The organism is Ignavibacteriales bacterium, from assembly GCA_016709155.1.
Lineage (GTDB): Bacteria > Bacteroidota > Ignavibacteria > Ignavibacteriales > Ignavibacteriaceae > JADJEI01.
Window position 1 is genome coordinate 749,728 of sequence record JADJEI010000001.1, and the last position, 57,671, is coordinate 807,398.

General features: G+C 36.2%; 60 protein-coding genes, 5 tRNA genes and 5 pseudogenes (2 of these 70 only partly in view). 2 read left to right on the plus strand and 68 right to left on the minus strand.

Annotation, left to right across the window (positions count from 1 at the left end):
• From IPH11_03795 to IPH11_03810, 4 genes are all read right to left on the minus strand, one after another.
• Positions 1-1,228 carry the 5' portion of a T9SS type A sorting domain-containing protein gene (locus IPH11_03795; GenBank protein ID MBK6912823.1) on the minus strand. The gene continues 1,046 nt to the left of window position 1, outside the view, so the window shows 1,228 of its 2,274 coding nt (coding positions 1-1,228); the start codon lies at positions 1,226-1,228; its stop codon lies off the left edge, out of view.
• Between the two features lie 84 nt (positions 1,229-1,312).
• Positions 1,313-2,008 (minus strand): hypothetical protein, encoded by a 696-nt coding sequence (locus IPH11_03800; GenBank protein ID MBK6912824.1) that lies wholly within the window; start codon positions 2,006-2,008, stop codon positions 1,313-1,315.
• Positions 2,009-2,033: 25 nt separating this feature from the next.
• Complete coding sequence (locus IPH11_03805; protein ID MBK6912825.1) at positions 2,034-2,867, minus strand: ABC transporter permease; 834 nt, start codon at positions 2,865-2,867, stop codon at positions 2,034-2,036.
• Entirely contained in the window at positions 2,864-3,787 is a 924-nt protein-coding gene (locus tag IPH11_03810) for an ABC transporter ATP-binding protein (protein MBK6912826.1), read from the minus strand. Before IPH11_03810 ends, IPH11_03805 begins: the two co-directional genes overlap by 4 nt.
• 438 nt (positions 3,788-4,225) lie before the next feature.
• On the opposite strand from IPH11_03810, the pseudogene IPH11_03815 reads away from it, so the two are divergent.
• Positions 4,226-7,809 (plus strand): annotated as a pseudogene (locus IPH11_03815) (vitamin B12-dependent ribonucleotide reductase).
• 175 nt (positions 7,810-7,984) lie between these two features.
• Here the strand turns inward: IPH11_03815 and IPH11_03820 are convergent.
• The 64 genes and pseudogenes from IPH11_03820 to IPH11_04135 form a co-directional block, all read right to left on the minus strand.
• Complete coding sequence (locus IPH11_03820) at positions 7,985-8,695, minus strand: C40 family peptidase (protein ID MBK6912827.1); 711 nt, start codon at positions 8,693-8,695, stop codon at positions 7,985-7,987.
• An 8-nt stretch (positions 8,696-8,703) separates the two neighbouring features.
• Complete coding sequence (locus IPH11_03825; protein MBK6912828.1) at positions 8,704-9,558, minus strand: sigma-70 family RNA polymerase sigma factor; 855 nt, start codon at positions 9,556-9,558, stop codon at positions 8,704-8,706.
• 211 nt (positions 9,559-9,769) lie between these two features.
• Positions 9,770-10,933, minus strand: coding sequence for a phosphopentomutase (locus IPH11_03830; protein ID MBK6912829.1), 1,164 nt, complete (start codon positions 10,931-10,933; stop codon positions 9,770-9,772).
• An 11-nt stretch (positions 10,934-10,944) separates the two neighbouring features.
• A complete protein-coding gene (locus tag IPH11_03835; GenBank protein ID MBK6912830.1) occupies positions 10,945-12,810 on the minus strand; it encodes a GAF domain-containing protein in 1,866 nt (621 codons plus the stop codon).
• An 85-nt stretch (positions 12,811-12,895) separates the two neighbouring features.
• Positions 12,896-13,486 carry a YihA family ribosome biogenesis GTP-binding protein gene (locus tag IPH11_03840; protein MBK6912831.1) on the minus strand — a complete coding sequence of 197 codons (591 nt, stop codon included), beginning with the start codon at positions 13,484-13,486 and terminating at the stop codon, positions 12,896-12,898.
• A gap of 62 nt (positions 13,487-13,548) precedes the next feature.
• Positions 13,549-14,031, minus strand: coding sequence for a 50S ribosomal protein L17 (gene rplQ, locus IPH11_03845; GenBank protein ID MBK6912832.1), 483 nt, complete (start codon positions 14,029-14,031; stop codon positions 13,549-13,551).
• An 18-nt stretch (positions 14,032-14,049) separates the two neighbouring features.
• Positions 14,050-15,045 carry a DNA-directed RNA polymerase subunit alpha gene (locus IPH11_03850; protein ID MBK6912833.1) on the minus strand — a complete coding sequence of 332 codons (996 nt, stop codon included), beginning with the start codon at positions 15,043-15,045 and terminating at the stop codon, positions 14,050-14,052.
• 37 nt (positions 15,046-15,082) lie between these two features.
• Positions 15,083-15,709: a 30S ribosomal protein S4 gene (gene rpsD, locus IPH11_03855; protein MBK6912834.1), complete on the minus strand. Its 627-nt coding sequence runs from the start codon at positions 15,707-15,709 to the stop codon at positions 15,083-15,085.
• A gap of 18 nt (positions 15,710-15,727) precedes the next feature.
• The gene (rpsK, locus tag IPH11_03860) at positions 15,728-16,114 is read right to left on the minus strand and encodes a 30S ribosomal protein S11 (protein ID MBK6912835.1); all 387 of its coding nucleotides are present in this window, start codon (positions 16,112-16,114) and stop codon (positions 15,728-15,730) included.
• A gap of 26 nt (positions 16,115-16,140) precedes the next feature.
• Positions 16,141-16,524, minus strand: coding sequence for a 30S ribosomal protein S13 (gene rpsM / locus IPH11_03865; GenBank protein MBK6912836.1), 384 nt, complete (start codon positions 16,522-16,524; stop codon positions 16,141-16,143).
• A gap of 20 nt (positions 16,525-16,544) precedes the next feature.
• Entirely contained in the window at positions 16,545-16,658 is a 114-nt protein-coding gene (gene rpmJ / locus IPH11_03870; GenBank protein MBK6912837.1) for a 50S ribosomal protein L36, read from the minus strand.
• Positions 16,659-16,670: 12 nt separating this feature from the next.
• The gene (infA, locus tag IPH11_03875) at positions 16,671-16,889 is read right to left on the minus strand and encodes a translation initiation factor IF-1 (protein ID MBK6912838.1); all 219 of its coding nucleotides are present in this window, start codon (positions 16,887-16,889) and stop codon (positions 16,671-16,673) included.
• A complete protein-coding gene (gene map, locus IPH11_03880) occupies positions 16,889-17,650 on the minus strand; it encodes a type I methionyl aminopeptidase (GenBank protein MBK6912839.1) in 762 nt (253 codons plus the stop codon). Before map ends, infA begins: the two co-directional genes overlap by 1 nt.
• 8 nt (positions 17,651-17,658) lie before the next feature.
• Positions 17,659-18,993 carry a preprotein translocase subunit SecY gene (gene secY, locus IPH11_03885; protein ID MBK6912840.1) on the minus strand — a complete coding sequence of 445 codons (1,335 nt, stop codon included), beginning with the start codon at positions 18,991-18,993 and terminating at the stop codon, positions 17,659-17,661.
• Positions 18,968-19,461 (minus strand): annotated as a pseudogene (rplO, locus tag IPH11_03890) (50S ribosomal protein L15). Before rplO ends, secY begins: the two are co-directional and overlap by 26 nt.
• A gap of 15 nt (positions 19,462-19,476) precedes the next feature.
• Positions 19,477-19,662: a 50S ribosomal protein L30 gene (rpmD, locus tag IPH11_03895; protein MBK6912841.1), complete on the minus strand. Its 186-nt coding sequence runs from the start codon at positions 19,660-19,662 to the stop codon at positions 19,477-19,479.
• 10 nt (positions 19,663-19,672) lie between these two features.
• Positions 19,673-20,125, minus strand: a complete 453-nt coding sequence (gene rpsE, locus IPH11_03900) for a 30S ribosomal protein S5 (GenBank protein ID MBK6912842.1) — start codon at positions 20,123-20,125, stop codon at positions 19,673-19,675.
• A gap of 107 nt (positions 20,126-20,232) precedes the next feature.
• Positions 20,233-20,303, minus strand: a tRNA-Gln gene (locus IPH11_03905).
• A gap of 19 nt (positions 20,304-20,322) precedes the next feature.
• Positions 20,323-20,688 carry a 50S ribosomal protein L18 gene (gene rplR, locus IPH11_03910; GenBank protein MBK6912843.1) on the minus strand — a complete coding sequence of 122 codons (366 nt, stop codon included), beginning with the start codon at positions 20,686-20,688 and terminating at the stop codon, positions 20,323-20,325.
• A gap of 18 nt (positions 20,689-20,706) precedes the next feature.
• Positions 20,707-21,246 (minus strand): 50S ribosomal protein L6, encoded by a 540-nt coding sequence (gene rplF, locus IPH11_03915; protein ID MBK6912844.1) that lies wholly within the window; start codon positions 21,244-21,246, stop codon positions 20,707-20,709.
• Between the two features lie 24 nt (positions 21,247-21,270).
• Entirely contained in the window at positions 21,271-21,666 is a 396-nt protein-coding gene (rpsH, locus tag IPH11_03920) for a 30S ribosomal protein S8 (GenBank protein MBK6912845.1), read from the minus strand.
• 12 nt (positions 21,667-21,678) lie between these two features.
• Entirely contained in the window at positions 21,679-21,948 is a 270-nt protein-coding gene (gene rpsN, locus IPH11_03925; GenBank protein MBK6912846.1) for a 30S ribosomal protein S14, read from the minus strand.
• A 9-nt stretch (positions 21,949-21,957) separates the two neighbouring features.
• Positions 21,958-22,623, minus strand: coding sequence for a 50S ribosomal protein L5 (gene rplE / locus IPH11_03930; protein MBK6912847.1), 666 nt, complete (start codon positions 22,621-22,623; stop codon positions 21,958-21,960).
• Between the two features lie 26 nt (positions 22,624-22,649).
• The gene (gene rplX, locus IPH11_03935; protein ID MBK6912848.1) at positions 22,650-22,973 is read right to left on the minus strand and encodes a 50S ribosomal protein L24; all 324 of its coding nucleotides are present in this window, start codon (positions 22,971-22,973) and stop codon (positions 22,650-22,652) included.
• 12 nt (positions 22,974-22,985) lie between these two features.
• On the minus strand, positions 22,986-23,354 hold the full coding sequence (rplN, locus tag IPH11_03940) for a 50S ribosomal protein L14 (GenBank protein ID MBK6912849.1): 369 nt from the start codon (positions 23,352-23,354) through the stop codon (positions 22,986-22,988).
• Between the two features lie 18 nt (positions 23,355-23,372).
• A complete protein-coding gene (rpsQ, locus tag IPH11_03945) occupies positions 23,373-23,633 on the minus strand; it encodes a 30S ribosomal protein S17 (GenBank protein MBK6912850.1) in 261 nt (86 codons plus the stop codon).
• Positions 23,630-23,866, minus strand: a complete 237-nt coding sequence (gene rpmC / locus IPH11_03950) for a 50S ribosomal protein L29 (protein MBK6912851.1) — start codon at positions 23,864-23,866, stop codon at positions 23,630-23,632. Before rpmC ends, rpsQ begins: the two co-directional genes overlap by 4 nt.
• Before the next feature lie 12 nt (positions 23,867-23,878).
• Positions 23,879-24,298 (minus strand): 50S ribosomal protein L16, encoded by a 420-nt coding sequence (gene rplP, locus IPH11_03955; protein MBK6912852.1) that lies wholly within the window; start codon positions 24,296-24,298, stop codon positions 23,879-23,881.
• 18 nt (positions 24,299-24,316) lie between these two features.
• The gene (rpsC, locus tag IPH11_03960) at positions 24,317-24,958 is read right to left on the minus strand and encodes a 30S ribosomal protein S3 (GenBank protein MBK6912853.1); all 642 of its coding nucleotides are present in this window, start codon (positions 24,956-24,958) and stop codon (positions 24,317-24,319) included.
• A gap of 16 nt (positions 24,959-24,974) precedes the next feature.
• Positions 24,975-25,319, minus strand: coding sequence for a 50S ribosomal protein L22 (gene rplV, locus IPH11_03965; GenBank protein MBK6912854.1), 345 nt, complete (start codon positions 25,317-25,319; stop codon positions 24,975-24,977).
• A gap of 17 nt (positions 25,320-25,336) precedes the next feature.
• Positions 25,337-25,624 carry a 30S ribosomal protein S19 gene (rpsS, locus tag IPH11_03970; protein ID MBK6912855.1) on the minus strand — a complete coding sequence of 96 codons (288 nt, stop codon included), beginning with the start codon at positions 25,622-25,624 and terminating at the stop codon, positions 25,337-25,339.
• Between the two features lie 8 nt (positions 25,625-25,632).
• The gene (gene rplB, locus IPH11_03975) at positions 25,633-26,460 is read right to left on the minus strand and encodes a 50S ribosomal protein L2 (protein MBK6912856.1); all 828 of its coding nucleotides are present in this window, start codon (positions 26,458-26,460) and stop codon (positions 25,633-25,635) included.
• 21 nt (positions 26,461-26,481) lie between these two features.
• Positions 26,482-26,775 (minus strand): 50S ribosomal protein L23, encoded by a 294-nt coding sequence (rplW, locus tag IPH11_03980; GenBank protein ID MBK6912857.1) that lies wholly within the window; start codon positions 26,773-26,775, stop codon positions 26,482-26,484.
• Between the two features lies 1 nt (position 26,776).
• On the minus strand, positions 26,777-27,424 hold the full coding sequence (gene rplD / locus IPH11_03985) for a 50S ribosomal protein L4 (protein MBK6912858.1): 648 nt from the start codon (positions 27,422-27,424) through the stop codon (positions 26,777-26,779).
• A 10-nt stretch (positions 27,425-27,434) separates the two neighbouring features.
• Positions 27,435-28,060 (minus strand): annotated as a pseudogene (rplC, locus tag IPH11_03990) (50S ribosomal protein L3).
• 13 nt (positions 28,061-28,073) lie between these two features.
• Entirely contained in the window at positions 28,074-28,382 is a 309-nt protein-coding gene (rpsJ, locus tag IPH11_03995; GenBank protein MBK6912859.1) for a 30S ribosomal protein S10, read from the minus strand.
• A 69-nt stretch (positions 28,383-28,451) separates the two neighbouring features.
• Complete coding sequence (tuf, locus tag IPH11_04000) at positions 28,452-29,660, minus strand: elongation factor Tu (GenBank protein ID MBK6912860.1); 1,209 nt, start codon at positions 29,658-29,660, stop codon at positions 28,452-28,454.
• A 44-nt stretch (positions 29,661-29,704) separates the two neighbouring features.
• Positions 29,705-31,804 carry an elongation factor G gene (fusA, locus tag IPH11_04005; GenBank protein ID MBK6912861.1) on the minus strand — a complete coding sequence of 700 codons (2,100 nt, stop codon included), beginning with the start codon at positions 31,802-31,804 and terminating at the stop codon, positions 29,705-29,707.
• Positions 31,805-31,847: 43 nt separating this feature from the next.
• The gene (gene rpsG, locus IPH11_04010; protein ID MBK6912862.1) at positions 31,848-32,315 is read right to left on the minus strand and encodes a 30S ribosomal protein S7; all 468 of its coding nucleotides are present in this window, start codon (positions 32,313-32,315) and stop codon (positions 31,848-31,850) included.
• A gap of 2 nt (positions 32,316-32,317) precedes the next feature.
• Entirely contained in the window at positions 32,318-32,695 is a 378-nt protein-coding gene (locus tag IPH11_04015; GenBank protein ID MBK6912863.1) for a 30S ribosomal protein S12, read from the minus strand.
• A 118-nt stretch (positions 32,696-32,813) separates the two neighbouring features.
• Positions 32,814-37,046, minus strand: coding sequence for a DNA-directed RNA polymerase subunit beta' (gene rpoC, locus IPH11_04020; GenBank protein MBK6912864.1), 4,233 nt, complete (start codon positions 37,044-37,046; stop codon positions 32,814-32,816).
• A gap of 10 nt (positions 37,047-37,056) precedes the next feature.
• Positions 37,057-40,842, minus strand: a complete 3,786-nt coding sequence (gene rpoB / locus IPH11_04025) for a DNA-directed RNA polymerase subunit beta (GenBank protein MBK6912865.1) — start codon at positions 40,840-40,842, stop codon at positions 37,057-37,059.
• Positions 40,843-40,971: 129 nt separating this feature from the next.
• Positions 40,972-41,346, minus strand: coding sequence for a 50S ribosomal protein L7/L12 (gene rplL / locus IPH11_04030; GenBank protein ID MBK6912866.1), 375 nt, complete (start codon positions 41,344-41,346; stop codon positions 40,972-40,974).
• A 34-nt stretch (positions 41,347-41,380) separates the two neighbouring features.
• A complete protein-coding gene (locus tag IPH11_04035; GenBank protein MBK6912867.1) occupies positions 41,381-41,902 on the minus strand; it encodes a 50S ribosomal protein L10 in 522 nt (173 codons plus the stop codon).
• Positions 41,903-41,976: 74 nt separating this feature from the next.
• Positions 41,977-42,672: a 50S ribosomal protein L1 gene (locus IPH11_04040; protein ID MBK6912868.1), complete on the minus strand. Its 696-nt coding sequence runs from the start codon at positions 42,670-42,672 to the stop codon at positions 41,977-41,979.
• Positions 42,673-42,696: 24 nt separating this feature from the next.
• Positions 42,697-43,122 carry a 50S ribosomal protein L11 gene (gene rplK, locus IPH11_04045; GenBank protein ID MBK6912869.1) on the minus strand — a complete coding sequence of 142 codons (426 nt, stop codon included), beginning with the start codon at positions 43,120-43,122 and terminating at the stop codon, positions 42,697-42,699.
• Between the two features lie 22 nt (positions 43,123-43,144).
• A complete protein-coding gene (gene nusG, locus IPH11_04050) occupies positions 43,145-43,681 on the minus strand; it encodes a transcription termination/antitermination factor NusG (protein MBK6912870.1) in 537 nt (178 codons plus the stop codon).
• A 4-nt stretch (positions 43,682-43,685) separates the two neighbouring features.
• Entirely contained in the window at positions 43,686-43,868 is a 183-nt protein-coding gene (gene secE / locus IPH11_04055; GenBank protein MBK6912871.1) for a preprotein translocase subunit SecE, read from the minus strand.
• Positions 43,869-43,893: 25 nt separating this feature from the next.
• Positions 43,894-43,966 (minus strand) — tRNA-Trp (locus IPH11_04060).
• 7 nt (positions 43,967-43,973) lie between these two features.
• Entirely contained in the window at positions 43,974-44,123 is a 150-nt protein-coding gene (gene rpmG, locus IPH11_04065) for a 50S ribosomal protein L33 (GenBank protein MBK6912872.1), read from the minus strand.
• A 21-nt stretch (positions 44,124-44,144) separates the two neighbouring features.
• Positions 44,145-44,217 (minus strand) — tRNA-Thr (locus IPH11_04070).
• An 8-nt stretch (positions 44,218-44,225) separates the two neighbouring features.
• Positions 44,226-44,299 (minus strand) — tRNA-Gly (locus IPH11_04075).
• Between the two features lie 150 nt (positions 44,300-44,449).
• A tRNA-Tyr gene (locus IPH11_04080) sits at positions 44,450-44,533 on the minus strand.
• A gap of 79 nt (positions 44,534-44,612) precedes the next feature.
• Complete coding sequence (locus tag IPH11_04085; protein ID MBK6912873.1) at positions 44,613-46,151, minus strand: YifB family Mg chelatase-like AAA ATPase; 1,539 nt, start codon at positions 46,149-46,151, stop codon at positions 44,613-44,615.
• Between the two features lie 17 nt (positions 46,152-46,168).
• On the minus strand, positions 46,169-46,315 hold the full coding sequence (locus tag IPH11_04090; GenBank protein MBK6912874.1) for a hypothetical protein: 147 nt from the start codon (positions 46,313-46,315) through the stop codon (positions 46,169-46,171).
• Positions 46,316-46,489: 174 nt separating this feature from the next.
• A complete protein-coding gene (locus tag IPH11_04095) occupies positions 46,490-47,839 on the minus strand; it encodes a hypothetical protein (protein MBK6912875.1) in 1,350 nt (449 codons plus the stop codon).
• Positions 47,840-47,877: 38 nt separating this feature from the next.
• A complete protein-coding gene (gene nuoI / locus IPH11_04100) occupies positions 47,878-48,372 on the minus strand; it encodes an NADH-quinone oxidoreductase subunit NuoI (protein MBK6912876.1) in 495 nt (164 codons plus the stop codon).
• A 34-nt stretch (positions 48,373-48,406) separates the two neighbouring features.
• A complete protein-coding gene (gene nuoH, locus IPH11_04105) occupies positions 48,407-49,438 on the minus strand; it encodes an NADH-quinone oxidoreductase subunit NuoH (GenBank protein ID MBK6912877.1) in 1,032 nt (343 codons plus the stop codon).
• Between the two features lie 3 nt (positions 49,439-49,441).
• Positions 49,442-51,135 (minus strand): annotated as a pseudogene (locus IPH11_04110) (molybdopterin-dependent oxidoreductase).
• An 18-nt stretch (positions 51,136-51,153) separates the two neighbouring features.
• Positions 51,154-52,401 carry an insulinase family protein gene (locus IPH11_04115; protein ID MBK6912878.1) on the minus strand — a complete coding sequence of 416 codons (1,248 nt, stop codon included), beginning with the start codon at positions 52,399-52,401 and terminating at the stop codon, positions 51,154-51,156.
• Between the two features lie 232 nt (positions 52,402-52,633).
• Positions 52,634-53,662 (minus strand): virulence RhuM family protein, encoded by a 1,029-nt coding sequence (locus tag IPH11_04120; GenBank protein ID MBK6912879.1) that lies wholly within the window; start codon positions 53,660-53,662, stop codon positions 52,634-52,636.
• Positions 53,663-53,728: 66 nt separating this feature from the next.
• Positions 53,729-54,133: pseudogene (locus tag IPH11_04125) on the minus strand (aminotransferase class I/II-fold pyridoxal phosphate-dependent enzyme).
• A 28-nt stretch (positions 54,134-54,161) separates the two neighbouring features.
• A complete protein-coding gene (locus IPH11_04130) occupies positions 54,162-55,010 on the minus strand; it encodes a Bro-N domain-containing protein (protein MBK6912880.1) in 849 nt (282 codons plus the stop codon).
• A gap of 62 nt (positions 55,011-55,072) precedes the next feature.
• Complete coding sequence (locus tag IPH11_04135; protein MBK6912881.1) at positions 55,073-56,293, minus strand: aminotransferase class I/II-fold pyridoxal phosphate-dependent enzyme; 1,221 nt, start codon at positions 56,291-56,293, stop codon at positions 55,073-55,075.
• 165 nt (positions 56,294-56,458) lie between these two features.
• Here IPH11_04135 and IPH11_04140 point away from each other — a divergent pair, with 165 nt between their 5' ends.
• Positions 56,459-57,671 carry the 5' portion of a hypothetical protein gene (locus IPH11_04140; protein MBK6912882.1) on the plus strand. The gene runs 1,610 nt beyond the window's last position, so the window shows 1,213 of its 2,823 coding nt (coding positions 1-1,213); it begins with the start codon at positions 56,459-56,461; its stop codon lies off the right edge, out of view.

Below are 57,671 nucleotides of genomic sequence, written 5' to 3' on the forward strand. Positions count from 1 at the left end.
TAGCTTTCTTGTTTGATATTTTTTGATTTGCTGCCCAGGTAACCCCGCCGTCATCGGAGTATGAACCATAGATGAATGAACTGTCGCTTGTAGGAGTATCTCTTGTATCCATCCACTGTGCATAAAGTCTGCCGGTAGTTTTATCAGTCCAGATTGCCGGGTGCCATTGATGATTTAAAGTTGTATTAGGATCATCATTTACCACAACAGCACTTGACCACGTTGTTCCTTGATCATCAGAAAATCTGCAAAAGATATCAGGTTTATTACCATTGCCGGCAGGAGTATTAGAAGCATAAACAAGATACAGTCTGCCTCTGTGTGCGCCATAACTATTATCGGCAGCAATAAATGGATAGGGTCTTGTCCTCATAAATCGCACAGTGTTTCTTCCTCCTACATCTGTTCCGACATAATTTGAAAAATTATTTGTTGATTTAAGAGTAAAATTTAAACCACCATCAGTCGAAAGATATAATTTATAAGTTGAAGCAAAACTGCTTCCGGTGTTAGTAATGAAGTAAACACAGCCGCCTGGAATATCGCCGGCAAGTACATTTGGTCCAACGCATGGCATTGCGCCGGGAAGGGGTGAACCAGTAGCTGTAAAAGTAGTAGTGAAAGTCGCTCCGTTGTTTGTACTTCTTGCAAAGCCATGTCCATTGAATGAACCGGTCGTCATTGTTACATAGACATAATTAGCAAAAGGTCCGCTGGTTTGATCAGCGGCAATCCAGCACTTATCTCCGCCAAATATAGCATTAACAGCAGAAGTCCACGTTGCTCCGTTATCAGTAGATCTGATTAGTTTGGTCCCTGTTATTCCACCGTACATATTGATGTAATAAAGATTACCTAAACTATCATAAGCAGTAACAGGATCGCCGGCAACAGATGTTCCGAAGGATGGTGCAGAAAATATCCATTCGTGTCCATCGGATGTACGATGTGCACCATTAATATTAAATGCATTGAAATATTGCAGCGGATTATTCGGATTCTCACTCATATGTGGTTCTGCAAAATCAGTCCCTAAATTGAAGTTATCGTAACCATCAATAGTAATAGGAGCGTCTGAATCGGGAGGGAGAGGTTCAATACCATCGTACATATCCGGAGTTAATCTATCTATGCGCGTTTCATCAATGAACTGTGCATTTGTAATTGATGAGACAACAAACAGAACAACAGCTAACGGGAAAAAGAAATTGTAGAACTTGCCGATCATAACATACCTCGATTAATTAGTGATTTATTTTGATTTAATAATAATATAATTATTCCACAAAATCCAAAAAAAATAAAATAATTTTTACTTTTTCTTTTCATCAAACATTGAGTCGCTTATTCCTTTATTCACTTTGTAGTTGGAATATTTTATGAATACTTTTCCCGTTGTTGTTTTATTATCATCTTCTTTTTTTGTTTCAGTATTCATATCGCCGCTGATGGATTTGGGCAGATTTAATTTATCAATGTTAAAAATAAATGTCATCGCTGTTGGAAGAGGATAGTTCAGTTTGGGGTCATCGTATTTAAGTTCCATCACAAATGTACCGTTAGTTTTGGTGGTTGATTCCACTTTGCGAATGACTTTCTTCGCTCTGTCTATCCACAAAGTTGAGAGGATAATATTATTGACATCTCCCAGCGGAATTATTTTTATGATTGTAGTTTTTATTCCATTTAATGTTTCTTCTTTTTCGAATAGCGCAGTGTAATCACCTTTGGTAAATGCAAACGGCGAGAAGTTCATCCCCTCTTTTGGCAGCAGTGCAAAACCATCAGATTCAAAATGAATTTTATCCGGCTGCTTGAAATATAATTTAGCTTTTGATTCGGGAACTTTTAAAAAGTTTACATCCACTTTTATTGAAACATCAACTTGATAATCCTGTACCCGGTCAAAATTATTTTGAACTTCATTAATTATAATTTCAGGCTTAATGCCTTGTGAAAAACTTTTGACGGATAAAAAAAGAAACAGCAGAAAAATTATTTTGTACATTATTACACCATCAAATCTATTTATGTTAAAATATCTTTTTATTAAAGAAGTAAGCCGTAATTCCAAACAAAACAATTATGTGTCCAAAAAGTACTGCTACTGCTTTGATTATTTCAATCATCTCGATTGGATCATCAAAAAATAATTTCCAATCGAGTATGTAATTAGTAAACAAATATGGTCTGACGCTCTGGAAAAAATCGATATTTATCGCTGAGATAATTAAGAACACAATTATTATTGCCATTGTAGTTACAATCGGACCGATAGCATTTTCCACCAATGAAGAAAAGAAAAAAGCAATTGAGGCAACCACCGACATTGAGAGAGCAGCAAAGCCATAACCAAGCAAAAATCGCCACAGCACATCATCTTTTGCGAAGATAATTATTGTTGTACTTTTAATTACGATAAGCTCGCCTACTCCGAAAATAATTATTCCAAGCACCAAACTCATCACCGCAAGCCAAAGCACGAGCAAGTTTGAGTAAATAATCCCAGCAATAAATTTTGAACTAACAATTTTTAATCTTGAAACAGGACGAGTAATTAGCATTCGATAAGTTCCGCTTGTTGCTTCGCCGGCAAGTAAATCGCCTGCGACCAATGTGATTAAAAACGGAATGTGGAGCGCAATGCTGTTTAATATTATGAATGACACAAGATATGCGTTCAGTAAGTTACCAACAAAAACGAAAGACTCTTGCAGATTTCTTGTCATAAAATCGAGCGAATGTTCGCCTTCGAGAACCATTGCAATTTGTACAAGCGGAACAAGTACGGCAATAGCCATAAAGCCGATATAAGTTCGCCACTTCCTAAAAATTTTATAAAGTTCTATTCTAATAAGAGTGATCATTTAATTTCCTTTTCAGTAAGTTCAAGAAAATATTCTTCAAGTGAGCGCATCGGTACAATTGAGCTTACATCAACTCCGTTCTCAATAAAGTATCTATTTACTTTACTTATTTCATCCGGGTCAAGAGCAAAAATAATTTTATTATCAGTAAAAGAATTTACTTTGGAAGACCAGCGCGAAGCAGAAAGTAATTGTTTAGCTTTTTCAATTTCAGTCACTTGCATTGTTACTTTTAAATTTGCTTGCTGAAGAAGAGTTTCAACTTCACCTTCAACCACCGATGCACCTTTATTGATAATGACCATACGATTTGCGACAAGTTCGACTTCATAAAGAATGTGCGACGATAGAAAAATAGTTTTCTTCGCATCTTTACTTAGTGTAATAATTAAATCACGTATCTCTTTCATTCCTTGCGGATCAAGCCCGGTAGTCGGCTCATCAAGAATAATTAAATCCGGATCGTGAAGCAGTGACTGAGCAAGACCAAGCCGCTGTTTCATTCCATGCGAAAAAGTTTTCACTTTACTTTTGAACCGTGTAGAAAGTCCGACTAACTCCAACACTTCCATAATTCTTTTTTGTGAAATATGCTTGCCGGAAATTCTTCCCAGTATTTCAAGATTTTTATAAGCTGATAGATAGCCATAAAAATCAGGCTTCTCGACAATAGCTCCGACCCTTTTAAGAATCTCAATGCGGCTTTCTTTTAGTGATTTGCCAAATAATTTTATCTCACCGGTATTGGGCGTAATCAATGACATTAGCATTCTGATTGTAGTGCTCTTGCCCGCGCCATTAGGACCGAGAAAGCCAAACACATCGCCTCGATAGACATTCAGGCTTAAGTTGTTTACCGCTTTAAGTTCTTTAAAATGTTTTGACAGGTTTTTTATTTCAATAATTTTTTCTTCTGACAAAAGTTCTCCATTACATTCTGGTTTTAGCTCTTAAAATATTATAAAAATTTTTCTTAAGTTAAATTTAGTTAATTCTTTTATGGCTTAAATAAAAAAATTTTGAATGGAGAAAAAGCCTGATAAAAAAATTTACAGTTAATAAAAAAATTTAGTTCGTATTCAATCAAATTTTTCATTCTGAAAAAATTTAATTTGTTTTTTATTTTTAAAACTCATAAAGTTGCATTCAAATTTTTGATCTGAAGAAATGACAAAAAAAATATTTAAAAAAATTTTTATCTCACTTTTTTTTTGATTAGCTTCAATTCAGTTTTAAGTTCTTAAACGATTTCAACCAGTTTAAAATGCAAAAAAAGTTACAGTGTCGCTGTTCAATTCAATTAACCAATTTTTATTCAAACAATATTCAAACGCATAGGATTTTTTAGGGAGACTTGCATGCAGATAAAAAGATTTTTTACCACAAAAGGCGTTGACCCGCTTTCAACTATCCAATTTGAAAAACGAAATTCCGAAATTCGAAACCCGGATGGTTCTATCGTTTTTAAAATGGAGGATGTAATAGTGCCTGTTCAATGGTCGCAGGTTGCAACAGATATTATTGCCCAGAAATATTTTAGGAAAGCAGGAGTGCCTCGCCTTTTAGTAAAAGTTAAAGAACAAGCCGTTCCCGATTGGCTGCAAACTTCAACTGCAGATGTGGAAAAATTAAAACAGCTTCCTGAAAAAGACCGCACCGGTTCTGAGAATGATTCAAGACAAGTTTTTCATCGCTTAGCCGGAACATGGACTTATTGGGGATGGAAAGGCGGCTATTTCGAAAGTGAAGAAGATGCAAAAGCTTTTTATGATGAACACGTTTTTATGCTGTCAAATCAAATGGCTGCGCCAAATAGCCCGCAATGGTTTAACACTGGAATAAACTGGGCATACGGTGTAACGGGTCCATCGCAAGGTCATTATTATGTTGATTATCAAACAGGAAAGCTGACAGCTTCTGAAGATGCCTACACCCACCCGCAGCCGCATGCTTGCTTTATACAGTCTGTAAAAGATGACCTGGTGAATGAAGGCGGTATAATGGATTTGTGGGTTCGTGAAGCACGGTTATTTAAATACGGATCAGGTACTGGTTCAAACTTTTCAGAATTACGCGGATCAAATGAATCATTGAGCGGCGGTGGAAAATCATCCGGCTTGATGTCTTTTCTAAAAATTGGAGATAGATCCGCGGGTGCAATTAAATCCGGTGGAACGACACGACGCGCAGCTAAGATGGTCACATTGGATTTAGATCATCCTGATATCGAAGAATATATAAATTGGAAAGTTGTTGAAGAACAAAAAGTTGCTGCACTCGTTGCCGGAAGCAGGCTCGCTAATCTTCACTTAAATAACATAATGAAAGCCTGCTATGAAGAACATCCTGAAAATGACCGCTTCAATAAAGCAGCAAATAAAAAACTAATGCATGCTGTTATTGAAGCTCGCAAAGCACAGATCCCGAATAATTATATCGAAAGAGTAATTCAACTTGCAAAACTTGGATTTAAGTCTATTGAATTTCCTATATATGATACCGATTGGAATTCTGATTCGTATGCAACAGTTTCAGGACAGAACTCTAATAACTCTATTAGAGTTACCAATGAATACATGAGCGCTGTAGTTAGTGATGGCGATTGGAATCTTTATTGGAGAACTGAAAAAAGAAAAGCAAAAAAAGAAAAACGCGAACCCGTTCCATGTAAAACTTTGAAGGCAAAAGATCTGTGGGATCAGATTGCATTTTCGGCATGGTCTTGCGCCGACCCCGGTATTCAATATCACACTACTATTAATGAGTGGCATACTTGCCCTGCCGATGGTGATATCAAAGCTTCAAACCCTTGCAGTGAGTATATGTTCCTCGATGATACCGCATGCAATTTAGCTTCGTTGAATCTTGCTAAATTTTATGACACGAAAACCAAAAAATTTGATATCGAAGCCTACCGACATGCGACAAGACTTTGGACTATTGTACTTGAAATCAGTGTATTGATGGCTCAGTTTCCGAGTAAAGAAATTGCACAACTGAGTTATGATTTTAGAACTCTTGGATTAGGATACGCAAATCTTGGAACACTGCTGATGCTTCAAGGAATTCCCTACGATAGCAATGAAGCTTTCGCAATCTGTGGGGCGCTTACTGCTATTATGCACATGAAAGCTTATGCAACTTCATCCGAGATGGCAAAGGAACTGGGAACATTTCCAAAGTTTGAAGGAAATCGTGAATCAATGCTGCGTGTTATTCGTAATCATCGAAGAGCTGCGTATAATGTACCTAACGAGGAATACGAAGATCTTAGCATTTATCCCGTTGGAATAAATCCAAAATTTTGCCCGTCGGATTTATTAAAAGCTGCTCGTGAAGATTCTGACAGAGCGTTGGATCTTGGGACGTTGAATGGGTTCAGAAATGCTCAGGTAACAGTTATTGCCCCGACCGGAACAATTGGTTTAGTGATGGATTGTGACACCACCGGAGTTGAACCGGATTTCGCTCTGGTTAAATTCAAAAAACTTGCAGGGGTGGTTACTTTAAAGTTATCAATCAATCAATACCGCCCGCATTAGAAAGACTTGGATATAATCAAGATCAAATTTCGGAGATAGTGAAGTATGCAACCGGGCATAGTACTTTAGTTGGATGTCCATATATCAATCATGAATCTTTAAAGGCAAAGGGATTTACGGAAGATGCACTTACAAAAATGGAGAAAGCCTTACCCTCAGCTTTTGAACTTGGATTTGCCTTTAATAAATATACATTTGGTGAAGAATTTCTTTTAAAGAAATTAAACTTTACTAAAGAACAAATTAACAGTATGGATTTTAATCTTTTAGCATCATTAGGTTTTTCAAAGCAAGAAATTTCATCTGCAAATGATTTCGTTTGCGGAACGATGACTATTGAAGGCGCACCATTTTTGAAACACGAACACTATCCTGTTTTTGATTGTGCAAACAAGTGTGGTAAAAAAGGGACAAGGTTTATTCGCGCTCAGGCTCACATCAAAATGATGTCCGCTGCACAACCTTTCATTTCTGGTGCAATCTCCAAGACAATTAATCTTCCAAATAATGCAACAGTAGAAGATATTAAAGAAGCATATATGCTTTCATGGAAACTCGGTGTTAAAGCAAATGCACTCTACCGCGATGGCTCAAAACTTTCTCAACCTCTCAATACATTAAGCGATGAAGAAGTTGAAGCCTTTCTTGATGACAAAGAAAATAACGATATAATCAAAGTTGCAGAAAAAATTATTCATCGTTACATTGCCAAAAGAAGAAGACTACCTGATAGAAGATCCGGCTATACCCAAAAGGCGAAAATCAACGGGCAATCTGTTTATATCAGAACGGGCGAATATGACAACGGTCAGATAGGTGAGATATTTATTGATATGCACCGGGAAGGAGCTGCATTCAGGAGTCTTTTAAACTGTTTTGCTATCTCCATTTCATTAGGTTTGCAGCATGGAGTTCCACTTGAAGAATTTGTAGATGCTTTTGTATTTACAAGATTTGAACCAAGTGGAATAGTGACCGGTAATGACAAAATTAAAATGGCAACTTCAGTAATCGATTATATATTCAGGGAACTTGCCGTAACATATTTAGGAAGAAACGATCTATCTCATGTTGCACCTGAAGAGGTTACTTCAAAAGTTTCACCCGGTATAGTTAAAAAATTCGTTGAACCGGAATTCGTAAGTGAAGAAATTGTGAGTGAAAGATTGGTGGAAGTTAATCAGGATAAAATCAAAAACTTAAACTACACCCTTTCTTCAAGCAAATCGTTTTTAAGAAATACCGAACCGACTCAAAATAAACTTTCAGCTAGAGTGAGAGAAGCGAAAGAAAAAGGTTACACCGGTGATATTTGTACTGAATGTCAGGGGATGACTATGGTTAGGAACGGAACTTGTCTCAAATGTATGAATTGCGGGGCTACTTCAGGCTGCAGTTGAGTTTATAGAAATTAAAACATTTTTTATGACCATTTGTGTTATTAGTTTTAATGATATATGATTCATCCATTTATGAGTTAGTATTATAAGAAGGCTCTGCCTTTATTCTAGTGTTATGTGGATGTATAAAAATGAATGGAAAGTTATTGATTGGCAATCCGTGCAGTTGATAGTTCTAATCTAGATTTTCTATTCTTCTCCCCCCCATAAATTTACGTGAATAATAATCTTGATCGAGTGATGAAACAATTACACCATTTTTAGAACTTGAATGGGCAAATAAATTATCGCCGATATAAATACCGACGTGTCCGGGCTTCACTCGTCGTCTTGTGTCAAAAAATACGAGATCGCCGAACTTCAGTTCATCACGATTATTAATTATAATTCCCTGCGTGTACTGATCGCGCGCAGAACGTAGTAGATCAATTGATAAAACATTACCGTAAATAGTTTTTGTAAATGCAGAGCAATCAATCCCATTAATTGAATTGCCACCGTATTTATACGGAGTATCAAGATATTTGATAATCTCCATTAGAACTTGCTCTTTAAAGTTGTTTTGATGTTCGACAGGGTTTGTGTTAACGTCCTTGCTGGAAAGATTTTTCATTACTTCTGCAATGTCAATCCCCTGATCATCAGGCATATCATCTTCCTCGTCGTCCCAATGAAGAGTGTCTTGTGCCGTATCGAATAAGGGGGTGGTAAAAATATCTTTTTCAGAAGTGGGAATTAAAGAATCGTTTGATGTGAAACGTAAATTGTTAGTATCGTCCGCTGTATCATTTGAGTTGGAATTATATCTCAGTGAACCGGAAGAAGCAGAACAGCCGAAATAAGTTATTATTCCGGCTGTGAAAAAGAGAATTGTTGAAAAACGCAAAAACATTCCTAACCTAAATATGCTTTTAAATTTTTACTTCTCGAAGCATGTCTTAATCTTCTAATGGCTTTTTCTTTTATCTGTCGAACTCTTTCCCGGGTTAAATTAAATCGCTCACCAATTTCTTCAAGGGTTAGTGAATGTTCTTTATTCAACCCAAAATAAAGTTTTATAACTTCTGCTTCCCTTTCGGTTAAAGTAGAAAGCGCACGTTCGATTTCAGCTTTGAGAGATTCAGTCATCAGCACGTGATCCGGAGTCGGCTGCTGATCATTCTGGATAACATCCAGCAGGCGATTGTCTTCGCCTTGAGCAAAAGGCGCATCCATAGACACATGTTTACCAGAAATTTTTAAAGTATCGGCAACTTCACTAACATCCATGTCCAATTCGGTTGCTAATTCATTTGCGCTTGGTTCTCTTTCAAATTCCTGTTCGAGATTGCTGTAAGCTTTTCCTATTTTGTTAAGCGCTCCAACTCTGTTAAGCGGCAATCTTACAATTCTGGATTGTTCTGCCAATGCCTGGAGAATAGATTGCCTTATCCACCACACAGCATAAGAAATAAATTTGAAGCCTCTTGTTTCATCGAATCGTTTTGCAGCTTTTATTAAACCAAGATTTCCTTCGTTAATAAGGTCACCAAGAGAAAGACCTTGATTCTGATATTGTTTTGCAACGCTCACAACGAATCTTAAGTTGGCTTTGGTCAATATCTCAAGGGCTTGCTGCTCACCTTTTTTAATTCTGATTGCAAGATCAATTTCCTGATTCGGAGTAAGTAAACTTACTTTTCCGATTTCCTGCAAATATTTATCAAGAGATTGACTCTCGCGGTTAGTATATTGTTTAGTGATTCTCACTAATTTTTCCTCACTATTATTAATTAAATTTTTAAAATGAACAAAGAGATCAGAGAATTAAGTGGAAAATAATTCCCAATAAAAAGTTCGCAAATATAGCTTAAAAACGCTTGTAATAAAAGTTAAAAAAAGTGCCCAATCCTAAAATCGATCCCTTCTGAATTAATAAACAACGAACTTTCCTCTAAAAAAGAGAAAATTATACTGCCAATTATTGTTCAAGAAAACTAATACCTTCCAGATGATTATTCACTTTGAAAAAATCAGCAACAGTTTTGCCAACATCAGAAAAAGTTTTTCGTACACCTAAATTATTTGACTTCTTGTTTTTTCCAAAGTATAAAAGTGGTACATATTCCCGGCTATGATCAGTGCTTGGGGTTGTCGGATCATTGCCATGATCAGCAGTAATAATTAATCGGTCATTAGCATCCAACACATTTAAAAACTCTTCCAGAAACAAATCAAATTCTTCCAATGCTTTGGCAAAACCAATGGGGTCATTTCTATGTCCAAAATTAACATCAAAATCAACGAGATTCGCAAAGATGAACGAATCTGCTACTTTAGACGCATATTCCAGTAACTTGTTACAACCGTCTGCATTCGATTTTGTTTTTTCTTGAGTTTGAATCCCTCGGTAATTAAATAAATCATTTATCTTTCCAATCGCTACAGTTTTGATATTGTTAAAACTTAAAACGTCCAACACTGTATCTTTTGGTGGATTGAGAGAATAATCTTTTCTATTTGTCGTGCGCTTAAAATTTCCTGGTTCACCCAGAAATGGTCTGGCGATTACTCTTCCAATACAGACGGGATCTTTCAATACTTTATCTCTGGTGATTGAACAAACATGATAAAGATTTTCCAGACCAAAATATTTTTCATGAGCTGCAATCTGAAAAACTGAATCTGCCGAAGTATAAACAATTGGAAAACCTGTGTTGATGTGATCGGCGCCTAATTCATCAATGATTTGAGTACCTGAAGCGGCTTTATTCCCAAGGTATCCCTGAAGCCCGGTTTGTTTTATAAAATCTTCCATTACAGAATCTGGAAAACCGTGTGGAAAGTAAGAGAAATTCATAGCAACTTTCAGCCCGGCTAATTCCCAATGACCTGTGATTGAATCCTTCCCTTTTGAAACTTCACACAGTTTACCAAAAGAGGCAGCAGGATTATTAATGGTGTTTAAGCCAGGAATAAATTTGATATTTCCAAGTCCGAGCTTTGTTAGATTTGAAAGTTTGAGATTGCCGACAGCTTCCGCAATATGAGTTAATGTATCACTGCCCTCGTCATTGTACAAATGTGCATCAGGTAGTTCGCCAATTCCAACTCCATCTAAAACGATAATAAAAAAATTGTTCAAGAATATCTTTACTAATTAATATTTCGAACCGAATTGCCACCCTTTTCAATTGCTTTTTGAAGGGCGAGTGAAGCATTTTCAATAATCTCTTCAGCGTTCACTAAATCTCTGGCCGAAGCAACGCCTATTGAAACTGTATAAGTAGATTGCTTTGCGCTTGTAACAATAGAATGACGAGCAAACTTAACTCTGAATTTCTCCGCCCAAAGAAAGACTTCTTTTGAACTCGAGTTAAAGAAATAAATTCCAAAAATTTTTTCTTCCAATCTTCCAAATAAATTCAAGGGAGAGAGTTCGGCAGAGATAGATTCACATAATGAAGCTATTACTTTAGTAAGCGGATCACCTTCAAATAAGGATTCTTGCTCGAGAAAATCATCTAATTTAATTAGTGCTAACGAGCTTGGTATATTAAGCTTTTGTGCTTTGAACAAATCAATATTAATTCTATTCTTAAATGATTCTGAATTTAAAGCTCTTGTTTCAATATCAACCGAGAGCAGATTCTTCAAGACTAATTGAGTGGATTGGGAGTAAATGTAGTAGGAAATAAAATTAAATATTCCTCTTAAATATTTTATATCAGAATTAGTATAGGAATTTTTTTTAAGATTTTCGAGACAGATTACTCCATAATTTTGTTCATTGTATATTAAAGGAAGAGCTGCGAATGAGCCGTCAAAAGCAACATCTTCAACTTTAGAATAGCGTTGATAACTAACAAGAGAAGTATCGTCGATTTTAACCGGAATACCTGAAACGATAGCCTTACCCACAAGTGTTCCATTTAAATCTATATCAAGATTTTCACCGATATATTTCAGCGTAGTTTTGTTATTCACCCGGATGGTTCTGAATTTCTTGTCAACCGGATGGAAATATACAAAAGTGAAAGCATCCCATGACAGCATGGAATCAAGCGAGGTTTCAATAGTCCGAACAATTTCATTTATATCATTGAATTTATTATCGGGACCGATCATATTGATTAAACTCTCAAGCCTTTGCTGGGAAATGGATTCTGAATGTTTCTCATCATACAACCCGATTATCATGGTTACAACTCTTACAAATCTACCTAAAGCATAAATCGTTTCAATTCCAAAAGCATCCCCATCCTTAGAATCTAACGCTATTACAGCGATAAGGTTTTTATCATAAAAAAGAGGGACACCCACAAAACTTTTTATTGCCTGCGGAATATTGTAATAACGTATTACATCTGGCTCTGCTGCTGAAGTTATATCACTTAGCAATTCAGGTTCGGCTTTACTGACAATCTTACTTAAAATATCATCTTCGATATCAAATTTGCGTTTATTAATTTCTCTTGAATTAGAAACAAATTTTTCGATGCTTAATTTCTCGTTCTTTTTATTATACCAAAAAAATATTGCGGAATGTGCGGAATATGCTTCCTTAATTACGCTTAACAACTTTTCAAGAACGAAAGAAAATTGTTCGTTATGACCAACATTTGGAGGAAGAATTTCATTTGCAATCTCTTCAAATTTTTCTTTCAGGTCGGGGGGTTTTATAATTGTTTTCGGAACTCTAAACTCCGGAGTGAAATTTTGATCTGTAATAATTTCAACTTTTTTATTAGGTGAAATAATTTCGAATGAGTCGGATAAATCGGTATGAGTTGTTGAAGATTCGGATGAGTAGTCATCTAATTCAGGTTCATCCTTTGATGATGAAATAAAACTTGTATCGAATTTAATCGAGTCGCGTAAAAAGATTATGAACGCAACATAAATTAATAATAAAATAATTGCGATGATCTTGATTATCGTATCCTGAGCAATAAAAATTATTGCAGCAAGTATTGGTACAATAAGGAAAATTAATATTCTTTTCTTTTGACGACGATCCATTTTTTTCTTTTACTACAATCCAATAAAAAAATTAATACCAATATAAAATTACTCGATTACATTATCAATAATAGCTTTTCTAAAATTATCTGGAAGAAAATATTTCTGTTATTTTCTTCAGTACTTCTTTTCTGCCAGTATTTTTAACCGAAGAATAAACAAAGAGATTTTCATTTCGAGCTAACCCGGAAAAAATTTCCGAAATTCTTTTCAAAGATAGACTGAGTTCCGCCTGTTTTAATTTATCTACCTTACTAAGTATAATAATCTTGTTTATCGAATTCGATTCTAATAGTTCCGATAGCTGCATATCTAGTTCAGTTGGTGAATGCCTGCTATCAATTATATGGAAAGCCAGTACAATTTGCTTCACCTGAAATATATAGTCTCTCACTAATTTGCCCCATTTTTCACGTTCGGATTTACTCACCTTTGCATAACCATAGCCCGGAAGGTCAACCATAAAAAAGAGGTTATCAATCTTATAAAAATTAATTGATCTCGTTTTACCCGGCGATGAACTAATTTTAGCGAGATCCCGCCGGTTGAATAACGAATTGATAAAAGAAGACTTTCCAACATTTGACCTCCCACAAAGAATCACATGAGGAAGCGGTTCGTTCGGTATTTTGGAAACATCGTAAATAGATGAAATAAATTGTTGCTGTTTGAACATAATAAAAAAGAGTAACCGATACCCGATTACTCTTCTTCCATAAAATTATTTACTAATTTGTTTTACTTTTCAGTAGATTCGGAAAGAACTTTTGCTTCTTCAACTTCTTTTTCTTTCGCTTCCTTTTTAGTTTTTACTTTGGCTGCACGCTTCTCTTTCTGCTCTTCTTGTCTTGCATTAATAACATCGTTATAATCAACGAGTTCTATAATTGCCATCTGTGCAGCATCACCCATCCGATTTCCAAGTTTAACAACTCTGGTATAACCGCCCGGACGATCCCCCACCTTTGTAATGATTTCGGAGAATAATTCTTTCACAGTCGCTTTATCTTTAATAAAATTCATTACATGCTTCTTTGCAGCAAGATCATTCTTTTTAGCTTTGGTTATCAGGGCTTCAACAAACCCTCTTGCTTCTTTTGCCTTAGCTACTGTTGTTTTAATTCTCTTATGTTTTAATAAAGAAGTAGCAAGAGACCTCATCAAAGCATCTCTGTGGCTTGCTGTTCTTTTAAGTTTTCTTCCTCTTACTCTATGTCTCATTATCTGCCTTCTGGATTTTTAATTAGGTTCAACTTCTTCGTTAATATATTTTTCTACGTCCATACCAAACTCCAGTCCAAGATTTTCAACTATTTCATTTAGTTCAGCCAAAGATTTTCGACCGAAGTTTCTGAATTTTAGCATTTCCTGTTCATCTCTACGAACTAAGTCAGCAATGGTTCTAATATTTGCAGCTTTTAAACAATTATGAGATCGAACACTTAGTTCAAGATCATCAACACTGGTAGTTAATATTTTTCTAAGTCTTTCTTTCTCACTATCCTTCTGGCTTACAGTCTGTTCCTCTTCCTGCTCAATATCGAAATTAATAAACAACTGAATATGTTCTTTAAGAATTTTAGCCGCTTGAGTTAAAGCGTCGTCAGGAGTTATAGAGCCATCTGTATAAATTTCTAATGTAAGTTTTTCATAATCATTTTTATCCCCAATTCTTACATTTTCAATTTCGTATTTAACATTTTTAATTGGAGTAAAGATCGAGTCAATAGGAATTATACCGATTGTTTGATCTGGGGCTACATTCTCTATTGAAGTAACAAAACCAATACCTCTGTTTACTCTGATTTCAACTTCCAGCTTTGCATTTTTATTTAATGTAGCAATGTGCAGATCGGGATTAAGTATTTCAATCTCATTGCTATTCTTTTGAATTTCGGCTGCAGTAAATTCACAATCTCCACTTAAAGCTATTGCAATTGGATTGGGTTTTTTACTTAATAATTTCATCCTGACTTGCTTGAAGTTAAGGATTAATTCTGCCACGTCTTCCACCACCCCTTCAATGGTGCTAAATTCGTGCAGGATACCGCTGAATTTAACAGATGTTATTGCTGCGCCAGGAAGTGAAGAGAGCAAGACTCTACGCAGAGAGTTGCCAAGAGTAACGCCATAGCCTCTTTCGAGAGGCTGTAAAGAAAACCTGCCAAATGTATTTGTATAATTAGCCTCATCCAAAACAACTGCTTCGGGCATTTTTAAATTTGATCCACTCATTTATTAAACCTCGGAATTAATTATTCTAAAAAAATTTTTACTTAGAATAAAGCTCAACTACCAATTGTTCATTTGCTTCTAAAGGAACATCTGATCTTTCTGGAATTTGAATGAAAACTCCAGAGAGAGTTGCTTTATCTATTGACAACCACGGATAAGTACCTTCTTTAACTCTTTTAATAGAGTTATGAATCAGATCAAGTTTTTTGCTTTTATCTTTTATTTTTACAACATCTCCGGCGTTTAAAAGATATGCCGGAATATCAACAAGTCCATCATTAACTATAATATGTCTGTGTCTAATAATTTGTCTTGCCTGCTTACGCGAAGAAGCAAGCCCTAATCTATAAACAACATTATCTAATCTACGTTCTAAAAGCTTAACAAGGTTTTCACCTGTTCTGCCTTTTTGCTTAATAGCTTTTTCAAAATAATTTCTGAATTGTGTTTCGAGAATACCGTAAGATCTCTTAATCTTTTGTTTTTCCCGAAGCTGAACTCCATATTCAGAAACTTTTGGTCTGCGTGATAAACCGTGCTGACCTGGCGCATAGTTTTTTTCTTCTATCGGACATTTTTCAGTAAAACATTTTTGTCCTTTTAGAAAAAGTTTTTGTCTTTCACGACGACATAATTTGCAAACTGAATCTGTGTATCTTGCCATTAAATATCTTTCTATTAATTAAACTCTTCTTTTCTTAGGTGGACGGCAGCCATTGTGAGGAATGGGAGTGACATCCTTGATAGAGGATATTTCAAGCCCGGCTGTATTCAATGCTCTTATAGCCGCCTCACGGCCTGACCCCGGGCCTTTAACGAAAACTTCAACTTTTCTTAGTCCAAGATCGAAAGCTTCCTTTCCTGCTGCCTCGGCTGATACCTGAGCCGCATAAGGAGTATTTTTCCTTGAACCTTTAAATCCATTTTTTCCCGCAGACGACCACGAAATTGTATTACCGTAAATATCAGTTAGTGTAACCAAAACATTATTAAACGTTGCTTTGATATGAGCAACACCGTTTGAATCTACGTGTGTTCTTTTTTTAACTTTTTTTGCTGCTTTAGCCAAGTATCAATCCTCCGATTTGGAAATTATTATTTCTTAGCGATTACTTTTTTCTTACCGGCAACAGTTTTTCTCTTGCCTTTTCTTGTTCTGGAATTTGTACGGGTTCGCTGTCCACGCGCCGGCAATCCTTTTCTATGCCTCAACCCGCGATATGAACCTATGTCCATCAATCGTTTTATATTTTGTTGAACATCCGATCTTAACGCACCTTCAACTTTATATTCTGCTGTAATTACAGATCTTATTTCCGCAATTTCTTCATCAGTAAGATCAGTTACTTTTTTTTCTGGATTCACTTTTGCTTTTTCTAAAATAGATGCTGCAATTGATGGTCCAATTCCGAAAATATATTGAAGCCCATAAAGGGTTTTTTTATTTTTAGGTAAATCTACGCCAGCTATACGAGCCAATTATTTACTCCTTTAATTTATTAACCTTGACGTTGCTTGTGCTTTGGATTTTTACAAATAACTTTAACAACGCCTTTGCGTTTAATTACTTTACAATTTTCACAAATCTTTTTAACAGATGCTCTTACTTTCATTATCTCTCCGAACTATTTATATCTGTAAGTTATTCTTCCTTTTGTCAGATCATACGGAGATAATTCTATTGAAACTTTATCTCCAACTAAAATTTTTATAAAGTGCATTCTCATCTTGCCTGATATATGAGCTAAAATTTCATGACCGTTATCCAACTTTACTCTGAATTGAGCATTAGGTAAAGTGTCGGTCACAACCCCGTCAATTTTTATAGGTCCTTGTTTCGCCATTAGCAGACCGAAAGAATTTCAGGTTCACTATCTAAAATTACAATTGTATGTTCAAAATGAGCGGAAGCTAATCCATCATTTGTAACAATTGTCCAACCATCATTTTTAGTTCGCACTTTATATTCACCAATATTTATCATAGGTTCGATTGCAATGGTCATACCATTTTTTAATTTACCACCGGTGTTCCTTTTTCCAAAATTAGGAACTGATGGCGGTTCGTGCAAGTATTTTCCAACGCCGTGACCGCATAAATCACGAACAACTGAAAACCCGAAGCTTTCGACATATTCCTGAACAGCGTTAGAAATATCATGAACTCTATTACCGGACCTTGCTTGTTCAATTCCAAGGTACAGTGATTTTTCAGTGATATCCATTAATTTTTTTTTCTCTTCAGAAATTTCACCGACAGCAACAGTCAATGCTGCATCGCCATAGTAACCTTTTTTAAGAACACCAACATCTAAAGAAATTATTTCTCCATTTTTTAGAACTCTTGAGCCGGGTATTCCATGGACAACTTCTTCGTCCACTGAAGCACAAATTGTGGCAGGATATGCCGGCGCACCACCTTGTGAATATCCTTTGAATGCAGGTTCAGCATCATTTGATTTGATATAATCTTCAGCAAGCTGGTCTAATTCTAATGTTGATATACCGGGCTTAACTTTACTTTTTAAAAGTTGAAGTGTCTCAGCAACTATTTTACTGCTTTCTCTTATCAGATCAATTTCTTTTTTTGTCTTTATTAAAATCACAAGTCAAATTATCTTCTTCCTCTGATCTTACCAGATTTCATAAAGCCATCGTAATGCCGCATTAAAAGATGTGATTCGATTTGCTGCAGAGTATCAAGGGCAACACCAACGACAATTAACAAACTTGTACCGCCAAAGAATTGTGCGAACTGACCGGAAACTCCCCAGGCTGAAACGAATGCCGGAAGTATTGCAATAATGGCTAAGAAAACTGATCCCGGTAAGGTAATCTTAGTCAGAATATTGTCTATAAAATCAGAAGTTTGTTTCCCAGGTCGGATGCCGGGAATAAACCCACCTTGTTTTTTCATATTGTCCGCAACATCTTTTGGGTTGAAAGCAATAGCAGTATAAAAGTAAGTGAAAAATATTATCATCAAAGCGTAAATGAATGAATAGACCGGTGATTGATATTGGAAATATCCGGCTAAACTTACTAAAAATTCGTTATCAGGGAAGAATGAAAGTACAGTATTAGGAATAAACATGATTGACTGAGCAAAAATTATAGGCATAACTCCGGCAGTGTTTACTCGTAATGGAATATATTGAGTTACACCTCCATAAATTTTTCTTCCTACAACTCTTTTCGCATATTGAACAGGAATCCTTCTTGTCCCTTGAGTTACAAGCACGACACCTGCAATAATCAGAGCCATTAAAGCCCATATAACAATTTCGATAACAAGACTTCTTGAGCCGGAAGAAATTAATCTGTATTCATCTAAAATTGCAAATGGAAATCTTGCAATGATGCCGATAAAAATTATTAATGAAATGCCATTACCAATTCCTCGCTCGGTGATTTGCTCGCCCATCCACATCATTAATATAGTACCGGAAGTTAGAATTATTATAGTTGATAATACCCAAAAAATTCCGTTAACACCGTCCGGGACAATCGGAATTCCTTGAACATTCATATTCAATAATCTAACAGTTACACCCCAGGCTTGCATTCCGGAAATTAGTACAGTTCCATAACGAGTAAGCTGGGTTATTTTCTTTCTTCCTTCTTCCCCTTCCTGTTGCAGTTTTTGAAAATAGGGGACAACGGCACCAAGTAACTGAAGAATGATAGAGGCTGAAATATATGGCATAATTCCAAGTGCAAAAATTGCTGCATTTTGGAAAGCACCTCCAACAAATAAATCATACAATGCGAATAAGTTATCGGATGTTTGGTTTTTCATACTCTCTGCCAGCAGAACAGCGTCAACGCCGGGAAGAGTTAGATGAGAACCTAATCTGACAATAAAAAGCAAGGCCAAAGTGTATATAATTCTCTGGCGAAGTTCGTGAATCTTAAAAATATTTCTAAATGTTTCTGTAAGTCTTGACATTTATTTTCTGCTTAAATCGTTTTAATAGAGCCGCCGGCTTCTTCAATTTTTGTTTTGCCGATTGGCTGAAAGCATTTGCCTCAAGATGAAGCTTTGATGTTAAGTTCCCATTACCTAAAATTTTCACAGGTTTATTCAAACTTTTGATTAAACCGAAATTTTTTAGAGAGGCGATGTCAACAGATGACACATCAATTTTTTTTCATCTACTAGTTTCTGTATCGAACCTAAATTAACCACCTGTGAATAAACTTTAAAAGGACTGGTGAAGCCATGTTTTGGAATTCTTCTCTGCAACGGCATTTGTCCACCTTCGAACCATGCACGCTTTTTTGCGCCTGAACGTGAAAGCTGTCCATTCATACCTTTTGTTGCAGTTCCGCCATGACCGGAGCCTTCACCCCGCCCTATGCGTTTTCGTTTTTTCCTTGATCCTTCTGCGTATTTAAGATTACTTAATATATCCATTATTGAACCTTTTGTCTATTCTTTTATTTCTTCAACTTTGACTAAATGATCTACTTTTCTAACCATGCCGCGAATTTGTGGAGTGTCGTTGTGCACCTTCCAATAATTCGGACGACCAAGACCCAAAGCTTCAATGGTACGTTTCTGATCCTTTGGTCTATCAATAATACTTCTAATCTGTGTTACCTTAATTTTACTCATACTGCCTCTATTAAGAAATAAATAATTCAGAAACTGCCATACCACGTTTTTTCGACATGGTACGTGCATCAATCTGATTTAATAGCCCATTCAATGTGGCTTTTACCTGATTATGCGGATTACTTGATCCAAGTGATTTGGTTAATATATCTGTAATTCCGGCAGCTTCAAGAACTGCACGAACGCCACCACCGGCAATCAAACCTGTTCCAGGTGTAGCTGGCTTTAGAAGTACTTTGCCCGCTCCAAATTTTCCAATTATCTGATGAGCAACAGTACCTTTGATAATAGAAACTTTTACAAGGCTTTTCTTAGCATCATCCACACCCTTTGATATAGCATCCGTAACTTCGTTGGCTTTACCAAGCCCTACACCAACAACGCCGTTTCCATTTCCAACAACAACAATAGCATTGAAGCTAAATCTTCTACCACCCTTAACAACTTTAGCTACCCTGTTTATGTGTACAACTTTTCTTTTAAACCTTCAACTTCGGTTGATTTAATGGTTTTCAAGCTTCACTCCGTAATCTACATTAATAATAAAAGTAATATTTAGATAATTAATTGCTGCCGGGAGAGGACTCGAACCTCTGCAGACGCCTCCAAAGGGCGTAGTCCTGCCATTAGACGACCCGGCATTAGAAAACATATCCGGCATTAAAACTTTAGTCCTTTCTCGCGAGCACCTTCGGCAACAGCCTGTATTCTTCCATGATAACGATATCCATTACGATCAAAAACTACTGAACTAATTTTTTGTTCAATCGCTTTGGAGGCGACTAAATTGCCAACCAATTTGCTTTTTGCTGCTTTACCTTTGGCAGTTTTTAAATCTGCTTCAATTTCTTTGGATAATGAGGAAGCTGCAACCAACGTTTTACCAGTAGTATCATCAATGATTTGTGCATAAATATTACTAAGACTTCTATAAACAGTTAATCGGGGAGTTTCGGGTGTTCCGGAAATCTTATTTCTAATTTTTGTTTTAGAACGTAATCGTTTGTTATTGTTTCTCTTAATCATAGTTAAACTTTCCTTCTGTTACTTACCGGCAGTTTTACCAGCTTTTCTTCTGATCTGTTCATTTGAATATTTAATACCTTTACCTTTGTAAGGTTCAGGTTTACGGATTGATCTTATTTTAGCTGCAACTAATCCAACTAATTGTTTGTCGACACCTGAGATTGTTATGGCATTGGGAGTTGGAGCTTGAAGTTTAACCCCCTCCGGCGGCATAAAAAATATCGGGTGTGAGAATCCTATATTAAACAACAGGTTATTTCCTTTTAATTCAGCTTTGTAACCAACGCCGATAATGTCCAAACTTTTCGAATATTCTTCTGTAACACCGGTTACCATATTCTGAATTAATGCTCTTGTTAAACCATGCAGTGCTTTATTTTCTTTAAGATCATTTGGGCGTTCTACTGTAATTTCAGAATCCTTTACCACCGCCTTCATACTGGGGTGAATATCGTGTATTAACTCCCCTTTAGGACCTTTAACTTTTATCTGTAAACCACTAAGGTTTATAGTTACACCCTTAGGAACTACTATTATTTTTTTACCGATTCTTGACAATTTAATTCTCCATTCAATAAAATATTACCAAATATAGCAAACAACTTCGCCACCGATCGCCTGGGTTTTAGCTTGTTTGTCAGTTAGCAGACCTTTGGATGTGGAAATAACAGCAACACCTAAACCATTATATACACGGGGAAGTTTATCAGCATTCTTATAGATTCTTAAACCGGGGGTGCTGACTCTCCTTAACCCCGAAATTGCAGGAACACCATTTCTATATTTAAGAACCACTCTTAATATATTTTGTTTAGTATCCTCAATTTCAGTGAAGTCCTCAACAAAATTTTGTTGTTTCAAAATGCTAACGAGCTGCTTTTTCATATTCGAAGATGGAATATCCACTCGAAGATGCTTTGCTCTAGAAGCGTTTCTAATTCTAGTTAATAAATCTGATATCGGATCTGTAACAGCCATTTTTTTCTCCTTCTACCAACTTGATTTTTTTAATCCGGGAATTTCGCCCCGTAATGCCATTTCTCTTAAAACAAGCCTGGAAACTCCGAACTTTCGATAGAAAGATCTTGCTCTGCCTGTCATCATACATCTATTCATTAGCCTGACTGGAGACGAATTTTTAGGAAGCTCCTGAAGTGCTTCATAATCACCCTTCTTTTTTAATTCCTCTCTCAAAGTACGATATTTTTCAGAGAGTCTTCTTCTTTTCTCTTCACGTGCCAGTAAGCTTTTTCTTGCCATAAACTTTTCCTATGCTGTTTTAATTTCTTTTTTTCTGAATGGAATACCGAAAGCTTGAAGTAACTCGAAAGCCTCGGAATCATTTTTAGCTGTAGTTACAATCGTGATGTCCATACCTACTACTTTTGTAACCTTATCCGGATTTATCTCGGGAAAGATTATTTGTTCTTTAATTCCCATTGTATAATTGCCACGTCCATCAAAAGACTTATCCGATAGACCTCTAAAATCTCGAACACGAGGTAATGCAACGTTTATTAATCTATCAAGAAGTTCATACATTCTGTCTTTTCGCAATGTGACCATAGCACCAATATTAACGCCTTCTCTAAGCTTAAAATTTGAAATTGATTTTTTTGCTTTTCGAATACTCGCCTTCTGACCTACTATAGTTTCAAGTTCTTTTACCGCCTGTTCTAAAAGTTTTTGATCATTGACTGCTTCGCCGACACCCATATTAACAACAACCTTAACTATTTTAGGAACCTGCATCACACTTTTGTACTTGAACTTTTTCATCAGAGTAGGAATGATTTCTGATTTGTAAATCATACCCAAACGAGAAGGAACTCTTGTTTCTTTTTCATTTGAAGTAACCTTCTTTTCAGAAGATTCTTTTTTTGTTTTTTTAGAAGATTTTTCTTCAGTAACTGTTTTTTGTTTTTTCTCTGCCATTCTTAATTCAAACTTTAATTATAATATTAGAGCATTTCGCCGCTTACTTTACTAACTCTTGTAATTTTTTTCTTGCCGGTCTTTTCATCAAGAATAATTTTTGAACCGATTCTTGTTGGTTCGCCGGATTTGGGGTCTATTACCATAACGTTAGAAGAATTTATCGGCGCTTCCTTTTCTAAAATACCACCTTGCGGACTTTTTTGATTTGGTTTAGTGTGGCGTTTACGAAGATTTATACCTTCTATAATTACACGGTTTTCTTTTGGAAAAACTTTAAGAACTTTTCCAGATTTACCGCGATCGTTTCCGCTAATTACCATTACATTGTCGTTTTTTCTAATTCTCATCTTACTTCCGATTTATAATACTTCTGGAGCTAATGAAATTATTTTCATAAACTGTTTATCTCTTAATTCCCTTGCAACAGGTCCAAAAATTCTTGTGCCCCTGGGTTCGCCCTGAGCGTTTAAAAGAACCGCTGCATTTTCATCAAACCTGATATAAGAGCCGTCTTTTCTTCTAACTTCTTTTTTTGTTCGCACAATTACTGCGCGGGATACTTCGCCTTTTTTTACACCGCCCTTAGGGATGGCTGTTTTAACTGCTACAACAATCAAATCACCGAGGCTTGCATATTGTCTGCCGCTTCCACCTAAAACCCTGATGCACCGAACTTTCTTTGCACCCGAATTATCAGCAACCACTAAATTTGTTTCTTCTTGAATCATCTTGATTACTCCGTATTACTATTTGGCTTTTTCAACAATTTCAACTAAACGCCATTTTTTTTTCAAACTAAGCGGTCTGGTTTCCATTATTTTAACTTTATCACCCTGGGCGCATTCATTTTTTTCATCATGAGCCATTAGTTTGGTAGTTTTTTTGAAATATTTTTTATACTTCGGATGAGGTACTTTTCTTTCGATGGCAACGGTAATGGTTTTATCCATTTTACTACTAACTACGACACCGGTTCTTGTTTTTCTCAATGGGCGTTCTGTCGTCATTTTGAATCAACTCCTTCTTTTTTAATTTTTGAAGCTTTGATTTCAGCCAATTGTCTTTCTCTGATAATAGTCTTCATTCTCGCTATATCTTTTTTCACTAAATTTAATTTAGATGTATTTGTTAATTGTTTCAGTTGATGAGCGAAGCGTAAATCAATTATATTTTTTTCTTCTTCCTCGATTCTTTTGAGGAGTTCATCGGTTTTCATTTCTTTAATTTCATAAATCTTCATTGATAATTCCTATTAAGATTCGTAATCTGGTCTTGCAACCATCTTTGTTTTTATAGGCAGTTTAGAAGAACAAGTTCTGAAAGCATCAAGTGCGATATCCTTTGAAACACCAGATACTTCGAAAAGAATTCTGCCCGGTTTTATAACTGCGACCCAAAATTCAGGTGCGCCTTTTCCTTTTCCCATTCTGGTTTCAAGTGGTTTTTTAGAAACAGGCTTATCAGGGAAAATTCTGATCCAAACTTTTCCATCTCTTTTCATTTTTCTCGATAAAGCAATACGACAAGCTTCGATTTGTCTGCTTGTTATCCAGTCAGGTTCGAGCGCTTTCAATCCGAAATCACCAAAAGCCACGGAGCTTCCACGTTTAGCGTTGCCTTTTCTTCTTCCACGTTGTGATTTTCTAAATTTAACTCTTTTCGGCATTAACATTTTAAATTCTCCGGTATTTTATTCTGAAACTCTCTTGCCTAAAATTTCGCCGTGGCAAATCCATACTTTTATTCCAATAGATCCATAGACCGTTTCAGCTCTTCCAGTTGCATAATCAATATCTGCTCGCAAAGTATGAAGTGGAATTCGCCCTTGTTTGTATTGTTCTGTGCGTGCCATTTCTGCACCGCCAAGTCTGCCAGCACACATGATTCTAATTCCTTCAGCTCCCATTCTCATTGCAGAAGTGATAGCCATTTTCATAGCTCTCCTGAAAGAAACACGTCCGGTTAGCTGCATTGCAATGTTCTCTGCCACAAGATAAGCATCTAATTCTGGGCGCTTAATTTCGGTTATCTGAACTTTAACTTCTTTATCTGTCACTTGTCTTAATTCTTGTTCCAGCTGTGTTATTTCTTTTCCACTTTTACCAATAACAACTCCAGGCCTCGACGTGGAAATTGTAAGAATAATATTTTTGGAAGTTCTGTCTATTATGATTCTGGAAATTCCGGCTTTTTTAAGTCTGTTTCTAACGTATGCTCTTAACTTAGAATCTTCTTTCAGTTTGTGAGCATAACTTTTATTTTCATACCAATTAGAGTCCCATCCTCTAATTATTCCAACTCTTAATCCAACCGGATTTGTTTTTTGTCCCAAAAATTTATCTCCTAATTTATTCTTTTGTGGCGACCACAATTGTTAAGTGACAAGATCTTTTTCTAATTTTATAAGCACGACCCATGGGGGCTGGTGAAATTCTTTTTAATGTAGGTCCTTGATCAACGAACACCTCTTTTACATAAAGATCAGAAGGTTCAATTCTCTCGGTCTCATTTGCATTCATAAGATTTGAAACGGCAGATCTTAAAACTTTTTCAGCATCATTCGATGCATGCTTTGGTTGAAAGTGAAGAATTTCCATTGCTCTATCAACCCGGATTCCTCTAATAAGATCGATTACCAATCTCATTTTCCTGGGTGATGAACCTATATATCTGTGTATTGCTTTTGCTTCCATTATAACTTGAAACCTTTTTAATTAGTTTTAGCAGCTTTTTCAGCCTTAGTTCCCGGATGTCCTCTGAAAATTCTTGTTGGTGAAAATTCCCCTAACTTATGACCAACCATATTTTCAGTAACATAAATTGGAATCATTTTGTTGCCGTTGTGAACCGCGATAGTATGTCCAACAAAGTCTGGTAAAATAGTTGATGAACGAGACCAAGTTTTAATAATTTTTTTTTGATTACTTTCATTCAGCTTTTTAATTTTTTGAAATAGTTTGGTGCTGACAAAAGGACCTTTTTTAATTGATCTTGGCATTGATTACTCTATTTTTTACGTCTTTTAATAATGAATTTATTCGAACTCTTTTTATGTTTACGGGTTTTAAGCCCTTTAGCTTTTTGACCCCACGGTGAAACAGGATGACCGCCGCCTGATGTTTTACCTTCACCACCACCCATCGGATGATCGACCGGGTTCATTGCTACACCTCTAACATGAGGTCTAATTCCCATCCATCGGCTTCTACCGGCTTTTCCCAAACTTATGTTTTCTTTTTCAGAATTTCCAACTATCCCGTAGGTAGCCATGCAATTTAGTCTTATCATTCGAACTTCGCCAGAAGGCATTTTTAACTGTGCATAATCACCATCCTTTGAAAGGACCTGTAAGGATGAACCTGCACTTCGACCGAGCTGACCACCTTTGCCAGGTTTGATTTCAACATTATGAACAAAACTGCCTAAAGGCATATCGCTCAATGGTAAAGCATTGCCAACTGTAATATCGCTTCCGACTCCAGAAATAACTTTGGTACCTACCTGTAATCCTTCAGGAGCTAAAATATATCTTTTTTCACCATCAACGTAGTGCAGCAAGGCTATCCGGCATGTTCTATTAGGATCATACTCTATTGAATGTACTGTTGCTGGAATTCCAGATTTATCTCTTTTAAAATCTATTATTCGATATCTCTGTTTATGTCCACCGCCGATATGTCTTGCTGTTACTCTACCGTGATTATTTCTACCGCCGCTTTTTTTAATAGCTTTGGTAAGTGACTTTTCAGGTGTTGATTTTGTAATCTCCTCAAATGAAAAATCTGATCTAAATCTTGTACCAGGAGTATTTGGTTTTAATTTAATTATAGCCATTTTTTAACCTTAATTACCGCTTTAAACTTGCTCGAATAATTCAATTGTTTCACCCTTCTTAAGAGTGATATATGCTTTTTTTGTTGCAGAAGTCTTCCCAGAAAATCTTCCGCTTTTTCTAAACTGAGTTTTTAACTTACCGGGATGATTAACAGTTCTAACTGATTCAACATGCACTTGGAATTTTTTTTCGATCTCTTTTGCAATTTCTATTTTATTTGCTGCAGGTGAAACCATAAATCCATAGATACCTTTATCCGCAGTTAGGTTTGTCATTTTTTCAGTTATCAGAGGTCTTATTAAAATCTGACGCATCTTAGTTTACCCCCTCCTTCCTGGTTTGAAAAGAATTCGTTATCGTCTCAACGGCACCTTTCTGAAGTACAAGTACTTGATTGTTGAGAATGTCATAGGTAGAAGCTTTTGCAGCCTCGAGTACCCGAACTTTCGCAATATTACGGCCTGACTTATAGATGGTTTCCATGTTTTCTTTAGTCAATAATAATACCTTTTTGCCACCAACCTTCAATGCACTAAGCATTTTTGCAAATTCTTTAGTTTTTGGATTTTCAAAATTGAAATCTTCGACAATAATTAATTGCTCGTCTTTTACTTTATAACTTAATGCCGATCTGCGTGCCAATTTTTTAACTTTTTTGGGAATATCCTCTCTATAATCTCGTGGTCGAGGTCCGAAAATAGTTCCTCCACCAACCCATAGTGGTGATCGTGTGGTACCTGCTCTTGCACCACCCCTGCCTTTTTGCTTCCATGGTTTTTTACCGCCGCCGCTCACTTCTCCTCTTTCTTTAGACTTGTGAGTACCCTGTCTTTGATTGGCTAAGTATGATTTAACAGAAAGATAGATTGCATGATCATTTGGTTGAATGCCAAATATATCATCAGCTAATTCAATTTTTTCGCCGGTAACCGAACCGTCTATTTTGTAAATATCTAAATTCATTTTTTTTCCATTACTTCTTTATCAATTCAACAATTGAGTTGATTGCGCCCGGAACTGCACCACGAATTAATAATAAATTTTCTTCAGGCATTATTCTAACAATCTGTAAATTAGCAATTGTTACGTTAGTAAATCCCATACGTCCGGCCATTCGTTGACCTTTAAAAACTCTTGAAGGATAAGAACTTGCACCTATTGACCCGGGGGCACGAAGACGATCACTTTGACCATGAGTAGTACCGCCAACTCCGCCAAAACCATGCCTTCTCATTACACCTTGGAAGCCTTTTCCTTTTGTTCTACCGCGTACCTTAATCTTTTCGCCAACAGAAAAATATCGCTCTTTATTTCATCACCCGGTTTGAAATCTTTAATTGCGTAACCTTTGAACTCCTTTAAGAATGCTGTTGCCGACACATTATTTTTCTTAAAATGACCGAGTAAAGGTTTAGTTATATTTTTTTCTTTTTTTTCAGCAAATCCTAATTGAAGCGCCTCATATCCGTCTTTTTCTTTTGTACGAATCGAAACAACTTTACAAGGTCCTGCTTGCACAATGGTTACCGGTATGAGTTCACCATTAGTGCTAAATACACTTGTCATTCCTATTTTTTTACCAATTAAGCCAAGCATCATTGCTCCAGTTTCGTTAAAGCTTTATCTCAATGTCAACGCCAGCAGGTATATCTAATTTACTGAGGGAGTCAACAGTTTTGTTATTAGAATTATGAATATCAATAATTCTTTTATGAGCGCGAGTTTCGAATTGTTCACGCGATTTTTTATCAACATGGGGAGATCTTAACACAGTATAAACTGTTCTTTTAGTTGGCAATGGTATAGGCCCAGATACAACTGCTCCTGTACTTCTTACTGTCTTGATAATCTTTTCAGTTGATTTATCAATTAGAATGTGATCGTAAGATTTTAACTTAATTCTAATTTTTTGACCTGCCACTAAAGTATCTCCTTTTAAGTATTAAACACACAAAAGGGAGACGAGGCTCCCTAATTGTGCATAATTTATTTATTCAATTATCTTTGTTACAACACCAGCACCAACAGTTCTACCACCTTCACGAATAGCAAATCTTAATTTCTCTTCCATAGCAATAGGAGAAATCAAATCAATTGATAATCTGATGTTATCTCCCGGCATAACCATTTCTGTTCCTTCAGGTAAAGTAGCAACTCCAGTTACATCGGTTGTTCTAAAATAAAACTGTGGTCTGTATCCATTAAAAAATGGCGTGTGTCTTCCACCTTCATCTTTAGAAAGAATGTAAACTTCACCTTCAAATTTCATATGAGGAGTTATGGAACCCGTTTTTGCAAGTACCATTCCTCTTTCGATTTCATTTTTATCAACACCTCTTAATAAAATTCCAGCATTATCACCAGCCATAGCAGAATCAAGTTCTTTCCTAAACATTTCGATACCGGTAACAACTGTTTTTTTGTGAAGTCCTAAACCAATAAGTTCAACCTCTTCCTGAATTTTTACCTGTCCTCTTTCAACTCTTCCAGTAGCTACTGTACCGCGGCCAGTGATTGAAAAAACATCTTCAACCGGCATTAAGAACGGTTTATCCGTGCTTCTTTCAGGAACGGGAATGTAAGAGTCAACTGCATCCATAAGCTGCCAAATACAATTGAATCTTTCATCAGTAATAGGAACTGCCGGATCTGATCCAGCTTCTAATGCACGAAGCGCTGAACCTTTAATGATTGGGATATCGTCACCAGGAAATTCATATTTTTTTAACAGATCTCTCAATTCTTCTTCAACAAGCTCAATCAATTCCGGATCATCAACCATATCTACTTTATTTAAGAATACAACAATCTTTGGTACACCGACCTGACGAGCCAAAAGAATATGCTCTCTTGTCTGCGGCATAGGACCATCAGTAGCAGCCACGACAAGAATTGCCCCATCCATTTGCGCTGCACCGGTAATCATGTTTTTCACATAATCAGCGTGACCAGGACAATCAACGTGAGCATAGTGTCTGTTAGCGGTTGAATATTCAACATGAGCGGTTGCAATAGTAATTCCTCTTTCTCTTTCTTCAGGTGCGTTATCAATACTATCAAATGATCTGATTGCTGATAAACCTTTTCTTGAAAGAGCCATAGTGATAGCAGCAGTTAATGTAGTTTTACCATGATCTACGTGACCGATAGTGCCGATGTTAACGTGCGGCTTACTTCTGTCAAATTTTTCTTTAGCCATCTGTCATTTCTCCTTATGAATTAGATTTTTCTTAATTAATAAAATTATGTTGTTGCAGTTGATTTTTTACCGAGAGATTTTTCAGCTATTTCTTCAGCAATTGATTTTGGAACTTCATTATAATGTGAAAACTGCATTGAATAGATTGCTCTTCCTTGTGTCATCGATCTTAATATAGTTGCGTAGCCGAACATCTCTGCAAGTGGAACTATTGCTTTGATCACCTGAGCATCTTTTCTGGCTGTAAATCCTTCGATCTTCCCTCTTCTGGAATTAAGATCACCCATTACATCACCGAGATATTCTTCAGGCGTGATTACTTCAACGCTCATCATTGGTTCGAGAAGAACAGGCCTTGCTTTTTTAGATCCTTCTTTAAAAGCAATTGAACCGGCAACTTTGAAAGAGAGCTCATCCGAATCTACGTCATGATACGAACCATCAAATATTTTTGCTTTAATATCTACGACGGGGAATCCTGCAACAATACCATTACGCATTGCTTCTTGAATACCAACAGAAACTGCCGGGATATATTCCTTAGGCACCACCCCGCCAACAATTCCATTCGTGAATTCATAGCCCTTACCAGGTTCATTTGGAGAAAGCTCAACCCAAACGTGACCAAACTTTCCTCGACCACCAGATTGTTTTATAAACTTCCCTTCACTATCCACTGTTTGTGTTATGGTTTCTCGATATGCCACTTGTGGTTTACCGATATTTGCTTCAACTTTGAATTCTCTTCTCATTCTATCAACTAAGATTTCAAGATGTAATTCGCCCATGCCACTCATTAAAGTTTGACCGGTTTCATCATCAACCTTAACTCTAAAAGTAGGGTCTTCATCAGACAACTTTTGAAGTGCATCAGAAAGTTTATCCTGATCAGCTTTAGTTTTTGGTTCGATAGCTATCTGGATTACAGGCTCTGGGAAAATAATTTTTTCAAGGATAACCGGATCTTTTTCATCACAAAGTGTGTCACCGGTTCGGGTAAATTTTAAACCGACAGCAGCTGCGATATCACCAGCCCTAACTTCATCCACTTCCTCGCGATGATTCGCATGCATCTGCATCAACCGACTGATTCTTTCTTTTTTGCCACTTGTAGAATTAAAAATATAAGAGCCGGAAGAAAGAGTTCCACAATAAACTCTAAAAAAAGTCAACTTTCCAACGTAGGGATCATTCATTATTTTAAATGCCAGAGCCGTAAATTTTTCATCATCGCTAATTTTTCTCTCCACCATGTCTTTGATACCAATGTGATGCGCTTCGATCGCGGGATTATCCATCGGAGATGGGAGAAAATCAATTACTGAATCTAATAATTTTTGTACACCTTTATTTTTAAAGGCAGAGCCGCAAAGAACCGGAATAATTTTCGATTGAATTGTTGCTCTTCTTAAAACTTTTTTTACTTCATCAGCACTAATGTCTTTTCCTTCCAAATACTTTTCGAGTAGAGTATCATCAACATCACTAACTGCTTCTAACATTAGAGTTCTGTATTTGGTAGTGATCTCTAAAAGATCATGTGGAATTTCAATATCTTCAAAGGTTGAACCGGAGGCATCTTCAGTGTACATTCTTGCCTTAAGAGTTATGAGATTTATAACTCCAGCAAAAAGATCGCCTTCGCCAATTGGAAGCGTAACTGGAACAGCATTAGCACCGAGTCTATCCTTCATCATTTGTACGGCATTGTAAAAATCAGCACCGGTTCTATCCATTTTATTAACAAAGGCTATTCTTGGGACACCATATTTATCAGCTTGTCTCCAAACAGTTTCTGATTGGGGCTCAACTCCACCAACAGCACAGAATAATGCGACAGCACCATCTAAAACTCGTAATGATCTTTCAACTTCAACAGTGAAGTCGACATGACCTGGTGTATCAATTATGTTTATCTGGTGATCCTTCCATAAACATGTAGTAGCAGCACTAGTAATAGTGATACCGCGTTCTTTTTCCTGCTCCATCCAATCCATCGTGGCAGCGCCATCGTGAACTTCCCCAATACGATGAGTTCTTCCGGTATAAAAAAGGATTCTTTCAGTTGTAGTGGTTTTTCCGGCATCAATGTGAGCCATAATTCCGATGTTGCGTACTTTATCTATATTAAATTTTCTTGCCATTTATTTATACGTTTATCTATTCTAATTCTTATTCAACTTTTTGTTACCATTTGAAATGAGCGAAAGCTTTATTCGCTTCAGCCATTTTGTGAGTGTCTTCTTTTTTCTTTACTGCAGAGCCATCATTGTTTGATGCGGCGATTAACTCAGAAGCTAACTTAGCCGACATGGATTTTTCTCCCCTAGACCTTGAATAGGTTCTTACCCATCTTAAGGCTAAAGCAATTCTTCTTTCAGGTCTTACTTCTGACGGGACCTGGTATGTAGCGCCACCAACTCGACGACTTCTAACTTCAATCATAGGCTGAATATTACCAATCGCCTTTTTGAATGTTTCCATTCCAGATTTTTTTGTCCTTTCCTCAATAAGAGCAAACGCCTCATAAACTAATTTACGAGCAGCCGCTTTTTTACCGTCATACATTAGGCTATTAATAAATTTAGCCACAAGTAAGTCTTTGTATTTTGGATCAGGTTTAATAAATCTTTTTTCAGCTCTTTTTTTTCTCATACTTATTTAGCCTTAGGTTTTTTAGCTCCGTATTTTGACCTGCTTTTTTTTCTATCTTCAACACCACTTGTATCAAGCGTTCCCCTGATTATATGGTATCTTACACCAGGGAGATCTTTCACTCTACCACCTCTGATAAGAACGATTGAGTGCTCCTGTAAGTTGTGACCTTCACCTGGAATATAAGCTGTGACTTCCATTCCATTGGTCAACCTCACCCTTGCAACTTTTCGAAGTGCAGAATTTGGTTTCTTCGGAGTAGTCGTATAAACCCTGGTACACACTCCTCTTTTCTGCGGACACGAATCAAGCGCCGGAGCTTTCTTTTTAGCAAGGATTGTTTTTCTTCCTTTTCTAACTAACTGACTTATTGTGGGCACAAAATCTCCTGGATTCTGGTTATTAAAAAAATTCAGACTTCAAATATAGTCTTTGATACAAAATATGTCAAGAAAACTATGAAATATTTTAATTTTATTATTTTTTATTGAACAAAAATTAAATCTTAACCTCTAATTGTTCATCGGTTTCCTGAACTGGTTCAAGTTCTTCGGATTTTAGGATTACTTTTCTGTACTTCTTCAACCCTGTTCCAGCCGGAACTAAATGACCCATGACCACATTTTCTTTCAGACCTAACAGATAATCCACTTTAGCTTCAGTGGCTGCGTTAGCAAGAACTTTTGTGGTTTCCTGAAACGATGCTGCAGAAATAAAACTTTCAGTTGATAACGCTGCTGAAGTGATTCCAAGCAGCAAGTGCTCGAATGTTGCGGGCTCAGCATCACGATATTTCGCCTGTTCTTTTTCCTTCTTCTTTAAATCGTTATTAATCTCTCTAATTTTGGATTTAAGCACCAACTGTCCATTCTTTAATTTTGAGTCGCTTTTATCTTCCACAACAACCATAGACATAATTCGCTCATTTTCTTCTATAAAGGAATTCCTATCCACTAAGTCTTCCTCCAAAAATCTAGTGTCGCCGGGAGAAACGATTACGATTTTTTGGAGCATTTGTTTAACAATTACTTCAATATGTTTATCATTTATTTTAACGCCCTGCAATCTGTAAACATCCTGTATTTCATTAACTAAGTATTCCTGTACTGCACTTGTTCCCTTAATCTTTAGAATGTCATGAGGATTGATTGGACCGTCTGTAATTTTTTCACCTGCCGGTATTTCATCCCCCTCCTGGACTAAAACATGTTTACCAAGCGCAACGTTATATTTCTTTTCATCCGAGCCATCAGGTGCTGTAACAATAATTTCCCTGGAGCCTTTCTTCTTAGCGCCAAATTTTACAATGCCTTCAATTTCTGAAACAACAGATGGCTCATGCGGACTTCTTGCCTCAAATAATTCTGTAACTCTCGGGAGACCGCCAGTGATATCTCGTGTTTTAGAAGCCTGTCTTGAAATTTTTGCTAGTATTGTTCCAGCTTGTATTGTTTCACCTTCTTCGACAGATAAATATGCGCGGATGGGTAGATTAAATAGTTTTTTATTTTCTCCATCTTCGATAAGAATGCTGGGGGTAAGGTTTTTATCCTTTGATTCAGTTACTACTTTTTGAACGTGCCCGGTCTGCTCATCAGTTACTTGCTGCAATGTAGAGCCTTCAATAAGATCCACAAATTTAACCCGTCCACTAATATCGGTTAAGATCACCGAATTATATGGATCGTGATTGTATAGGGCTTGACGTTTCGTAATCTTCTGCCCCTCATCAACAATCAGCTCTGAACCGTAGGGGACATCATATTTTTTGAGTTGGCGGTTATCAGTATCGTAAATAGCTATAGCACCTCTTCTGCCTGTAACAACTTTAGTTTTGCCTAAATAATCTGCACGCTCAACAAAATTGATTCGATCAAACTTAATTATACCATCAACATTTGATTCTACTTGTGACTGGCTTGCAATTCTGGATGATGTTCCGCCAAGGTGGAAGGTTCTCAAAGTAAGCTGAGTTCCTGGTTCGCCAATGGACTGCGCTGCTACGATTCCAACTGCCTCGCCTATCTCCACCATCTTAGCATTCGTAAGGTTTCTACCATAACATTTTGCGCAAACACCTCTTCTAGATTCGCAAGTAAGTACAGTTCGAATATAAACCGAATCAAGATTTGCATCTTCAATTTTTTCAGCAATTGATTCGGTAATAAGTTGCCCTGATTCGACAATGAGTTCATCAGTTCGCGGATCAAACACATCTTCCTGTGTTACTCTGCCAATTACTCGTTCTGCTAACGGCTCTCTTTCCTGTTCAACATCTTTTAGAGCTTTAATCTCAATTCCCAAAATTGTACCGCAGTCATCTTCAGTTATAATTACATCCTGAGCAACATCAACTAATCTTCGTGTCAGATAGCCTGCGTCAGCGGTTTTAAGTGCTGTATCTGCCAATCCTTTTCGCGCACCATGTGTAGATATAAAATATTCGAGTACCGAAAGACCTTCTTTAAAGTTTGCAACGATTGGGTTCTCAATTATTTCTCCGGCTTGTCCGGATAGTGATTTTTGAGGTTTCATCATAAGACCACGCATTCCTGCAAGTTGTCTAACCTGTTCTTGCGAACCTCTTGCACCTGAATCAACCATCATGTGCAACGAATTGAATCCTCCATTGTGAAAACGGATTTTATCCATCAAAGCTTTGGCAACATCGTTAGTTGTATGCGTCCAAACATCTATAATTTTATTATATCTTTCAGCATCTGTAATAACGCCTTGTTCGTGTTCATTTAATATTCCCTCTACCTTTTTATTTGCTTTCGTAATCAGCAATACTTTTTCTTCAGGGATGATCATATCAGCGTAACTTACTGATAGACCCCCTGCTGTTGAGTATCTGAACCCTAATTCTTTTAAATCATCCAGGAATTTCGCAGTTACTTTATTGCCCAATTTTAAAAACATTTTTCCGATAAATCCACCAAATGTTTTTTTAACGAGAACCTGATTATAGTAGCCCATTTCCTTGGGTACAATTTGATTAAAAATTATTTTTCCTGTAGTGGTTTCTATAATCTGTCCATCTATTCTAACTTTAATTTTTGCATGCAGTCCAATTACTTTTGAATTATAGGCGATCAAAACTTCTTCAGGTGATCCAAAAGTCAATCCTTCTCCCTTATCTCCATCTTTGTGTTTAGTCAAGTAATAGCAGCCCAATACTATATCCTGTGTGGGAACGACAATTGGACTTCCATTTTGGGGAGACATAATATTATGGCTGCTGAGCATTAATAAATTAGCTTCGAGCTGTGCCTCGTATGAAAGGGGCACGTGAACAGCCATTTGATCACCATCAAAGTCGGCGTTGAAGGCTGTACATACCATCGGATGTAATTGAATTGCACGACCATCAATTAGTATTGGTTGAAATGCTTGAATTCCAAGTCTATGCAAGGTAGGTGCTCTATTTAAAAGTACAGGGTGCCCTTCGATGATCTTTGCGAGTACATCCCAGATTATTGGATCTTTTCTATCAACAACTTTACGGGCACTTTTAACTGTTTTGTTATGCCCGCGTTCAATTAATTTTCTGATCACAAATGGTTTGAAAAGTTCTATTGCCATATCTTTAGGCAGCCCGCACTGATGAAGTTTCAATTCCGGACCAACCACAATAACCGACCTGCCTGAATAATCAACTCTTTTACCAAGAAGATTTTGGCGAAAACGACCTTGTTTACCTTTGAGCATGTCGCTTAATGATTTCAATGGACGGTTGTTATCACTTCGTACGGCACTTCCTCTTCTTGAATTATCAAACAATGCATCAACTGATTCCTGAAGCATTCTTTTTTCATTTCTTAGTATGACTTCGGGCGCCTTGATATCAATCAATCTTTTTAAGCGATTATTTCTGATAATCACTCTTCTATATAAATCATTCAAGTCACTCGTGGCAAATCTTCCACCTTCAAGAGGAACAAGCGGACGCAATTCCGGAGGTATGATTGGGATGTAACTCATAACCATCCACTCCGGTCGGTTAGCGACTTTGTTCTCTGATTCTTTGAAAGCTTCAAGAACACGAAGGCGCTTTAAAAGATCCTGTTTCTTCTGTTGGGAGCCTTCTACCTTTACCTGCTCGCGTAATTCTTTTGACACTTTTTCGATATCAATTTTTTTAAGAATCTCTTTAACTGCATCACCGCCGATTCGAGCAACAAATTTATTAGGATCTTCATCGCTCAACTTTTCATTTCCTGCCGGCAGAGAATTCAACACCTCGAAGTATTGATCTTCAGATATTAAGTCTTTTTTATTTAATCCTGTAGGCCCGGGGTTAAGCACAATATAAGATTCGTAATAAACGACCTTTTCTAATTCTTTGAGACTAAGCCCGATAATATTTCCAATTTTTGATGGTTGAGTTCTGAAAAACCATATATGAACAATTGGAACAGCAAGACCAATATGCCCCATCCTTTCGCGGCGGACACTTTTTTGTGTTACTTCAACGCCGCAACGATCGCAAATAATTCCTTTGTATCTAATTCTTTTATACTTACCGCAGTAGCATTCCCAATCTCGTGTTGGACCAAAAATCTTTTCGCAGAATAAACCATCTTTTTCCGGTCTGAAAGATCTATAATTAATTGTCTCGGGTTTTGTAACTTCTCCATAGGATCTTGAAAGTATATCGTCGGGACTGGCAAGAGTAATTGTCAGTGTCTGAATATCTTTCATTGCATTTTCTTGAATTCTAAACGACATTTTTTAACTCCTAATTTCTAATTTGATTCGGATTGTGCGCATTAACTTTTATGTCCAGTCCTAATCCCTGGAGTTCTTTAATCATTACATTAAAGGCTTCAGGAACGTTAGGTTCCAATAAATTTTCACCTTTAACAATGGACTCATAAGCCTTTGCTCTTCCAACTACATCATCACTTTTTATTGTAAGTATTTCTTGTAATATATGTGAAGCACCATAAGCTTCCAGCGCCCAGACTTCCATTTCACCAAATCTCTGACCGCCGAACTGAGCTTTTCCGCCTAATGGCTGCTGAGTTATTAGTGAGTATGGTCCAATTGAACGGGCATGTATTTTATCATCTACCAAGTGGCTCAATTTAAGCATGTAGATATAGCCGCATGTTACTTTTTGATGAAATTTTTCTCCGGTTCTTCCATTATAAAGATCGGTTTTGCTGCCTGACTCAAGTGAAGCTTTTTTAAGCCACTCTTCAACATCTTCAACTTTAGCACCATCGAAGATTGGAGTTGAAAATTTAACTCCGAGTGCTTTTCCAGCCCAGCCAAGTGCAGTTTCATAAAGTTGTCCGAGGTTCATTCTTGAAGGAACACCCAGAGGATTTAATATTATATCCACATGAGTTCCATCAGGCAAGAATGGCATGTCTTCTGCCGGAACAATTTTAGCGACAACACCTTTATTTCCATGTCTGCCAGCCATTTTATCACCCACAGAAAGCTTTCGCTTTTTGGCCACATAAACTTTTGCAAGTTGAACTATCCCTGGGGGAAGTTCATCACCACTGGCGATTTTTAATTTTTCTTTTTTGTATTCCTCCTCAATATCCGAAAGAGCTTCAAAATAATTTTTATAGAGAACAGAGATATGACTATTTAATTTCTTGCTATCAAACCAGTTTAATGTGTAATCAAGTTTGGTCACATCATCCATTTCTGAAAAAGTATTTTCTTTGATAGTTGTTCCATTTCGAAGGACTACACTACCATCCAGATCTCTGATTCCTGAAGTTGTCTCACTACCGCAAAGTTTGGTTAGTTTTTCTACTAATTTTTTATAATGTTCGGAAAGCGAAGAGGAATGTTTTAAGTCTAAATCATCAAAAGCTTTCTTCTCATTTTTCTTGGTATCGCCATCTCTTTTCTTACGATTAAATAATCGTGTTTTGATGACTGTGCCGCGTAATCCGGGAGGTGCTTTGAGCGAAGCATCTTTAACATCTCCAGCTTTATCACCGAATATTGCTCTCAACAGTTTTTCTTCAGGAGTAGGATCGGTTTCACCTTTTGGTGTGATTTTCCCAATCAGTATATCACCTTCTTTAACTTCTGCCCCTTCCCTTACAATTCCATATTCGTCTAAATTTTTAACAGCTTCTTCGCTTACATTAGGAATTTCTCTTGTTAATTCTTCCTCGCCGCGTTTGGTTTCTCTAACTTGTAATTCAAATTCTTCGATATGAATAGAAGTAAAAAGATCCTGGCTAACAACTTTTTCGCTGATAATTATTGCATCTTCAAAATTATAACCCCGCCAAGGCATAAACGCAACGAGCACATTTCTACCAAGTGCTAAATCGCCATGCTCAGTTGCCGCACCGTCAGCAATTACATCTCCCTTTTGAACTCTCTGTCCGATCTTTACGATTGGTTTTTGATTGATGCAGGTTTCCTGGTTTGTTCCGCTAAATTTAGTCAATTTATAGGTGGCTCTTCTTATATCGGTAAAACTTGTCAGAGCTTCAAGGCTGTTGGCATTAATATCATATTTGATTATTATTTTGTTAGCATCTACATACTCAACAACACCATCGTCTTCAGATGTTAATACAGCTCTCGAATCCAGAGCCAATTTGCGTTCCATTCCTGTTCCAACAATTGGAGCTTCCGGAATTAATAATGGAACTGCCTGTCTTTGCATGTTTGATCCCATTAAGGCTCTGTTAGCATCATCGTGCTCGAGAAAGGGGATTAGAGCAGCTGCAGCACTTACGATTTGTGCAGGAGCAACATCCATATACTGAATGTTTTCTGGAGTCGCAACCGGGAATTCACCTTTCAGTCTTGATTTTACACGCTCGTTTGCAAACCTTGATTGTTCGGTCAATGGAGCATTTGCTTGTGCTATTGTAAATTGGTCTTCTTGTTCTGCTGTTAAGTATTCAACTTCATTAGAAACTTTTCCTTTATGCACTTTTCTGTAAGGAGTCTCTAAAAATCCATAGCGATTTACTCTTGCATAAATTGTCAGTGAAGAAATTAATCCAATATTTGGTCCTTCAGGAGTTTCAATCGGGCATAAGCGACCATAATGTGTGTAATGAACATCTCTTACTTCGAATCCTGCACGCTCTCTTGTCAAGCCTCCGGGTCCTAATGCCGACATTCTTCTTTTGTGGGTCATTTCGGCTAAAGGATTCGTTTGATCCATGAATTGCGAAAGCTGATTTGTACCGAAGAAAGCATTTATGACGCTGCTTATAGTTCTGGCGTTTACTAATTCCTGTGGAGTAAAATGTTCGGTGTCACGAAGGTTCATTCTTTCTTTAATTGTACGAGCCATTCGAGCCATTCCGATGTTGAACTGCTGACCTAATTGTTCGCCGACTGTTCTAATTCTTCTATTGCCAAGATGGTCAATATCATCAACCTCTTCTTCACCATTTTTTAATTTTATTATATTAGACATGATGGAAACAATATCATCAATTGTCAGAACCGTCATAGTTTCAGGATGGCTTAGACCTAATTTGTCATTCATACGATGACGACCAACGTCACCAAGATCATATCTTTTGTCGTTGAAGAATAATTTATCAATTAACGCTATTGCAGTTTCTGCGTCAGGGGCTTCACCTGTGCGAAGTTGTCTATAAATTGCAAAAAGAGCTTCTTCCTTTGTATGTGCGGTATCTTTTCGGAGTGTGTTTAATATTAAATCATCTTCCGGAACGTTCCCCTCTCGGATGAGTTTTAGTTTATCAACTTCAGCCTCGCCAAGCCTTTCTACATCTTCTTCGGTTAATATACTTTCCTTGGTTAAAAAGATTTCACCTGTCGCCATATCAAAAACATCGCTTGCAATAAATCTACCGATATAATCTGCCGGGTTGACTTTTTTAAGATCTATAACTTCATAAATGTTGAATAAGTTTAATATTTCTTCATCGGAAACAAAACCTAATGCTCTTAATAAAGTAGTTGCCGGGAATTTTTTGCGTCTATCAATATAAACATAGAGTACAGAATTTATGTCAGTTGCAAATTCGACCCAACTACCTCTCAGTGGAATAATCCTTGCAGAATAAATTGGTGTTCCGTTGGGATGAACTGTCTGCGCAAAAGCAACACCGGGCGATCTATGAAGCTGCGAAACAATTACACGTTCAGCACCATTGATGACAAATGTACCCTTATTAGTCATAAATGGAAGATTACCTAAATAAACTTCCTGCTCAACGCTGTTAACAAACTCCGCTGTTTCGGGATCTTTTGCAGATAATCTAAGCTTTGCTTTAAGTGGTGTGGCGAATGTTAGTCCTCTCTCAAGGCATTCTTCCAAAGAGAAGCGTGGTTTTTCGATGAAATATTCCAGAAAATCAAGTCTGTAATTTTCTTTATTGTCGAAAATTGGAAAGTTAGACAAAAAGACATTTTGTAATCCTTTAATGTCTCTTTTAGCTGCTGGTACATTATTCTGAATAAAATCTTCAAAAGTTCCTTTCTGGATGTCTAATAAGTCTGGTGCTTTTAGTACAGAAGGAATTTTTCCAAAGGATATGCGTTCGTTTACCAAATGATGACCTCTTAAATAATTTCTAGTTCGTTAGAATCTTAAATCGTATAAACACAAAAAAACAGAAAGTGATAACGATGATTTTCGCTATCACTCGCTGCCAGGGCAAAATTAATTTAGTCGAATGCCTTATTTAACTTCTACGGTAGCGCCGGCTTCTTCGAATTCTTTTTTAAGCTTTTCGGCTTCATCTTTTGAGATGGCTTCTTTAACTTTTTGAGGTGCGGTATCAACTAAATCTTTAGCTTCTTTTAAGCCTAAACCTGTATGAGCTCTTACAACTTTTATAACGTTGATCTTCTTTTCCCCAGCGGAGATAAGAACTACATCAAACTCAGTTTTTTCTTCGACAGGGGCAGAAGCGGCAGCCACCGGACCAGCCATCATCATGGGGGCTGATGCGGAAACACCAAACTCTGTTTCGAGTGCTTTTTTCAATTCAGAAGCTTCAACTAAAGATAAGCCTTTAATTTTTTCAACGATTTCTGTTATTTTTTCGGACATTTTTTTCTCCTATTACTTATGTTTCTTTTCAAAATTATGCTGCTTGTTTTTTAGAGATTTCATCAACTACACTTATTAAATCTCTAATCACAGCGTTTAAGGTGCCTACAATACCTGATGCAGGTGAAGACAAACTACTCAAAATACCCGCTATAATTTCTGGTTTAGAAGGAAGAGAAGCGATTTCGTTTAAACGACTTCCATCATAAAACTCGGTTTCAATATAACAGGCTTTTAAAGATAATTTTTGGGTGGTATCAAAATATTTTTTGATGATTTTCGCCGGTGCAGTTGGGTCAGCATTTGCAAATGCATAACCAGACATTCCAGCTAAATGATTGGCAAGTTTGCTGTATTTACCAGTTTCATCAATTGCTCTTTTGAAAAAGGTATTCTTTACAACGAAGTAACTGACTTTTTCTTTCCTAAATTCGTTTCGGATACCGGTGATATCTGCTACGTTAATTCCGGAATAATCAGTGACATAAACTGCCGAGGAATTGTTTATCATCTCCACAACATTGGAAATGACTTCTGATTTTTCTGTTTTATTCATTTTACTTCCGTCACTTAATTTATTTTTTGTGTCGGTTTAGAAGCGATTATTATTTATTGTTTAGTGCGTAAAATCTAATGTACTGCTATTTCGTCTTTGCCGATTTTTAAGCCTGGTCCCATAGTTGAAGATAAGAACAGACTTTTTATATAATCTCCTTTAGATGAAGTAGGTTTAAGTTTTATAATAGTATTTAAAAATGCTTTAGTATTTTCTACTAATTTTTCTTCTTCAAAATTTAATTTGCCGAGTGATGTGTGGACAATTCCGGCTTTTTCTACACGGAATTCTATTTTTCCGGCTTTGACTTCTTTCACTGCTTTTGCAACATCCATTGTTACCGTACCACTTTTAGGATTAGGCATAAGACCTTTTGGTCCCAAAACTTTACCAAGTTTTCCAAGTTCTCCCATAGTATCGGGGGTTGCAATGATAACGTCAATATCTGCCCATCCACCTTTAATCTTCTCAAGATAATCTTCTAATCCTGCAAAATCTGCTCCAGCGTCTAAAGCTTCTTGAACCTTTGCGCCTTTTGCAATTACTAAAACTTTCATGGTTTTGCCCGTTCCGTAAGGTAGGGAGACAGTTCCACGAACCATCTGGTCTGCATGACGCGGATCAACACCAAGACGTATTGCACAATCCAGGGATTCTACAAATTTTACTGTTGAACTTTTTTTAAGAACACTAACCGCTTCAGCAATTGTATATTCTTTGTCTTTAATTAAATTTTTTGAAATTTCTTTAGATCGCTTTGTCTGATTCATCTTTTTTCCTGAAACTTTAATAAATTATTCTTCAACTGTTAAGCCCATACTTCGTGCTGTTCCTGCAACCATGCTCATTGCATGCTCAACATCGAAGGCATTTAGATCAGGCATTTTTAATTCAGCAATTTCTCTAACCTGTTTAGCATTCACTCTGCCAACTTTATTCTTATTTGATTCAGGAGAACCTCTCTCAATTTTAGCAGCTCTCTTAAGAAGTACAGCAGCTGGTGGTGTTTTAGTTATGAATGTAAATGACTTATCGGAATAAACTGTGATAACAACAGGGATGATTAACCCCTCCTTGTCATTAGTCCTTGCATTGAACTGTTTACAGAACTCCATAATATTCACACCCTTCTGACCAAGTGCAGGACCAACCGGAGGTGAAGGGTTAGCTTTTCCTGCGGGGATTTGTAATTTTATAAAACCTGATATTTTTTTTGCCATAATTCTACCTGTTCAAATATTTTTATTTTTCTAATTCTGCCTGGATAAAGTCGATTTCTACAGGAGTTTTTCTTCCAAAAATAGAAACCATCACTTTAATTTTCATTTTTTCTTCATTAACTTCTTGAACAGTACCATTAAAATTATTAAACGGACCATCAATAATTTTAACAAAATCACCTGTTCTAAAAATCGTTTCTAATCTTTCCCCATCTTCGTCTTGGGTTATTCGACCAACAATTCTTTTTACTTCCTCCGGCTGCAATGGGTTAGGACGGGTTTTTGTTCCTAAAAATCCCATGACAGAGGGTAAGTTTAGAATAAATTCCTTCACTTTGTTATCAAGTTCTGCATGAACGAGGATATAGCCTGGAAAGAAGTTTTTAATTTTACTCCTTTTTTTTCCATCTTTTACCTCAAATACTTTTTCAGTCGGAACAAGAACATCCTGAATTTTTGACTTTAAAGATTCATTCTCATTTAATTCGTTATCTATTGCAGATTTGACACGGGCTTCGTGACCAGAGAAAGTTCGGACAACATACCATCTAAAATCCATCTATTTAATATATCCCTTTAAAGATTGTGTTAAGCAACATATCATTCACATAAGTAAATAAAGAAAGAATCAAAGACAGCGCAATAACTATTGTAGTTGACTCTTTTAATTCGTCCTTTGTGGGCCATGTTACTTTTTTCATTTCTTTCGAGACATCCTGAAAAAAGCCTAATATTTTATCTTTCATAAAAACCTATAATTTAATTACTGCGCACGCCAGGAGGGAATCGAACCCCCAACCTGCGGTTTTGGAGACCGCTGCTCTGCCAATTAAGCTACTGGCGTAGCAAGATTACTTTGTTTCTTTATGTAATGTATGCTTCTTATCCCAACGACAATATTTTGTGAACTCCACCCGATTCGGGTGTAGCCTTTTATTTTTTGTAGCAGTATAATTTCTTCTTTTGCAGACTGTACATTCAAGTGTTATAATTTCTCTCATATATATACCTTATATTTTGTGAGCTGACGACCGGGATTGAACCGGTGACCTCATCCTTACCAAGGATGTGCTCTACCAACTGAGCTACGTCAGCAGTAGGTGAGCGGGAGACGGGACTCGAACCCGCGACCAACAGCTTGGAAGGCTGTGACTCTAGCCAACTGAGTTACTCCCGCATTTTTTTTAATTCTAAAACTAACAATCGCTTTTTAAAATCTTTCTATCTATTTAGATCATTAATTAAAAAGTACGACGTTTCTTCAATTGCTATTACTTAAAAAGAACAAAAAAATAGGGAAACCTAATCAACATTCCCTATATGAGCGTGGGCGGCGAGGGATTCGAACCCCCAAAGGCGCATGCCAACGGATTTACAGTCCGCCCCGGCTCTCCAACTCCGGCGTCCGCCCTTTCAAAAAAAGAGCACGAAATATATTTTTAATTAATCAGAAATGCAAGTTTAAAATAATTTTTGATTTATCCAAATTTTTAGTGTTTCCATAATTCACGGTCTAAACTGCGATATTGTATTGCTTCACTAATATGCTGAGGTAAAATAGTTTCAGATTCGTCAAGATCGGCAATGGTTCGACTGACTTTTAATATTCTATCGTATGCCCTTGCGGAAAGACCTAATTTGGTCATTGCCATCCGTAGTAATTCTGAACCAGCTTCATTGAGACGACAATATTCTCGCACTTCTTTACTGCCCATATCGCCATTGGTAAAAATATGTTTCGCACCTTCAAATCTTTTTTGTTGGATTTGACGTGCCTTAATTACTCTCATTCTAATATTCTCTGACTTTTCTGAAGAAGAGACCATCGAAAGGTCCTTATATTTTACTGCCGGCACTTCAATGTGTATATCTATTCTATCGAGCAATGGTCCGGAAATTTTTGCCATGTAGCTTTGAATTTGAGGTGGTGCACAAGTACATTCTTTAGCCGGATCTGTGTAGAAGCCGCAGGGACAAGGATTCATTGCTGCAGCCAGCATAAAATTCGCAGGGAACTCTAAAGACATTTTTGAACGACTGACTGTAACTTTTGCATCTTCTAAGGGCTGTCTTAAAACCTCCAATACATTTTTTTTGAATTCAGGAAGTTCATCAAGGAATAGCACTCCGTAATGAGCAAATGATACCTCTCCAGGACGGGGGAACGAACCTCCGCCAACCAATGCTGCATCGGAAACAGTATGGTGGGGGTTACGAAACGGTCGTTCAGTTATGAGGGCTCTATCTTTGCCAAGTAAACCAGCCACTGAATGAATTTTGGTCGTTTCTAAAGCTTCTTCAAAACTCATTGGCGGTAAAATTGAAGGCAGTCTTTTTGCAAGCATGGTTTTTCCAGATCCAGGCGGACCAATCATAATAATATTATGAGCCCCGGCAGCGGCTACTTCTAATGCACGTTTTACATTTTCTTGCCCTTTTACATCTGAAAAATCAAGTAAGTATCTGTTGATCTGTGAAAATAATTCTTCTTTATTGGTTACTACTGCTTCTTTAACTAAATCTCCATTAAGAAATGCAATTACATCGGTAAGACTTTCAAAACCGAACACATCTATTCCATCAACGATTGATGCTTCACCAGCGGATTCTTGAGGCAGAAGAATTCTTTTCATATTTTTTTTCTTTGCTTCCACAGCAATCGGCAAAGCTCCTTTTATTGCTCTTAGCTGACCATCGAGTGAAAGTTCACCGAGAATTACTGTATCAGACAGCAGCTCGCTTGAAACAATTTCAGTGGCAGCAAGTAAACCGATTGCAATTGGTAAATCAAATGAACTCCCCTCCTTCTTTATATCTGCCGGCGCAAGATTGACGGTTATTTTTCTAATCTGAAATTCGATACCACTGTTCCTTATAGCTGCGGTTACTCTTTCCCTACTTTCTTTCACGGCATTATCAGGTAAACCAACAATTATAAACGATGGTATTTGCTTTTCAACATTAGTTTCAACTTCGATAAGGTAGGCATCAATTCCGTAAGTCGAACTCGAATAAACTTTTGATAACATATTATTTCCCCATCAATTTATTTTGCTAATAACATTTTTTTTACCTGAACAGAGACAGGAGTTGAAACTTTATACAGGTAAATTCCCGATGATAACACAGATGCATCAAAATCAAATTTATGATTTCCTTTTACAAGAAATCCATTGAATATTGTTTGAATCAATTTCCCTTCAAGATTATATACGGTAATGCTCAACATCCGTATCTATAAATAAATCAAATTCAATGCTGGTTTTAGGATTAAATGGATTGGGATAATTCTGAATCAAGTTAAATGATGCATTATAACCCTGTCCAACTTTTAATTGATTTGAAATAAATATTGCCCCATCCTTTTTTACAGTTTTAATTCGATAGTAGGTGATTTCAGAAATGAGTTCCTGCTCATCAATAAATGAGTAAATTTTATCGGATTCATTATCTGTATCAACAGAATAAATTTCCGTAAAGGTAGAGCCAGAAACGGATTTTTCAAGAATATATTTATTCGCAGTTTTATAATCCCCCCCATGCCATTGGATTTCATTATAATGTGAAAAATATTTACCTTCACTTCCGGGGATAACGGATATAACGGTGCATCTGAAAATACATATTTCACATTCTCTTCTTTGGTTATCAAGCTTTGATTTACAACTGAGTTTGCCTGCAGTTCGTCAAAATCAAGATGCAATAGAACATTAGAGCTATCAGTAAGAAATTCCTTAGTGGAAGAATAGGTAAAGACATCTTTTATTTGTTTTTTCCGGTAATCTATTAATCTAAGTTGTTCGATTTGAATTGGCTTATCAGGATTTGTGCAGTAAAAATCTAATTGTGCTGTTTCAGAAATAAAGTCAAACGAAAGATTTAGCTTTGCGAACAATATCGAATTGCAGTACAGGTATATTTTTTTTTCTTCGAATGAAAAATGAATGGTTAGATAATTCCACGATTGAGTTGAGACAAAGAAAGCATCGAAAATATCTATACTCTGATTTGGAGTATGCACCTCAAGAATTTGATATTGATTCACTCCAAGTTCAAATTGAGTTTTGCCGGAAATTCTATCTGAAAGTTTCAGAAAATTACTATTTGGCTCTTGATTCTTAAACCAGAATTGAACCAAAACATTTTTGAGCGAGTCTTTTCTTAAATCAATAAAAAGCTTTGAGTTTGATTTAAGTTCTAAACAGTTGATAGCTAAATTTTGTGGTTTGTAAAAGCTGATTTTAACAGAAGCTTCATTTCCTTTTTCGGAATTATCATCGGACTTAAATAAGAATCCAAGTAAAACGTTATCCTTATAAAACGCAGCTTCAAATTTTATTTGAGCCTCGGTTACACTTTCCGCTCTGAACTTAAAAAGAATTTGAAAAAACTCTGAACTTAAAAATATCGAATCATTAAAGTTTATTTTAATTACAGACGAAATTAAATCTGTCCCACTATTTAGAATTGTAAATGGGATTTTCTGATCCACATTTTCGCTTCTAAGTTCGACTGAATTAAGAGTTGTTTTAGCATCGCAGAAGCTTGTGATAACTAATCTATTAGCTTCAGGAAAAATTTTAGATGTAATTAGAGATATGTCGAAAGGACTATTTACCGGAATGTATTTGCTGTACTTTAGACTATAGTTTTCATCCGAAGGAAAAATATTGATTGATACAACAATGATTAAAAAAGCAATAATACTTTTAGGCATAAGCCAACAGCTTAATTGAATTTAAAAATAGTTTTTAATTATTTATAACTGCGAAGAAAATTAATTCTATCCTGAAGATTTGCTACTGGGACTAATAATTTATCCTTACCGAAAATCGCATCATTTCGATTTGTGAATGCAAGTTCATAATCTTTACTCATTACAATTGCCTCTTCAGGACAGACTTCTTCGCAAAAGCCGCAAAATATGCATCTGAGCATATTTATTTCAAACTTAACCGGATATCTTTCTTTCTCAAATTCAGTTTCAGAAGCTTGAACTTCGATGGCAAGGGAAGGGCAAACCCTGGAACACAAACCGCAGGCTACACATCTTTCCTGCCCTGTATTTTCCTGCACAAGCACCGGTCTTCCGCGGTAAGAGGCAGGGGGAGCAAATTTTACTTCGGGATATTCCATTGTGTATTTTGGTTTGAACATCGTTTTCAAAGTCAATGCTAATCCTTTGATTATCTCCCTGAGATATGTTTTTTCCCACAGGTTTAAATCTTTTTTTCTTTTTCTAATTGCCATTATAATTCCATTAAAAAAATCTTCAATTTTATTATTAGATATTAAATACCATTATTAATACTGCAACCCAAAGTAAATTGATGAGCGAGAGAGGAAACATCACTTTCCATCCAATATCCATAAGTTGATCATATCGAAAACGCGGAATGCTCCATCTAACCCAGATGAAAAAGAAAAGCAATGCGCCCATCTTTACAAAGAATCCCAAAATCTGTAAAGTAATCACAACTCCAGCAGGTAATCCGAAACTTTCAATGTAAGGAATCTGCCACCCCCCAAGATACAAAGTAATTATCATTGCACTTGCAATAATCATATTCGCATATTCAGCAAGAAAAAAACCGGCAAATTTCATGCTGCTATACTCAGTATGAAACCCACCGACAAGTTCAGGTTCGGCTTCTGGTAAATCGAATGGAAGTCTGTTTGTTTCAGCAAATGCCGAAACAACAAATGTAACAAACCCAATTGGCTGAATAATTGCATTCCACATCCAACCTGACTGCATCGCGACTATATCAATCGGTCTCAATGATCCGGCTAATAATAAAACTCCGGCAACTGAAAATCCCATTGATATTTCATAAGAAATCATTTGTGCCGAGCTTCTTATCCCTCCAAGAAGGGAATACTTACTGCCTGAAGACCAGCCAGCAAAAGTGATTGCATACACGCCAAGTGAGGTTAGAGCGAGTACGTATAAAATTCCAATATTTATGTCGGCAACTACAAGCGAAACATTCTGACCAAAGATCGAAATATTCGGACCGATTGGAATTACAGCGTAAGTAGTAAAAGCCACGAACAACGCAATGATGGGAGCGAGAGTATGTAATGTTTTATTTGCACTTGTTGGAACTATATCTTCCTTCAACAGAAGTTTAAATACATCAGCAAACGGCTGAAGAACGCCTTCCCAACCAACTCTGTTTGGTCCAAGTCTGTTCTGTGCCCAGGCGCTTACTCTCCTTTCAAAATATACCAAATAGGAAACCGTTAGCATTGTAATAGTAAAAATGATTAATATTTTAGCCAGAGTTATTCCAATTATTAAAAGTATGTTCATTAATTACTCCGCCTGTGCAATTTTATTTTTCTGTTTAATATCCACTTTCAATTGAACTCCAAAATCACCGAATGAATCATAATCCATGCCATTGAATGCAGGAATGATATTAGCCATCTCCCGAAAAATATCTTCAGCCAAATTGTATTTAATTTTACTGCCAAGAATAGCAGATAAGCCAAGTAGAATTTTCCATGTTGGGCGAGCGTCATATTTTAAATTTTTATTCCATCTATCGAATTGTGTACCGAATTTATCTAACCTGCTTAATTCCAATCCATCTAGTGAACGGTCTGATTCAACTGTTGTAACTGCAGGTTTTATTCTTTGCACCCATCCTTCAAAATTAATGATGGTGCCATTTTTCTCAGCAAATGTTGAAGCCGGAAATACTATATCTGCAAGTCCAGTTGTTCTATTAAAATTTGAGGAATTAACAACAAATAAATCAAGTTTGGCTAAAATATTTTCAAGGGATGAATCGGCAGATACCAAATCATCTTCGATTAAATAAAGGGCTTTAATCCTTCCTTCATTAATACCATTGATGATGCCTTCAAAATCCAACCCCTGTTTTGATGGTGCGATTCCGGTTAGTTCAGCCCCAATTGAATTGGGAGTGATGTCGCTTTGTCTCAAAACATCATCACCAAAGGCGGGGTTGATGTGACGAAGAAAATCAAGGTGCATAGTGCCTAAAACACTTTTAGCAAATTTTGAAATAATAAAACTGTCTTCACTTGTAACATAGGGCGAACCGATTACTGCAATTTCATTTTTAGAAAAAGCTTTTAATCTCGAAGCGCATTGAGCAAAAGCTTCATCCCAGCCAACTTTTGTAAAAACCCCTTCCCTTCTCAAATGAGGTCCATCAATTCTACTCTCAGAGTTCACATATTTAAATGTGTTTAGTCTTCCGTGGTCACACATCCAAAAACTGTTAACGTTTTCATTTTGACGCGGGGTTAATCGAAGAATCTGATTGTTCCGTACCCAAATTTCTATGTTGCAGCCGCGTGCACACCCTTGACAAATAGATTTGTTAGAAGACATATCCCAAACTCTTGATTTAAATCGAAAGTCACGGTTTGTTAAGGCACCCACCGGACAAATATCCACGACATTCATCGCATAGGGATTATCCAGTTCTTCACCAGGGTAGGTGGTAATTGTCACCCGATCACCTCTTTGTACAAAAGTAAGTTCGGCATCCTTTGCAATTTCATCGCAAAATCTGATACATCGCGAACATGATATACATCTTTCGCCGTCGAACATAACATTTGGACCAAGAGGCACGCGTTTATATTTATGATTTTTTTCTTCGAGAAATCTACTTTCGCCAACTGAGTGCTGATAAGCATAGTCCTGAAGTTTACACTCCCCTGCCTCATCACAAATGGGACAATCCAATGGATGATTAATTAGGAAGAATTCCATTACAGCATTACGTGCGTGAATTGCTTTTCATTTTGTGAATGAATGATCATACCATCGGAAGCTAATGTAGAACAAGCTATAGCGAGCTTTGGCATTTTTTCAATATCAACTAAACACATTCGACAGTTGCCTGACACGCTTAATTTAGGATGCCAGCAAAAATGTGGAATGTCTATTCCATTATCAGCCGCAGCTTCAATTACAGTTTGACCAGGTTTAAATTCTATTTCTTTTCCATCAATAATAATTTTTGGCATTTTAATTCTCTTTACTCTTTATGCTGCATTTTTAGCTTTATTATTTGAACGAACAAATATTCTGGAATAGTCATCTTTATTTAATATCCAATCTGATATTGAAATTAAATCTTCAGAAGTCACTGATTTTATTCTCTCAATTTGTTCTTCGATTGTAATTATTTTATTAAAATATAATATTGAATTTGCCAGACGCATCATGCGGTTGTTTGTGCTTTCCAAACCAAGTATAATGCTTCCGATTAAATATTCTTTTGTGCGATTCAATTCCTTATCGTTAATTTTATTTTCTCTAAGCTTTTGAAATTCTTTAAAGATAATGGATTGAACCTTTTCTGATTGCTTATCATTTGTTGAAAAATAAACTCCGAATACCGAAATATCCTGATAAGAATTTAGAAAGGAATTTATCTGATAGGTAATTCCAAGTTTTTCTCGAACTGCCTGGAACAATCTCGAACTGCTGCTTTCACCTAATAGGCTTGACAGCAGTTGATATTTTACTCTTCCTGAATCGTTATAGCCAGGAATTCTTTTCCCAAGAATTGAATGTACCTGGTTAATATCTTTATCAATTGTAACTTCTTTTGGATATGATCTTTCTAAAAATTTATGATGTCTTTTATTAGTGCCGGCTGATTTTCTAAAATATTTTTCAACGAGTTTAATTATCTGCTCATGTTTCAAATCACCGGAAGCTGAAATTAAAAGGTTATCACTCCCGTAGTGAGATGAATGAAATTTCATCAAGCTGGGATTATTAATATTTAGTATATTTTTTTCGGTTCCAATAATCGGGTAACTTAGTGTGTTGCCCTTAAACAGGACTTCTTCAATTTTATCGAAAATAAGTTCTTCGGGATTATCATTAATATCATTCAATTCATCAATGATAACTCCAGCTTCTTTTTTAATATGTGAATCTTTTAAGAGCGGGTTTTGAACCATGTCGGAAAGTATTGCAAAAGTTTTTTCCAAATTTTCACCAAGCCCTCTGCCATAGATACAAGTGTGTTCTTTAGAAGTAAATGCATTCAGATATCCGCCGCAGGATTCAATATCTTCAGAGATTTTTCTGGCGCTTCTTTTCGTTGTACCTTTAAAAAGCATGTGCTCAAGAAAATGTGAAATACCATTTATCTTTTCGTTTTCATCACGAGTACCAACTTTGTACCAAAAACCTAATGAAAAAGATTTCAAATATGGTATAGTTTCGGTTACAACCTGAATTCCGTTTGATAATTCTGAGAAGTTATAATTGTTCAAATTATTTTTGTCAAATATTCATTATTACGATTTCAAATATAGAGAATGAGGTTTAGCCAATCAAGAAAGGAAAAAAAGGAAAATCATTGGTACACTGATCATTAAGACTATTTATGATCATAACTGATCTTAGTAAATCATAAAAATCAGCGTACCATTTTTAAAAATTATACTTCCACCAAATCAGCAAATTTTTTCTGATACTTAACAAAAAATTCACCACTTAAATAAATCACTTTTTCTTTTCCTTATCCGAAATCTTTTTTACTTCTCTTTCAAAATCACTTTCAAAAGTTTTATCCTGAAGTACTCTGAACTTTTCATACTCCTCTTCAACCAATTTTATCGCAACCGCGTGTTTAACCTTACCGCCATCTTTCAAAATATAGTATTCATTAAATTGTAAGAAGGCATCAAGTTTAGAAATCCAATCTTTCATTTTCATAGGAATTTGTCTTGCCGCCTGGTTTTCGGCGTAATCCAGATACATTGTTACAACCCGTTCTAATTCTTTTATTTCTTTTTCAATCAAATAGTTTTTAGCTACAACTACATCCGACTTTAGAATTTTGCTTTTGGGTGAATTCTTCCAAGTCTGTAAACCCATATTTGGTTTCGTTGAATCGGCACGTTCAGCAATAATTTGAGAGGCTGTCTTTCCGGTAGTAGCCCAATGCAATTTATTTTGAACTACTTTAAAAAAAGTTCTGGTCATTTCGGTTTCTTTTTCATAGTCAATGCTGCACTGTTCATAAATATCTGTAATCTTTAAATAAAACCTTCTTTCACTGGCACGAATCTCACGAATACGTTCAAGCAGTTCATCAAAATAGTCTTTGCCAAATCGCTTGCCTTGCTTTAGTCGTTCATCATCCAGTACAAAACCTTTGATGATAAACTCTCTTAAAGTTTTTGTTGCCCAAATTCGGAATTGAGTTGCCTGATAGCTGTTTACGCGATAACCGACTGCAATTATTGCATCGAGGTTATAGAAATCAACTTCACGCGAAACTTCACGAACTCCTTCTATTTGAACTACTCGAATTTTTCGAGTAGTTGCCTCAAGATGTAATTCACCACTCTGATAAATTTCCTTTAAATGGTAAGTGATTGTATTGCTTTCAACTCCAAACAATTCAGCCATTTTCTTTTGGCTTAGCCAAAAAGTTTCTTCCTGAAAAAACACCTCTACTCTCACATCACCCTTTGGCGATGAGTAAAATATTATATCGTTTGATTGAGGAGTGATACTTTTGTTCATTAGTGAGTTATATTTGTTTTTTTTGATTAACAGATGAATTGCTATTCAAAATATAAATAAAGACGATTAGGTAATCAAGAAAGGGAAAAAGGAAAATAAAACAATAGTACACTGATCATTAAGATTATTTATGATCTTAACTGATCTTAGTAAATCATAAAAATCAGTGTACCATTTTTTTAAAAATTGTACTTTCACCAAATCAGCAAATTTTTTCTGGTACTTAACAAAAAATTGACCAATTGCTTTGTAAGCTTTTTCTAGAATTAGTTCGTTTGGTAAAAACACAACTCTAAAATGTTTTGTTCCCGGAACCTGTCCAAAGCCGCTGCCCGGAACAATTACAACTCCGGTTTCTCGAATCAATTCACCAACAAAATGTTCATCAGGTTGTTTCATTTCTAATTTGGGAAAAGCATAAAATGCACCTTCAGGTTTTACGCAAGAGATTCCAGGAATAGCGTTTAACATCTTACAGATGCTTTTAATTAATTGCTTGTTATTTCCTTCTTCTTTTTCCAGTTTTTAATTCCTTGATTTTTTGCAATTCAGGTAAATAATTTTCTGATGTAATTACTTTTTCGCTACTTTCTTTCTCTAATTCATTCAAAGCGTGTCCTGCTATCTTTCCTCCAATTTTTGCAACTGCTTTATTCTCCAAAAAACCTTTGGCATTTTTGGCTCTTGTTAATTTTGTTGTTGATGCTTCACCTAACATTGAAAAAATCAATTCAAGGTCAGTCATATGATCTCTAAGATTTTGGTTTCTTAATCCCTTAATTTTTTTGTACTGAGAAGGTGTTAAACCAAATGTAGCTTTTGAGATTTCAGCAGTTAAAATTGAATATTCGATTCGTTCTTTTACTCCTCTATTTTTCCATTCGTCGGTCAATTCTTCACGGATCGCAATACTATGTATTCGCTTTTCAATCCAATCTTTAGGGTAACCTTTTTGTTTATAAAGTTCCCTCGTCCGTTGTGCTGCCAATTCTGGATTTTCAATTTCTTCTAATCTATCTGAGCCTACTTTTGCCAACCATTGTTTGAAAGGTTCTGCTTTTGGTGATGGAATAGATTGAATAATTCGTAAAAGTGCTTTTGCATCTGCACAATCGGTCGTGTATTTTTTTCCATCTGATGAAATCATTTTCAGTTGTACGATAATTTCGTACAACTGAATAAATCCTTCGGTGTTAAGTTTTCTTTTAAGGTCACTCCAATATCTTCTTGGATTAAGGCTATCGGTGAGAATTTCAATAATGTCTATTATTGCAAAATACCATTTTTGCTCCGCTTCACTCCATTCAGTTCGGATCTTTCTGCTTTCAAAAAGTTTTATGTTAGTCATTACTTTGATTTTCTGAAAATTTAAATACTATTTTTTTCGATTTTCGCACATTGTTAAACTCTTTACGCTTCCACCAACCCAGCAAATTTTTCCTGGTACTTAACAAAAAACTCACCGATAGCTTTATAAGCTTTTTCAAGAATTTGTTCGTTGGGTAAAAATACAACTCTAAAATGTTTTGTTCCCGGAACCTGTCCAAAGCCGCTGCCCGGAACAATTACAACTCCGGTTTCTCGAATCAATTCACCAACAAAATGTGCATCAGGTTGTTTCATCTCAAGTTTTGGAAAAGCATAAAATGCGCCTTCAGGTTTAACGCAGGAAATTCCTGGAATTGCATTTAACATTTCAACTGTCAAATCTCTGCGTCGTGTAAGTTTTTTCATCGCTTCTGTAAGATGATCGTGAGTTCCTTCCAGCGAAGGTTTTATTCCATATTGCTCAGGATGATTTGCAGATAATCTTGCACGAAGAATTTTATTTATTGCTTCAATCAAATCAGATAAAATTTCTTTTCTTCCACTTACAATTCCCCAACCGATTCTAAATCCTGGAACAAAATAATTTTTTGATAACCCGCCAAACGTAATGCAAGAAACATCCTTATTTAATGATGCAATTGAGATATGTTTCTTTCCATCAAACAAAAGTTTATCATAAATTTCATCAGCAAAGATTACAAGATTATGCTCAAGAGCTAAATCAACAATCTGCTGTAAATTTTCTTTTGTGTAAAGCGAGCCTGTTGGATTATTTGGATTGATAAGCACAATTGCTTTTGTCTTATCATTTATTTTTGATTTTATATCTTCGATATCCGGCAGCCAGCCGTTTGCTTCATCAAGGTAATATGGATTTTCCATCATCTGAAGTTTGCTTGCAATTGCTGTATAAAGTGGATAACCCGGAGTGGGCGTAAGAACATTTTCACCATCGTTTACAAGTGCTGTTAAACAAATATCAATTGCTTCGCTTGCGCCGGTTGTTACAAAAATATCGTGAACATTTGTAATACCTTTTCGTTCTGCTTCAGCTTCAATTGCTTTTACAGCTTCGCCAATTCCTGAGGAAGGTGCATAACCATTTAAGTTTTTTAACATTGCCTGATAAGTTGCATCAACAAGATGTTTTGGCGGCGCAAAATCATAAAGATTGGGATCACCAATATTTAAGTACAACATTTCTTTTCCTGTTTTTGCAACTTGATTTGCAAGAACTACAATATCTCTAACTGCGTAAGTAATGTTTTCAGTTCTGACTGCTGGAATTATTTTTCGGTTCATAATTTCTCCAATTATTTTTTTTCTAACAAAAAATTACTGAAAATTGAAATCAAATACACTTTATAATTTCAAGATAGAATAATTCATCTCTCCTTTTTCTTAGTTACTTTTTCTTTGAACGCTTAAAATTTTATTTTTAACTATGGATTAAATAGTCTTTGGCAATTGAAAAGAAAAAAATTAAATAACATCATCCCTGAAAATTTCATTAAAAATCTTTTTGAGATTACTGCGGGATATTTATCAGCAGATGATTTTGAAAAATTGATTGGCGCTATCAGCAGCTCTGCCAAAAGTTATCTTTTCGATCAAAGTAGTCAAGCTAATCTGATTCGTATTATTCAATCATCTCACGATAAATCATATTTTCTTCACGACCTTATTGCTTATGAGTTGAACAGAGATGCGATTATCACAATTGCCCAAAACAGCAGCTACTTTACAGATATACTTGTCAGGAATCCTGAATATTTTTATTACGCTATAAATTCAACAGATAAGTCAAAACAAGAAGACAAAAATTTTTATGAAATAACAATAAAAAATTCTCTCTCAAAGTTTAAATCTTTTGAAAGCAAAGTAAGAATTTTAAAGTCTTTCAAAAGAAAAGAAATTTTAAGAATCGGAATTCAGGATATTCTTTTTAATACATCGCTTCAAAGCACGACAGAAAATTTATCTTTTATGGCAAAGGAGATCTGTTCAAGCTTGTTTGAAATGTGCCTCGAACAAACTCTGGCAAAGTATTCTATTCAAACTCATGTTCAAGATTATTGTCTTATCGCATTGGGTAAGCTTGGCGGTGATGAACTTAATTACAGTTCCGATATTGATTTAATTATTTTCTATAATGAAGATGCGCCGCTATCTAAATCAAAATCAAAAAAAGAAATTTTAACCGAAGCAGTTGTATTATTTATCCAAACTTCAACTGAAAATAACGAAGATGGATTCTTGTTCAGAATAGATTTTCGATTACGACCCGACGGCAGGAATGCCCCTCTTTGCAGCAGCATGACTGATTATCTAAACTATTATGAAAGTCGTGGTGAAGATTGGGAACGACAAATGCTTTTAAAATCGTCCTTCGTTTGTGGTGAAGAAAAACTGTTTGAAATTTTTATGAATAATCTTCGTCCGTTTATTTATCCTGCTTCTTTTTCAATCTCGCCAATTGAGCAGATTAAAAAACTTAAAATAAATATCGAGAAAAATATTTCTGATGAGCAAAACATTAAACTCTCTCCAGGTGGAATTCGCGATATTGAGTTTTCTGTTCAAGCACTTCAGCTAATAAATGGCGGAAAAATTGCTGAGCTGCGACAAGCCAATACTTTAGAGGCTATTTTAAAACTAAAAAAAAATAATCTGGTAAATA

Coding starts and splice junctions, on each gene's coding strand:
- IPH11_03800 (MBK6912824.1), bottom strand. CDS start 2,008: ATGTACAAAATAATTTTTCTGCTGTTTCTTTTTTTATCCGTCAAAAGT.
- IPH11_03805 (MBK6912825.1), bottom strand. CDS start 2,867: ATGATCACTCTTATTAGAATAGAACTTTATAAAATTTTTAGGAAGTGG.
- IPH11_03835 (MBK6912830.1), bottom strand. CDS start 12,810: ATGGATCGTCGTCAAAAGAAAAGAATATTAATTTTCCTTATTGTACCA.
- IPH11_03840 (MBK6912831.1), bottom strand. CDS start 13,486: ATGTTCAAACAGCAACAATTTATTTCATCTATTTACGATGTTTCCAAA.
- rplQ (MBK6912832.1), bottom strand. CDS start 14,031: ATGAGACATAGAGTAAGAGGAAGAAAACTTAAAAGAACAGCAAGCCAC.
- IPH11_03850 (MBK6912833.1), bottom strand. CDS start 15,045: ATGAGTGGATCAAATTTAAAAATGCCCGAAGCAGTTGTTTTGGATGAG.
- rpsD (MBK6912834.1), bottom strand. CDS start 15,709: ATGGCAAGATACACAGATTCAGTTTGCAAATTATGTCGTCGTGAAAGA.
- rpmJ (MBK6912837.1), bottom strand. CDS start 16,658: ATGAAAGTAAGAGCATCTGTTAAAAAGATTTGTGAAAATTGTAAAGTA.
- infA (MBK6912838.1), bottom strand. CDS start 16,889: ATGGCGAAACAAGGACCTATAAAAATTGACGGGGTTGTGACCGACACT.
- secY (MBK6912840.1), bottom strand. CDS start 18,993: ATGTCAAGACTTACAGAAACATTTAGAAATATTTTTAAGATTCACGAA.
- rpmD (MBK6912841.1), bottom strand. CDS start 19,662: ATGAGTAAAATTAAGGTAACACAGATTAGAAGTATTATTGATAGACCA.
- rplR (MBK6912843.1), bottom strand. CDS start 20,688: ATGATTAAGAGAAACAATAACAAACGATTACGTTCTAAAACAAAAATT.
- rpsH (MBK6912845.1), bottom strand. CDS start 21,666: ATGGCTGTTACAGATCCGATATCAGATTTATTAACTAGAATTAGAAAC.
- rpsN (MBK6912846.1), bottom strand. CDS start 21,948: ATGGCAAGAAAAAGCTTACTGGCACGTGAAGAGAAAAGAAGAAGACTC.
- rplE (MBK6912847.1), bottom strand. CDS start 22,623: ATGGCAGAGAAAAAACAAAAAACAGTTACTGAAGAAAAATCTTCTAAA.
- rplX (MBK6912848.1), bottom strand. CDS start 22,973: ATGAGAATTAGAAAAAACGACAATGTAATGGTAATTAGCGGAAACGAT.
- rplN (MBK6912849.1), bottom strand. CDS start 23,354: ATGATTCAAGAAGAAACAAATTTAGTGGTTGCTGATAATTCGGGTGCA.
- rpsQ (MBK6912850.1), bottom strand. CDS start 23,633: ATGACGACAGAACGCCCATTGAGAAAAACAAGAACCGGTGTCGTAGTT.
- rpmC (MBK6912851.1), bottom strand. CDS start 23,866: ATGAAGATTTATGAAATTAAAGAAATGAAAACCGATGAACTCCTCAAA.
- rplP (MBK6912852.1), bottom strand. CDS start 24,298: ATGTTAATGCCGAAAAGAGTTAAATTTAGAAAATCACAACGTGGAAGA.
- rplV (MBK6912854.1), bottom strand. CDS start 25,319: ATGGAAGCAAAAGCAATACACAGATATATAGGTTCATCACCCAGGAAA.
- rpsS (MBK6912855.1), bottom strand. CDS start 25,624: ATGCCAAGATCAATTAAAAAAGGTCCTTTTGTCAGCACCAAACTATTT.
- rplB (MBK6912856.1), bottom strand. CDS start 26,460: ATGGCTATAATTAAATTAAAACCAAATACTCCTGGTACAAGATTTAGA.
- rplW (MBK6912857.1), bottom strand. CDS start 26,775: ATGCGTCAGATTTTAATAAGACCTCTGATAACTGAAAAAATGACAAAC.
- rplD (MBK6912858.1), bottom strand. CDS start 27,424: ATGAATTTAGATATTTACAAAATAGACGGTTCGGTTACCGGCGAAAAA.
- tuf (MBK6912860.1), bottom strand. CDS start 29,660: ATGGCTAAAGAAAAATTTGACAGAAGTAAGCCGCACGTTAACATCGGC.
- fusA (MBK6912861.1), bottom strand. CDS start 31,804: ATGGCAAGAAAATTTAATATAGATAAAGTACGCAACATCGGAATTATG.
- rpsG (MBK6912862.1), bottom strand. CDS start 32,315: ATGAGAAAAAAAAGAGCTGAAAAAAGATTTATTAAACCTGATCCAAAA.
- rpoC (MBK6912864.1), bottom strand. CDS start 37,046: ATGTCGTTTAGAATTCAAGAAAATGCAATGAAAGATATTCAGACACTG.
- rplL (MBK6912866.1), bottom strand. CDS start 41,346: ATGTCCGAAAAAATAACAGAAATCGTTGAAAAAATTAAAGGCTTATCT.
- IPH11_04035 (MBK6912867.1), bottom strand. CDS start 41,902: ATGAATAAAACAGAAAAATCAGAAGTCATTTCCAATGTTGTGGAGATG.
- IPH11_04040 (MBK6912868.1), bottom strand. CDS start 42,672: ATGAATCAGACAAAGCGATCTAAAGAAATTTCAAAAAATTTAATTAAA.
- rplK (MBK6912869.1), bottom strand. CDS start 43,122: ATGGCAAAAAAAATATCAGGTTTTATAAAATTACAAATCCCCGCAGGA.
- nusG (MBK6912870.1), bottom strand. CDS start 43,681: ATGGATTTTAGATGGTATGTTGTCCGAACTTTCTCTGGTCACGAAGCC.
- secE (MBK6912871.1), bottom strand. CDS start 43,868: ATGAAAGATAAAATATTAGGCTTTTTTCAGGATGTCTCGAAAGAAATG.
- rpmG (MBK6912872.1), bottom strand. CDS start 44,123: ATGAGAGAAATTATAACACTTGAATGTACAGTCTGCAAAAGAAGAAAT.
- IPH11_04085 (MBK6912873.1), bottom strand. CDS start 46,151: ATGTTATCAAAAGTTTATTCGAGTTCGACTTACGGAATTGATGCCTAC.
- IPH11_04095 (MBK6912875.1), bottom strand. CDS start 47,839: ATGCCTAAAAGTATTATTGCTTTTTTAATCATTGTTGTATCAATCAAT.
- nuoI (MBK6912876.1), bottom strand. CDS start 48,372: ATGGCAATTAGAAAAAGAAAAAAAGATTTAAACCTGTGGGAAAAAACA.
- nuoH (MBK6912877.1), bottom strand. CDS start 49,438: ATGAACATACTTTTAATAATTGGAATAACTCTGGCTAAAATATTAATC.
- IPH11_04120 (MBK6912879.1), bottom strand. CDS start 53,662: ATGAACAAAAGTATCACTCCTCAATCAAACGATATAATATTTTACTCA.
- IPH11_04130 (MBK6912880.1), bottom strand. CDS start 55,010: ATGACTAACATAAAACTTTTTGAAAGCAGAAAGATCCGAACTGAATGG.
- IPH11_04135 (MBK6912881.1), bottom strand. CDS start 56,293: ATGAACCGAAAAATAATTCCAGCAGTCAGAACTGAAAACATTACTTAC.